This is a genomic window from Methylobacterium sp. Leaf456 (assembly GCF_001425465.1).
Classification (GTDB): Bacteria; Pseudomonadota; Alphaproteobacteria; order Rhizobiales; family Beijerinckiaceae; genus Methylobacterium.
Window position 1 is genome coordinate 1 of record NZ_LMQV01000008.1, and the last position, 54,762, is coordinate 54,762.

At 72.0% G+C, this 54,762-nt stretch carries 58 protein-coding genes and 1 riboswitch (1 of these 59 only partly in view); of the genes, 9 read left to right on the top strand and 49 right to left on the bottom strand.

Annotated features, from left to right (window positions below; translation table 11 throughout):
* Positions 1–171: 171 nt before the first annotated feature.
* A complete protein-coding gene (locus ASG52_RS08255) occupies positions 172–735 on the bottom strand; it encodes a class GN sortase (protein ID WP_286158987.1) in 564 nt (187 codons plus the stop codon).
* A 170-nt stretch (positions 736–905) separates the two neighbouring features.
* A complete protein-coding gene (locus ASG52_RS08260) occupies positions 906–3,035 on the bottom strand; it encodes a marine proteobacterial sortase target protein (protein ID WP_056241553.1) in 2,130 nt (709 codons plus the stop codon).
* Positions 3,036–3,277: 242 nt separating this feature from the next.
* Here ASG52_RS08260 and ASG52_RS08265 point away from each other — a divergent pair, with 242 nt between their 5' ends.
* Positions 3,278–3,871, top strand: a complete 594-nt coding sequence (locus tag ASG52_RS08265; RefSeq protein WP_056241556.1) for a histidine phosphatase family protein — start codon at positions 3,278–3,280, stop codon at positions 3,869–3,871.
* Between the two features lie 35 nt (positions 3,872–3,906).
* Here the strand turns inward: ASG52_RS08265 and ASG52_RS08270 are convergent, their stop codons facing one another.
* From ASG52_RS08270 to ASG52_RS08415, 30 genes are all read right to left on the bottom strand, one after another.
* On the bottom strand, positions 3,907–4,671 hold the full coding sequence (locus ASG52_RS08270; RefSeq protein WP_056241560.1) for a hypothetical protein: 765 nt from the start codon (positions 4,669–4,671) through the stop codon (positions 3,907–3,909).
* A 67-nt stretch (positions 4,672–4,738) separates the two neighbouring features.
* The gene (locus tag ASG52_RS08275; protein WP_056241563.1) at positions 4,739–5,752 is read right to left on the bottom strand and encodes a nickel/cobalt transporter; all 1,014 of its coding nucleotides are present in this window, start codon (positions 5,750–5,752) and stop codon (positions 4,739–4,741) included.
* A complete protein-coding gene (locus ASG52_RS08280) occupies positions 5,743–6,405 on the bottom strand; it encodes a DUF1007 family protein (protein ID WP_056241566.1) in 663 nt (220 codons plus the stop codon). Before ASG52_RS08280 ends, ASG52_RS08275 begins: the two co-directional genes overlap by 10 nt.
* An 89-nt stretch (positions 6,406–6,494) precedes the next feature.
* Positions 6,495–6,923 (bottom strand): cytochrome c-type biogenesis protein, encoded by a 429-nt coding sequence (locus ASG52_RS08285; protein WP_286158988.1) that lies wholly within the window; start codon positions 6,921–6,923, stop codon positions 6,495–6,497.
* Between the two features lie 197 nt (positions 6,924–7,120).
* Complete coding sequence (locus ASG52_RS08290) at positions 7,121–9,121, bottom strand: heme lyase CcmF/NrfE family subunit (protein ID WP_056241569.1); 2,001 nt, start codon at positions 9,119–9,121, stop codon at positions 7,121–7,123.
* A 43-nt stretch (positions 9,122–9,164) separates the two neighbouring features.
* The gene (gene ccmE / locus ASG52_RS08295) at positions 9,165–9,692 is read right to left on the bottom strand and encodes a cytochrome c maturation protein CcmE (protein WP_056241572.1); all 528 of its coding nucleotides are present in this window, start codon (positions 9,690–9,692) and stop codon (positions 9,165–9,167) included.
* Positions 9,693–9,905: 213 nt separating this feature from the next.
* The gene (gene ccmI, locus ASG52_RS08300) at positions 9,906–11,486 is read right to left on the bottom strand and encodes a c-type cytochrome biogenesis protein CcmI (RefSeq protein WP_056241573.1); all 1,581 of its coding nucleotides are present in this window, start codon (positions 11,484–11,486) and stop codon (positions 9,906–9,908) included.
* Between the two features lie 149 nt (positions 11,487–11,635).
* Complete coding sequence (locus ASG52_RS08305; protein WP_056241576.1) at positions 11,636–13,051, bottom strand: ATP-binding protein; 1,416 nt, start codon at positions 13,049–13,051, stop codon at positions 11,636–11,638.
* A 23-nt stretch (positions 13,052–13,074) separates the two neighbouring features.
* Positions 13,075–13,296, bottom strand: a complete 222-nt coding sequence (locus ASG52_RS08310; protein WP_056241578.1) for a hypothetical protein — start codon at positions 13,294–13,296, stop codon at positions 13,075–13,077.
* Between the two features lie 147 nt (positions 13,297–13,443).
* Complete coding sequence (locus tag ASG52_RS08315) at positions 13,444–14,124, bottom strand: response regulator transcription factor (protein ID WP_056241582.1); 681 nt, start codon at positions 14,122–14,124, stop codon at positions 13,444–13,446.
* A 109-nt stretch (positions 14,125–14,233) separates the two neighbouring features.
* Positions 14,234–14,605 (bottom strand): hypothetical protein, encoded by a 372-nt coding sequence (locus ASG52_RS08320; protein ID WP_056241858.1) that lies wholly within the window; start codon positions 14,603–14,605, stop codon positions 14,234–14,236.
* 184 nt (positions 14,606–14,789) lie between these two features.
* A complete protein-coding gene (locus tag ASG52_RS08325) occupies positions 14,790–15,029 on the bottom strand; it encodes a hypothetical protein (protein WP_056241585.1) in 240 nt (79 codons plus the stop codon).
* Between the two features lie 28 nt (positions 15,030–15,057).
* A complete protein-coding gene (locus ASG52_RS08330) occupies positions 15,058–15,411 on the bottom strand; it encodes a hypothetical protein (protein WP_056241588.1) in 354 nt (117 codons plus the stop codon).
* Between the two features lie 54 nt (positions 15,412–15,465).
* Positions 15,466–16,035 (bottom strand): hypothetical protein, encoded by a 570-nt coding sequence (locus tag ASG52_RS08335; RefSeq protein WP_286158989.1) that lies wholly within the window; start codon positions 16,033–16,035, stop codon positions 15,466–15,468.
* Between the two features lie 32 nt (positions 16,036–16,067).
* Positions 16,068–16,652, bottom strand: a complete 585-nt coding sequence (locus ASG52_RS08340; protein ID WP_056241591.1) for a lysozyme — start codon at positions 16,650–16,652, stop codon at positions 16,068–16,070.
* Between the two features lie 246 nt (positions 16,653–16,898).
* The gene (locus ASG52_RS08345) at positions 16,899–18,311 is read right to left on the bottom strand and encodes a hypothetical protein (protein ID WP_156383852.1); all 1,413 of its coding nucleotides are present in this window, start codon (positions 18,309–18,311) and stop codon (positions 16,899–16,901) included.
* Positions 18,312–18,352: 41 nt separating this feature from the next.
* A complete protein-coding gene (locus ASG52_RS08350; protein WP_056241596.1) occupies positions 18,353–18,790 on the bottom strand; it encodes a hypothetical protein in 438 nt (145 codons plus the stop codon).
* A gap of 23 nt (positions 18,791–18,813) precedes the next feature.
* Positions 18,814–20,349, bottom strand: coding sequence for a DUF2793 domain-containing protein (locus ASG52_RS28255; RefSeq protein ID WP_286158990.1), 1,536 nt, complete (start codon positions 20,347–20,349; stop codon positions 18,814–18,816).
* A 34-nt stretch (positions 20,350–20,383) separates the two neighbouring features.
* The gene (locus tag ASG52_RS08360; protein ID WP_056241599.1) at positions 20,384–24,268 is read right to left on the bottom strand and encodes a baseplate multidomain protein megatron; all 3,885 of its coding nucleotides are present in this window, start codon (positions 24,266–24,268) and stop codon (positions 20,384–20,386) included.
* Between the two features lie 145 nt (positions 24,269–24,413).
* Positions 24,414–24,860 (bottom strand): NlpC/P60 family protein, encoded by a 447-nt coding sequence (locus ASG52_RS08365; protein ID WP_056241602.1) that lies wholly within the window; start codon positions 24,858–24,860, stop codon positions 24,414–24,416.
* 10 nt (positions 24,861–24,870) lie between these two features.
* Positions 24,871–25,764 (bottom strand): phage/gene transfer agent baseplate hub protein, encoded by an 894-nt coding sequence (locus ASG52_RS08370; protein ID WP_056241604.1) that lies wholly within the window; start codon positions 25,762–25,764, stop codon positions 24,871–24,873.
* A 116-nt stretch (positions 25,765–25,880) separates the two neighbouring features.
* Positions 25,881–26,522 (bottom strand): DUF2460 domain-containing protein, encoded by a 642-nt coding sequence (locus ASG52_RS08375; protein WP_056241607.1) that lies wholly within the window; start codon positions 26,520–26,522, stop codon positions 25,881–25,883.
* 12 nt (positions 26,523–26,534) lie between these two features.
* Positions 26,535–27,131, bottom strand: a complete 597-nt coding sequence (locus ASG52_RS08380) for a phage tail tape measure protein (RefSeq protein WP_056241609.1) — start codon at positions 27,129–27,131, stop codon at positions 26,535–26,537.
* Positions 27,128–27,364, bottom strand: a complete 237-nt coding sequence (locus ASG52_RS08385; protein ID WP_056241612.1) for a phage tail assembly chaperone — start codon at positions 27,362–27,364, stop codon at positions 27,128–27,130. The genes ASG52_RS08380 and ASG52_RS08385 overlap by 4 nt, the downstream gene beginning before the upstream one ends.
* The gene (locus ASG52_RS08390) at positions 27,361–27,687 is read right to left on the bottom strand and encodes a gene transfer agent family protein (protein ID WP_056241616.1); all 327 of its coding nucleotides are present in this window, start codon (positions 27,685–27,687) and stop codon (positions 27,361–27,363) included. The genes ASG52_RS08385 and ASG52_RS08390 overlap by 4 nt, the downstream gene beginning before the upstream one ends.
* 4 nt (positions 27,688–27,691) lie before the next feature.
* Entirely contained in the window at positions 27,692–28,102 is a 411-nt protein-coding gene (locus ASG52_RS08395; protein WP_056241619.1) for a phage major tail protein, TP901-1 family, read from the bottom strand.
* 31 nt (positions 28,103–28,133) lie between these two features.
* Positions 28,134–28,559 (bottom strand): DUF3168 domain-containing protein, encoded by a 426-nt coding sequence (locus tag ASG52_RS08400; RefSeq protein WP_056241622.1) that lies wholly within the window; start codon positions 28,557–28,559, stop codon positions 28,134–28,136.
* The gene (locus tag ASG52_RS08405; RefSeq protein ID WP_056241624.1) at positions 28,556–28,873 is read right to left on the bottom strand and encodes a head-tail adaptor protein; all 318 of its coding nucleotides are present in this window, start codon (positions 28,871–28,873) and stop codon (positions 28,556–28,558) included. The genes ASG52_RS08400 and ASG52_RS08405 overlap by 4 nt, the downstream gene beginning before the upstream one ends.
* A gap of 107 nt (positions 28,874–28,980) precedes the next feature.
* A complete protein-coding gene (locus tag ASG52_RS08410) occupies positions 28,981–31,020 on the bottom strand; it encodes a hypothetical protein (RefSeq protein WP_056241627.1) in 2,040 nt (679 codons plus the stop codon).
* A 186-nt stretch (positions 31,021–31,206) separates the two neighbouring features.
* Complete coding sequence (locus tag ASG52_RS08415; RefSeq protein ID WP_056241630.1) at positions 31,207–31,779, bottom strand: head-tail connector protein; 573 nt, start codon at positions 31,777–31,779, stop codon at positions 31,207–31,209.
* 32 nt (positions 31,780–31,811) lie between these two features.
* On the opposite strand from ASG52_RS08415, the gene ASG52_RS08420 reads away from it, so the two are divergent.
* Complete coding sequence (locus ASG52_RS08420; RefSeq protein WP_056241632.1) at positions 31,812–32,570, top strand: S1 family peptidase; 759 nt, start codon at positions 31,812–31,814, stop codon at positions 32,568–32,570.
* 133 nt (positions 32,571–32,703) lie between these two features.
* A complete protein-coding gene (locus ASG52_RS08425) occupies positions 32,704–33,546 on the top strand; it encodes a S1 family peptidase (RefSeq protein WP_056241635.1) in 843 nt (280 codons plus the stop codon).
* A gap of 69 nt (positions 33,547–33,615) precedes the next feature.
* On the opposite strand, the gene ASG52_RS08430 is transcribed toward ASG52_RS08425, so the two are convergent.
* Both ASG52_RS08430 and ASG52_RS08435 read right to left on the bottom strand, forming a co-directional pair.
* Positions 33,616–34,881 (bottom strand): phage major capsid protein, encoded by a 1,266-nt coding sequence (locus tag ASG52_RS08430; RefSeq protein ID WP_056241636.1) that lies wholly within the window; start codon positions 34,879–34,881, stop codon positions 33,616–33,618.
* A gap of 32 nt (positions 34,882–34,913) precedes the next feature.
* Positions 34,914–35,384, bottom strand: a complete 471-nt coding sequence (locus ASG52_RS08435) for an HK97 family phage prohead protease (protein ID WP_056241639.1) — start codon at positions 35,382–35,384, stop codon at positions 34,914–34,916.
* Between the two features lie 332 nt (positions 35,385–35,716).
* Here ASG52_RS08435 and ASG52_RS08440 point away from each other — a divergent pair, with 332 nt between their 5' ends.
* Positions 35,717–36,661, top strand: coding sequence for a hypothetical protein (locus ASG52_RS08440; RefSeq protein ID WP_056241641.1), 945 nt, complete (start codon positions 35,717–35,719; stop codon positions 36,659–36,661).
* Here the strand turns inward: ASG52_RS08440 and ASG52_RS08445 are convergent.
* The 13 genes from ASG52_RS08445 to ASG52_RS08500 form a co-directional block, all read right to left on the bottom strand.
* Positions 36,640–37,809: a phage portal protein gene (locus ASG52_RS08445; RefSeq protein ID WP_056241644.1), complete on the bottom strand. Its 1,170-nt coding sequence runs from the start codon at positions 37,807–37,809 to the stop codon at positions 36,640–36,642. The two genes, ASG52_RS08440 and ASG52_RS08445, sit on opposite strands and share 22 nt — an antisense overlap.
* Before the next feature lie 60 nt (positions 37,810–37,869).
* On the bottom strand, positions 37,870–39,174 hold the full coding sequence (locus ASG52_RS08450) for a DNA-packaging protein (RefSeq protein WP_156383853.1): 1,305 nt from the start codon (positions 39,172–39,174) through the stop codon (positions 37,870–37,872).
* Positions 39,098–39,484 (bottom strand): hypothetical protein, encoded by a 387-nt coding sequence (locus ASG52_RS26105; protein ID WP_082552445.1) that lies wholly within the window; start codon positions 39,482–39,484, stop codon positions 39,098–39,100. Before ASG52_RS26105 ends, ASG52_RS08450 begins: the two co-directional genes overlap by 77 nt.
* Positions 39,485–39,756: 272 nt before the next feature.
* A complete protein-coding gene (cobJ, locus tag ASG52_RS08455) occupies positions 39,757–40,530 on the bottom strand; it encodes a precorrin-3B C(17)-methyltransferase (RefSeq protein ID WP_056241647.1) in 774 nt (257 codons plus the stop codon).
* Positions 40,527–41,321 carry a precorrin-2 C(20)-methyltransferase gene (locus ASG52_RS08460; RefSeq protein ID WP_056241649.1) on the bottom strand — a complete coding sequence of 265 codons (795 nt, stop codon included), beginning with the start codon at positions 41,319–41,321 and terminating at the stop codon, positions 40,527–40,529. Before ASG52_RS08460 ends, cobJ begins: the two co-directional genes overlap by 4 nt.
* On the bottom strand, positions 41,321–41,953 hold the full coding sequence (locus tag ASG52_RS08465) for a precorrin-8X methylmutase (protein ID WP_056241651.1): 633 nt from the start codon (positions 41,951–41,953) through the stop codon (positions 41,321–41,323). The genes ASG52_RS08460 and ASG52_RS08465 overlap by 1 nt, the downstream gene beginning before the upstream one ends.
* The gene (gene cobG / locus ASG52_RS08470; RefSeq protein ID WP_056241652.1) at positions 41,950–43,236 is read right to left on the bottom strand and encodes a precorrin-3B synthase; all 1,287 of its coding nucleotides are present in this window, start codon (positions 43,234–43,236) and stop codon (positions 41,950–41,952) included. The genes ASG52_RS08465 and cobG overlap by 4 nt, the downstream gene beginning before the upstream one ends.
* Positions 43,233–46,748 carry a cobaltochelatase subunit CobN gene (gene cobN / locus ASG52_RS08475; RefSeq protein WP_056241654.1) on the bottom strand — a complete coding sequence of 1,172 codons (3,516 nt, stop codon included), beginning with the start codon at positions 46,746–46,748 and terminating at the stop codon, positions 43,233–43,235. Before cobN ends, cobG begins: the two co-directional genes overlap by 4 nt.
* A gap of 13 nt (positions 46,749–46,761) precedes the next feature.
* Complete coding sequence (locus tag ASG52_RS08480; RefSeq protein WP_056241658.1) at positions 46,762–47,685, bottom strand: DUF4349 domain-containing protein; 924 nt, start codon at positions 47,683–47,685, stop codon at positions 46,762–46,764.
* Positions 47,682–48,716, bottom strand: coding sequence for a cobalamin biosynthesis protein CobW (gene cobW, locus ASG52_RS08485; protein WP_056241662.1), 1,035 nt, complete (start codon positions 48,714–48,716; stop codon positions 47,682–47,684). Before cobW ends, ASG52_RS08480 begins: the two co-directional genes overlap by 4 nt.
* Positions 48,717–48,720: 4 nt before the next feature.
* Positions 48,721–49,125, bottom strand: a complete 405-nt coding sequence (locus ASG52_RS08490) for a DUF1636 family protein (protein WP_056241665.1) — start codon at positions 49,123–49,125, stop codon at positions 48,721–48,723.
* A complete protein-coding gene (locus ASG52_RS08495; protein ID WP_056241668.1) occupies positions 49,118–49,876 on the bottom strand; it encodes a CbtA family protein in 759 nt (252 codons plus the stop codon). The genes ASG52_RS08490 and ASG52_RS08495 overlap by 8 nt, the downstream gene beginning before the upstream one ends.
* A gap of 28 nt (positions 49,877–49,904) precedes the next feature.
* Positions 49,905–50,081 carry a CbtB domain-containing protein gene (locus tag ASG52_RS08500; RefSeq protein WP_056241670.1) on the bottom strand — a complete coding sequence of 59 codons (177 nt, stop codon included), beginning with the start codon at positions 50,079–50,081 and terminating at the stop codon, positions 49,905–49,907.
* Positions 50,082–50,125: 44 nt separating this feature from the next.
* Positions 50,126–50,317, bottom strand: a riboswitch (cobalamin riboswitch).
* 92 nt (positions 50,318–50,409) lie between these two features.
* Here ASG52_RS08500 and cobU point away from each other — a divergent pair.
* From cobU to ASG52_RS08515, 3 genes are read left to right on the top strand one after another with little or no spacing between them, the layout of a single operon-like run.
* Complete coding sequence (gene cobU, locus ASG52_RS08505; RefSeq protein WP_056241672.1) at positions 50,410–50,931, top strand: bifunctional adenosylcobinamide kinase/adenosylcobinamide-phosphate guanylyltransferase; 522 nt, start codon at positions 50,410–50,412, stop codon at positions 50,929–50,931.
* Positions 50,928–51,539 carry a cob(I)yrinic acid a,c-diamide adenosyltransferase gene (cobO, locus tag ASG52_RS08510; protein WP_056241676.1) on the top strand — a complete coding sequence of 204 codons (612 nt, stop codon included), beginning with the start codon at positions 50,928–50,930 and terminating at the stop codon, positions 51,537–51,539. Before cobU ends, cobO begins: the two co-directional genes overlap by 4 nt.
* Positions 51,540–51,595: 56 nt before the next feature.
* Positions 51,596–52,111 (top strand): hypothetical protein, encoded by a 516-nt coding sequence (locus ASG52_RS08515; protein ID WP_056241680.1) that lies wholly within the window; start codon positions 51,596–51,598, stop codon positions 52,109–52,111.
* Positions 52,112–52,217: 106 nt separating this feature from the next.
* Here the strand turns inward: ASG52_RS08515 and fae are convergent, their stop codons facing one another.
* On the bottom strand, positions 52,218–52,757 hold the full coding sequence (fae, locus tag ASG52_RS08520) for a formaldehyde-activating enzyme (RefSeq protein WP_056241683.1): 540 nt from the start codon (positions 52,755–52,757) through the stop codon (positions 52,218–52,220).
* 284 nt (positions 52,758–53,041) lie between these two features.
* Here fae and ASG52_RS08525 point away from each other — a divergent pair, with 284 nt between their 5' ends.
* A complete protein-coding gene (locus ASG52_RS08525) occupies positions 53,042–53,275 on the top strand; it encodes a hypothetical protein (RefSeq protein WP_056241687.1) in 234 nt (77 codons plus the stop codon).
* A gap of 68 nt (positions 53,276–53,343) precedes the next feature.
* Here the strand turns inward: ASG52_RS08525 and ASG52_RS08530 are convergent, their stop codons facing one another.
* Entirely contained in the window at positions 53,344–53,790 is a 447-nt protein-coding gene (locus ASG52_RS08530) for a hypothetical protein (RefSeq protein ID WP_056241690.1), read from the bottom strand.
* Positions 53,791–53,974: 184 nt separating this feature from the next.
* On the opposite strand from ASG52_RS08530, the gene ASG52_RS08535 reads away from it, so the two are divergent.
* Positions 53,975–54,762, top strand: the 5' portion of a protein-coding gene (locus tag ASG52_RS08535) for an alpha/beta fold hydrolase (protein WP_056241866.1). Its footprint extends 88 nt past the window's final position; only the first 788 of its 876 coding nucleotides appear in the window; its start codon is at positions 53,975–53,977; its stop codon lies off the right edge, out of view.

The following is a 54,762-nucleotide window of genomic DNA, read 5'->3' on the forward strand; positions in this document are numbered from 1 at the left end:
GATCCGATGACAACGCTGAGCCCATCAATCCTCCTGTCGAGGACCAAAGGGAATCAGATCACGCCGTGCCAGGGAACCCCGAACGACTCGCAGCGGTCGGCAACAGCTCTAGGGGGTATCCGCTTCGCCATTGCTGCGTCTACAAGGAATGTCGTTCGGCCCTGCGTTGCCTTAAGGGCCAGAGCCGAATTCGGCGACCCAGCTTACTGACTCCTCCTCCGCTTCCACCAGCAGCCGCTCCGGTCCCTGCGTCAGCCCGTCGAGGGGCCAGCAGGTCGCCAGCGCAAGGCGCCGGCCTGGCGCGTCGGGATCGAGGCCGGCGGCATCCCAGCGAACCACGCGGGCCCCCGTCACGCGGAACCGCACGGTCCGCCCGTCCCGGCGCTGCACCGTGACCGGATCCCCCGGCCGCAGCCGGCCGAGGCTGCGGAACTGGGTGTCGCGATGCGCTGCATAGACGGCCGTGCCGGACTCGCCCGCCTCGGGCGTGCCCTCGACATGGCCGGGGCCGAAGGCCAGAGCCTGCCCGCTGGAGCCGGCGAGCGCCACGTAGGCCTCGCCGAGGTCGGGGAAGGTGATGCGGGCGACCGGCACGGTGTCGGCCCAGGGCCAGGGGCGGACGGGCGCCCCCTCGGCGAGCGTCCGGGCGAAGGCGCGCTCCAAGAGCACCTGCGCCAGGGCGGCCTTGGCCGGAATCCACGCTGCCTGTGCCAGGAGGGCGAGGCCGAGCACCAAGGCGACGGCCGAACCGAACGCGGGTCTCCTCCCCCTTGCGGGGAGGGGTTCGGGGTGGGGGTGGTTCAGGATGAGGCGAGAGCGGTGCCTCCTGCACCACCCCCACCTCCAGCTCCTCCCCGCAAGGGGGAGGAGAGGCGCTTGGTTCGGCGCGCGCATGGCCTTGTCCATCACGCGAGCCTGCGACCACGGGCTGCCATCAGCAGGCCGAGGCCGAGGAGGACGAGGCCGGCCAGCGCCCGCAGCTCGAAATCCGTCGCGGTCTGCGGCAGCGGCACGGAGGGGGCCGCGGCGTACTGGGCGGGGGATAAGCCGGCGCGGCGCTGGCGCGGCGGGGCAGCCTCGCTGTTGGAGCCAAACAGGGCCTCGAAGTCCCAGCCGGCGGGCAGGTTGAGCGGAAGGTCGGCGCTGGCAAGGCGCGCGTTGTGCGGCCGGCGCGGGGTGGCGTCGATCGCCACCAGTGAGGTCAGCCGCGTGGTGAGGCCGTGGTCGAGGGCGAGCCGCAGGATCGCGGCATCGGCGGTGTCCTGGCCGAGCCGGCCGGTGATCCGCGCGGTCTCGGCATCCGCGATCTTCGCCCGCGCCCAGACCTTGCCGATCCCGGCGCCGTCCACGGCCGCGTCGAGGTTCAGGACGTTCCGCCAAGGCTGCCCGCCGATCCGGCCCGTGAGGGTCAGCGTGCCCTTGGCCTCCGGCATCCACGCCGCGACGATGACGGGCTCGCCACGGTAGAGGTCGGGCATCGGCGAGGGCGTGGCGTCGGCGGCTTCCGAGAAGGTCGCGGTGAGGTCGGTGACGACGGGGCTCTCGATCTTCATCAGCAGCTCGCGCATCCGCTCGGACACCTGATCGACCGAGCGGATCTCCGTGAAGCTGCCCCGGCCGAGTTCCGCCGCGTGGCGCATCAGATAGCCGTTCGGGGCCGAGCCGATGCCGACCATGAACAGCCGCGTGCGCCCGCGCTCAGTAGCGATGGCGGAAAAGATCTGCGCCTCGTTGCCGACGGCGCCGTCGGTGAGGAACACGACCTGCCGCAGGCGGCCGGCCTCGTCGGGGTGCGCGTCCTGCAACGCGGCCTTGAGCGGCGCCAGCATCTCGGTGCCGCCGCTCGCCTCCAGCCCGGCCACGAAGCTTTTTGCTACAGCGAGGTGGCTCTCGTCGGCCGGAACGGTATCCGGGAAGATGGCGTCGTAGGTGTGGTCGAAGCCGATGACGTTGAAGCGGTCGCCCGGCCGCAGGCGATCGAGGCCGGCGAGCAGGCTGGCCTTGGCCTGCCGGATCGAGGCGCCGCCCATCGAGCCGGAATTGTCGATGACGAACACCACGTCCCGCGGCAGCGCCGGGGCAGGGGTGGCCTCGGCCGGCGGGGTGAGCACGGCGAGCACCGCCTCGGCCCCGGCCACCCGCTCGCGGAACAGGCCGATGGCGGGCTCGCTGCCGGGTGCCGGCGCCCAGGTCAGCTCGAAGTCGCGGTCGGCCGCGGTGGCGCCGTCCGCCAGCGTGATACGGCGCTCGGATTGCGAAAGGTTGTCCACGCGGATCGCGTGGGTGGCGCTCTTCACGGAGCCCAGCGCGAAGCCGGCCTTGAGGTCGATGGCGAGCGTCAGCGGGTTGACCGGCGCGTGGCGGGCCGGATCGAGCACGGGCGCTTCGATTTTTTCACGATCCGGCACGGGATCGGGCGCGGCCGGGCCCTCGGCTGCGCTCTGGACGAGCGCCGGGGCCGGGCTGTAGCGGGGCGCCGCGACCGTGGGCAGGCGAAGCGCGTAGGTGCCGCCGGAGAGCCGGACGCTTTGCTGATAGGTGATCTGCACCAGCACGGTCTCGCCGGGGCCGATATTGGCGACCGCGTTGGTGAACAGGTTCGGGCGCTGCTGCTCGGTGAGCGCGGCGGCCTTGCCCTCGGCTTTGGCCGCCTCGTAGGCGCGGCGCGCCGCCTGCCGCTCGCGGATGTCGGCGACGATCACCCGGTCGCCGACGACGAGCTTCATCGAATCGACCGCGGCGTCCTCCGGCAGAGGAAAGAGGTAGGTGCCCTCGACCCACTCGGCGGTGGTGTTGCGGAAGGCCTGGGTGATGGTGGCCCGCGCGGTCGGGCCGCTCACCGCGATGGCGGCGTCGGCCCGCAGCCGCGGCGCCTCGACCGGGGCGGCGCCCTCGCGGCGCAGCACCAATGCGCCGCTTCCCGGTTCCTCGGCGCGGGCCGGCGGGCTGCCGAAGAAGGCGAGGACGACCGCGACGAGCGGACCGATCAAGAGGTTGCGGGGCAGGCTTTGGCTTGGGACGGGAGGGTGTGACATCGGAAGGCTCCTTGAGGGTGGTGCCGGCCGGGGCCGGTTGTCCTCAAGCTCCTCCGAGCGGGGCCCTCCCGCCACGGGACGCTTTCCCCTCCTTCGGCGCAAGGCCGCACCGCGCTTGCCGGATCGGTGCGGAAACCGGCGCCGTCGCGCCGCCACGGTGACGCTTCGTCCGGTCCTGTGCGCAGGCGAGACCCGCCGTCGCGGCAGGTGGCGCGCGGCGGTGCTTCGCCTACATCGGGCTCATGTCCACGACCCGCATCCTCTGCATCCGCCACGGCGAATCGACCTTCAACGCTCATCACGAGGCGACGGGGCGCGATCCCGGCCATATCGACGCCCGCCTGTCCGAGCGCGGCCACGCCCAGGTCGCGGCCGCCCGCGCGCGGCTGCGCGACGTGCCGTTCGAACTCGTCGTGACGTCACCGCTGACCCGCGCGCTCCAGACCACGGCGGGCATCTTTTCGGATCACCCGGCCAAGCCCCAGGTGCTGGTCGAGGTGCTGCACCGGGAATGCCAGGAGAGCAGCTGCGACATCGGCCGCGCGGCCTCGGTGCTGGCCCGGGAATTCCCGGATTTCCGGGTCGATCACCTGCCCGAGACGTGGTGGTACGCGGACGGACTGGTCGGGCCGGAGGGCTGGCACGTCGAACCGCGGGAGGCGTTCGACGAGCGCGTCGCGGGTTTCCGCGAGTGGCTGCGGGCGCGGCCGGAGCGGACCATCGGTGTGGTCGGCCACTGCACCTTCTTCTACCACCTGACCGGGCGCTGGCTCGCCAACTGCGAGTCGATGGAGATCGACCTCGCCGAGGAGCCGCGCCCGCGCGCCTACGCCTGAGTGTCTCTCACAAAACTCCCGCTGCGCTGTCGCGCTCAGGAAGAAACCGGCGGTGAACGGGAGTTTTGTGAGGCACTCTGAGCGCGGGCCCGCTCCAGGCGGTCGCGGGCGTCCGTCAGATCGATCGACGGGGCCTGCCGGCCGATGCCGAGCGCCCCGTCGAGGATACCGAGCGCGGTCCCCCAGATGCCGTCGGCGAAGGGTGCGGCGCCCTCCGCCACCTCCGCGGCGCAGCGCGGATCGGAAAACGCCCGGATCGCCGCCGTCGCGGTGCGGGCGACCGCGGAGGCGTGCGCGCCGATCACCCAAGCGCGCCGGCCCCCGGCGGCGTGGGAGAGCGCCCCGCCCTGCCCTTCCGCGGCCCTCGCCGCCGAGAGCGCGGCCTCGGCATCGGGCGCGGTCTCGCAGCGGGCGGCCAGCGCCGGCAGGCCGGCCCGGTCGAGGAGCGGGGGCAGGATGCGGCGCACGCTCTCCAGCGCCAGGAACCGGGTGCGGGCGGCCTCGATCTCCGGCAGGTCGGCCGAGCCCGAGAGGCGCAGCACGAACGCCATCAGCCCCTGTCGCTCGGCTTCGGGCATCGCGTCGTTGAGGCCGAGCGCATAGGCCGCGAGGGGCTGCGAGAAGCAGGGCGGACAATCCTCGGTCGCCCTGATCGTCCGGTAGGGCAGGCCCGCCGCGACGATGGCCGCCTCGTTGATGCAGGTGCCCCCGTCCGGCCCCGGAAAGGCGTGCGAGCCTTTCAGCAGTCGCCAGTGCAGGATCGGCGCGAAGGCGTCGAGGGCATCGCCGGGTGCGGTCACGCGGGGGCTCTCCTCTGATCGGGAGGCACAGCCTGCCACGGCTTCGTGACCTTTGGCGAGAGGACGTTCAGCCGCCGACGCTCGCGGCGATCCCGGCGACGAGGGCGAGGCCGAGCACCAGCACGAAGGCCGCGGCCAGGAGTTCGAGCCCGCCGACCGCCAGCGCCCCGGCTTGTCCCCGCCCACCCGCGAGGCGCAAAGCCAGCGCCTTGGCGAAGACCGCGAGGCTCGCGAGCGCCCCGGTGGTGAGCGCGGTGCCCAAAGCCATGGCGAGCGTGGCGGCGATGCCGGCCCAGAGCATCCCCTGGCTTGCCGCGAAGACGAGGATCAGCACTGCCCCGGCGCAGGGCCGGCTGCCGGCGGCGAGCACCACGCCGGCCCGTTCGCGCCAGGTGCCGAGCCGGTCGAGCGCCGCGGCGTCGGTGAGGTGGGTGTGGCCGCAGCCGGGGGCGCAGGCGGCCGTCGGTGCATCGGAGGCGAGGGACGCGAGCCGCCCGGCCTTGCGCCACGTCACCGCGGCGCCGAGCAGCGCGACGAGGGCGAAGCTGACCGTCTCGATCAGCATGCCGGCCCGCGTCATGCCGCCCGCGGTCGCCTTCAGGACCAGCGTGCCGACGCCGACGAGGGCGATGGCGACACACGCCTGAAGCAGGGCCGCCGCCGCGCTCAAGGCGAAGCCGCGGCGCAAGGAGCGCTCGCCCGCCACGATGTAGCCGGCGATCACCGCCTTGCCGTGGCCGGGCCCGGCGGCGTGGAACACGCCGTAGGCGAAGCCCATGGCGACGAGCGGCCACCAGCCGCCGCCGGTCTTCAGCGCCGCGACCGCCCCTTGCAGGTTGCGCGAGAAGTTCGATTGGACGTTAAGCAGCCAGCCGCCGAGCCCGGTCGCGGCGGGGGCGGCCTCGCGAAAGCCGATGCCGAAGGGCGAGCGCGGCGGCGGCGCGGCGACCGGCCCGACGATCCAGGCGAGCGCACCGAGGAGGCCGGCAGCGGCGAGCACCGCCCCGGCGGCGAGCGCGAGGCGCAGGGGGAGCCGGCTCGCGGCTCCCGCTTTCGGGGCGAGCGCCGCCGTCAGGGACACGCGACGATGGCCCGGTTGGCGAATTGCTCGCCGTAATTCGAGGCGGAGGTCAGCGCCTCGAACATCGCCTCGCTCATCGACTTGCCGGCCTCCGCCACCGCCGGCTCGGCGTTCTTCGGCCGCGTCAGGGTGGTGGTGCAGCCGGCCGCCGCCCCGGGCAGGCGCACGGCGTCGGCGCCTTCCGCGAGGCTGAAGGAGACGAAGTAGGTCGGGTCGTAGACCTCGAGCGCCGCGACGCCCTTGCCCTGCACGGCGGGCGCCTTCAGCGGCAGCAGGAAGCTCAAGGTGAGCCGGTCGCCGTCCATGGCCATCCGGGATTCCCGCGGATCGGCAAAAGCCTGCTCGCGGCCCGCGACCTTGAGCTTGGTGAAGTAGGCGAATTCGGCGAGATTCGCGGTGTTCTCGATGGCGAGGCTCTGCAATTCCTCGGGCGAGAGCTTGCCGTCGCCGTTGGTGTCGAGGCCCTGCGTCACGAAGGCCGAGTAGGACGCGTCGAAGCTCCACGTGTGGCGGATGCCGGCGACGCGCCCGCCCTCGTAGGCGACCTCGGCCTTGGCCGTGACCCAGACATGCGGGTGCGCCTGCGCGACCGCGGGCAGGGCGAGGACCGCACTCGCGAGGAGCAGGCGGCGAAGGGGTGCGGCGATCGGCATGGCGCTCGGGTGAGGCTCGCTGCGGGTCGAAGACGGCGCGTCAACGCCTCGACTTCCTGCCCGGCCGATCGGGCGAAAGCAGGGCGCGCTCAACGCCGCTTGAGCAGCGCCTCGACCTCCGCGGCCTCGGCCGCGGACAGGGTTTCCGCCTTCGGCGCGCGGCGGCGCGACAGGCGCCAGATGCCGAAGGCGCCCAGCCCGACGGCGAGGAGCGGGCTCAGCCACAGCAGAAGCGTGTGCCAGCCGAAGGTCGGCCGCAGCAGCACGAACTCGCCGTAGCGGGCCACCACGTAATCGACGACCTGATTGTTGGAATCGCCCTCCCTCAGGCGCTCGCGCACGAGCAGGCGCAGGTCCTTGGCGAGCGGCGCGTCGGAATCGTCGATCGACTGGTTCTGGCAGACGAGGCAGCGCAGCCCCTCCGAGATGACGCGCGCCCGCGCCTCCATGGCGGGGTCCTTCAGCACCTCGTTCGGCTGCACCGCCAGGGCGGGAGCCGGAGCAAGTGCGAGGATCAAAGCCGATCGGACGATGAGACTCCGCCACCGACGCGATGCTTCTCCTCCCCCTTGTGGGAAGGAGGTAGGAGGTGGGGGTGGTGCAGGAGGAACCGCAGAGGTGCCCTCTGCGGGCCCCCCACCCCGAACCCCTCCCCACAGGGGGAAAAGGACGCCCGTCGGCTTGCTCGGTGACAGTCTGAAACGCCGCATCGGCCTCACTCCGCCGGCACCGCGGAGGGCGGGAGCTTGGCGCGCGCCTTGACCGGGGCGCCGACGCGCATGCGCCGGTCGGTGAGCGACAGGCCGCCGCCCGCCGCCATGATCAGCGCGCCGATCCAGATCAGCAGCACCAGGGGCTTGTGGTAGAGCCGCAGGCCGATCGAGCCGTCGGGCATCACCTCGCCGACGCTGGCGTAGATCTGGCTCATTCCCACCGTCTTCAGGCCGGCCTCGGTCACCGTCATCCGGCGGGAGGGATAGAAGCGCTTGCCCGTCTCGACCGTGCCGACGAAGTCGCCGGACGTGGTGCGCAGGGTCAGGAAGGCGGTGGTCTCCTCGTAGTTCTCGCCCTTCTTCGGGCCGACCCGGTCGAGGGTGGCGACGTAGGGGCCCGCGGTCACATGCCCGCCGTCGCGGATGGTGCCGAGGCCTTCCGTGGCCCAGCCCTGCGCAGCGATGCCGAGCACAGCGACGCCGACGCCGGCATGCGCGAACGCCGTGCCCCAGGCCGAGCGCGGCAGGCCGACGGCGCGGCGCCACGTGGTGCCGAGATCGCGGCTGCGGCTCTGGCCGTAGCCGCGGGCGCGCACCCAGATTTCGAGCGCGGAGCCGATGATCAGGTAGGCGCCGATACCGAGGCCGACCGGGGCCATGATCGGGCCGCCCCAGGTCAGCGCGGCCGCCGCGAGGCCGACGACGAGCGCCACCGCGAAGGCCGCGATCAGGCGCTGGGCAGCCGCCGCCGCATCGCCCCGCTTCCAGGCGAGCCCCTGCCCGAAGGGCACGATGAACAGCAGCGGCATCGCCAGCGGGATGAAGGTCCAGTTGAAGAAGGGCGGACCGACCGAGATCTTGTCGCCGGTCAGCATCTCCAAGAGCAGCGGATAGAGCGTGCCGACGAACACCGTGGCGCAGGCCGCGACCAGAAACAGGTTGTTCATCACCAGCGCGCCCTCGCGGGAGATCGGCGCGAACAGGCCGCCCTGGCGCAAGCTCGGCGCGCGCCACGCGAACAGGGTGAGCGAGCCGCCGATGAACACGGCGAGGATGCCGAGGATGAACACGCCGCGGCTCGGGTCCGAGGCGAAGCTGTGGACCGAGGTGAGCAGCCCCGAGCGGACGATGAAGGTGCCGACGAGCGAGAGCGAGAAGGTCAGGATGGCGAGCAGCACCGTCCAGACCTTCAAGGCGTCACGCTTCTCCATCACGACGGTGGAATGCAGCAGCGCCGTACCGGCGATCCAGGGCATCAGCGAGGCGTTCTCGACCGGGTCCCAGAACCACCAGCCGCCCCAGCCGAGTTCGTAATAGGCCCAGTAGGAGCCCATGGCGATGCCGAGCGTCAGGAAGCTCCAGGCGATCAGCGTCCAGGGCCGCACGGCGCGGGCCCAAACGGCGTCGATGCGGCCCTCAATCAGCGCGGCGACCGCGAAGGCGAAGCTGATCGAGAAGCCGACATAGCCGAGGTAGAGCAGCGGCGGATGGATCGCGAGGCCGAGATCCTGGAGGAGCGGGTTGAGGTCGTTGCCCTCCAGCGGGGCAGGCGCCACGCGGCTGAACGGGTTCGAGGTCATGATGATGAACAGCACGAACACGAAGGTGATCGAGGCCTGCACCATCAGGGTGTTGGTGCGCAGAACCGGCGGCACCGAGTTCTTGGCGGTGGCGACCCAGGCCCCGAACAGGGCGAGGATCAGCACCCAGAGCAGCATCGAGCCCTCGTGGTTCCCCCACACGCCGGAGATCTTGTAGATCAGGGGCTTGGCCGTGTGCGAGTTCTCGACGACGTTCTGGACCGAGAAGTCCGACATCACATGCGCGTAGGTGAGCGCGCAGAACGCGAACAGCAGGCAGGCGAAGGTGCCCAGCGCCGCCGGCACCGCGACCTCGCGCAAAGCCGCATCGCCCGAGCGGGCGGCCCAGGCCGGCATCACCGCCTGGACGAGGGACAGGGCCAGGGCGAGCGCCAGGGCGTAATGGCCGAGCTCGACGATCACGAATGCGTCTCCCGCGCGGTGTCAGACCGGTGCGTGGTCATGCTTATCGCTCGCTGCGCTGGCCGAGGGTCGCGTCGGCGGCCGGCTTCGGAGTCTCCTTAGAGGCCTCCGGCTTCCCCTTGCCCTCGCCCTTGCCTTCGCCCTCTTGCCAGCGCCCCTGCGCCTTGAGGGCGTCGGCGACCTCGCGCGGCATGTAGTTCTCGTCGTGCTTGGCCAGCACGGTGTCGGCGCGGAACACGCCGCCGACCTCGAGCTTGCCCTCGGCGACGATGCCCTGGCCCTCGCGAAAAAGGTCCGGCAGCTGGCCGCGATACTGCACCGGCACGGTCGCGCCGGTATCCGTCACCGAGAACTCGACGTTCTGGTCGGGCCCGCGCTTGAGCGATCCCTCGGTCACGAGGCCGCCGAGGCGGAAGCGGGTGCCCGGCGCCACGCCCTGCGCGGCGACCTCGGTGGGCGAGCGGAAGAACACGATCGAGCCGGTCATCGCCGACAGGATCAGCCCCAGCGCCAGGGCCAGGACGGCCCCGCAGCAGGCGATGAGGACGAGGCGGCGGCTCTTGCGGGTCAACGGTTCCGTCCCGGTTCGTCGGCGCGTTCTTGTCCCTCAGCGAGGCGCGAAGGGCGGCCTGACGTCTTTAGACTCGTTCGTCCGTACGGTTTCGGCCCGCGCGCCCTTCGGGTCAAGGTTGCGCGGGCGGGACCGATTGTCAGAGGCCGTCGATGGTCTCTGTTCGACGCGCTTTCTTTCGACGAACCGGCATCCACTTCGTCGGAAAGCGCGTCACGGCTTCGGCGCGAGGTCCAGTTCGCGGCCGAGCGCGTCGAGCCGCTCCACCGCGCCGGGGTTGGCGGCGAGCGCCATCCTGGCCCGGTCGAGCGCCTGGGTCGCGGCTGCGCGGTCCCCCAGCACGCCGTAGGAGCGCACGAGCCGCATCCACTCGTCGGGGCTGCCGCCCTTGGCGGCGAGCCGCCGGTCGAGGGTCGCGACCATGCCGCGGATCACCGCCTCGCGCTCGGCGGGCGGCATCACCCGGATGGCGTTGGCAGCGGCGTCGGCCTCCATGGCGACCGCGGGCCTGCTCTCCGAAGCACCGGCCTCCGACGTCTTGTTGGCCTCCGGCGATTTGGCCTCGGGCGCAGCGTCCGCGCTCGCGCCCGGCTTGCCGTCCGCGAGGCCGAGTTCGCGCGCCTGCGCGTCGAGACGTTCGCGGGCCGGCGCATCGCCTTTCAGGGCCTCGCGGGCACGGGTCAGCGCATCGAGCGCCTTGTCGCGCTCGCCCAGCACCGCGTGGGAGCGCACGAGGCGCAGCCACTCGTCGGCGGTGCCGCCCTGCTTGGCCAAGCGCCGCTCCAGCCCCTCGACCATGCCGCGGATCGCGTCGATCCGCTCGGAGGGCGGCAGCGCCTGGATGTTGGCCGCGGGCCCCGCGACGGATGAACCGCCGGTGGCAGCGCCCCCTCCGGGCGCCTCGGGCTTCGGGCCGCCCTCGGGCGTCGCCGCCGGGGTGGTCTCGCCCTTGAGGCGGGCCAGCGTGTCGCGCACCGTCGGCAGCCACGGCGCGTCGGAGGGAGCACCCTCGGCGAGGCCGGACAGGCGGCGGATCGCGCCGGCCACGTCGCCGGACTGCTCGTCGCCGCGGGCGAGATAGAACTGGGCCTTGGGCGCCTTCGGGTCGGCGGCGACCGCCCGGTTCAGCACCTTGCGGGCCTCCGGCGAGACCGAACCTTCCGCCGCGACCACCAGGGCCTCGCCCCAATCGGAGAGCGCGGAGGCGTCCTCGCCCTTGAGGCGCACGACCGAAGCGTAGGCGCGGGCCGCGTCGTCGTAACGGCCGAGCCGCATGTAGACCGGGGCGAGCACGCTCCAGCCGCGGACATCGTCGGGGTGGCTGGCGAGCCGCGCCTCGATCTGGCCGATCGCGGTCATCATGTCCTGCGCCCCGGCCCGGCTGGCGCTGCGGTCGGCCTCCGTCTGCGAGGGGAGGTTCGGTGAGCCGTAGAGGCCGTAGACGACGAGCGCGACCAGCGGGATCGTCGAGAGCGCGAAGGCGGACGCGGCGCGGCGCTGGCGCAGATGCGGCTCGGCGAGCGGCGCGACCGCGGATTTCGCCGCACTCTCCTCACGGCTCGCCCGCAGCAGCCGGCGGGCGGCCTCGGTGCGGGCGGCCTCGGCTTCGGCGGGTGCGATGAGGCCGCGGCCGAGGTCGCGCTCGATCTCGGCGAGCTGATCCTCGTAGAAGCCGGCCTCGGTCGACAGCTCCGCTCCCGCCGCCTCCTGACGGCGACGACGCGACATCGGCCAGAGCAGCGCGAACACGGCCGCCGCGGTCATGGCCGCCAGAATGAACCAGATCGCCGTCAATTGGCCCCCGAACGATAGCTCGGCCCCGTGTAGTGCCCGAGAGGAGCCCGCACGACATCGCCCCCGGGCGACACGTCGTCACGCGAAGCGCGGAGCATGCGCCTTAGCATAGGCGCGGGGCGACGTAACCTTGGCCTTGAATCACGTTTTCAGCGCTGCCCGGCGCCGGCGGGCCCGTCGCCCGGCACCTCGATCACTGCGCGCAAGCCCCCGAGGCCCGCGGCCTCCAGGCGGAAGCGGCCGCGATAGAGCGCGGCGAGGTCGGCGACGATGGAGAGGCCCAGCCCGGAGCCCGGCTTGGTCTCGTCGAGGCGGCGCCCGCGCTTGAGCACGGCCGCCCGGTCCTCCTCGGGCAGGCCCGGCCCGTCGTCCTCCACCGCGACGATGAGGTGGGGATAATCGTCCCCGCCGACCGGCGTAGCCGAGATCGCGACGCGGCTATCCGCCCATTTCGAGGCGTTGTCGACGAGGTTGCCGATCATCTCCTCGAAATCCTGCTTCTCGCCGCGGAAGCGCAGGCCCGGCGAGACGTGGACCTCGTAGGCGATGTCCTTGTCGCGGTAGATCTTTCCGAACGTCCGCACGAGGCCGGCCAGCGCCGGCTCGACCTCGGTCGAGGCGCCGAGCGTGCCGGCGAGCGCCGCGGCGCGGGCCCGGTCGAGATGGTAGTTCACCTGATCGCGCATCACCGCGGCCTGCTCGCGAATCTTCTCCGCCAACTCCGGCGGCGCCTCGCTCGAGCCGACCTCGTTGACGATGATAGAGAGCGGGGTCTTCAGAGCATGCGCGAGGTTGCCGACCTGGGTGCGGGCGCGCTCCAGGATTTCGCGGTTGGTCTCGATCAAGAGGTTGATCTCGCCCGAGAGCGGGGCGATGTCGCGCGGATACTGCCCGTCGATCCGGTCGGCTTCGCCGCGGCGGATGGTGCCGAGCGCCGTGCGCAGCGCCCGCAGGGGCGCGAGGCCGAAGCGGATCTGCAGGAGCGCGGTCGCCGCGAGCGAAAACCCGAGCAGGCCGAAGGTCATGAACAGCGAGAAGCGGAAGCGCTCGACATCGTTCACGATCTCGTCGGCGGGCCCGGCCACCCGCACGGTGTAGCGCCCCTCCTGGCCGACATCGACGTCGCGCTCGACGATGCGCAGCGTCCGGTCGTCCTGGCCGCGGCCATAGCCCTGGCGGATCTGGCCGATCGTCGCGGTACCGGCCTGATCCGGCCCTTTCAGCGGCACGCCGACCAGCGAGCGCGAGGTGCGCAGGTCCCGCGGCTTCGCGTCGGGCCGCCCGACCTGCCAGTACCAGCCCGACAGCGGCAGGTCGAAGCGCGGATCGCCGAGCGAGAAGGAGCGCGTCTCGGGATCGCTCGGCGAGACGAGATCGGTGGCGAGGTTGTTGGCGAAGACGAGCAGGCGGCTGTCGAAGGCGCGCTCGGTGTTCTCGCGATAGAGCGTGGTGAGGATGAAGGCCGCGATGACGAGGATCGCGGTGCTCGACAGGAACGAGGAGACCGCGAGCCGGACCGCGATGGAGCGGCGGCGCAGGGGGAGCCAGGCGAGGCGGTCGGTCATCGGGGGCTTGGCGGGCAGGCGCGTTAGTTCGCCGTGGCTTGCGCACGCGCCCGCTCGCGCTCGATCACGACGCGCATGTCGTCGCCGATCCTCAGGCCGTCACCGAGCAACGCGTCAGCTTCGTCGCGGTGGGGATAGCGCATCGGCTCGGCCTCGGCCGGCCAGATCGAGGACAAGGCGCTCAAGCCGGCCAGAAGGCTGCTGAGGCGCGTCCGCTGCGGTTGTCTCGAGGTCGGTGCGGGCATCGTAACCTAGCGAGAGGCGGATCGTCGGAAGAATCGCGGCCGGCCACTCGACGTGACATCGCCCCGCTCCTTCTCGAAACTAGGATGAGCCATAGGCGATTGCCAAGGCGGGCAGGCCGCTTCCTGCGAAGCGTACCGCCCTTCCGGTCAGGAACTCTTCCCCCCCGGCTGGTTCGGATCGACTAGGTAGCCCAACCCCCGCACGGTCTGGATCAAATCCACCGCGAGCTTCTTCCGGAGGCGGCCGACGAACACCTCGATGGTGTTGGAGTCGCGGTCGAAATCCTGGTCGTAGAGGTGCTCGGTGAGTTCGGCGCGGGAGACGACGCGGCCGGTGTGGTGCATCAGGTAGGAGAGCAGGCGGTATTCGTGGCTCGTGAGCTTGACCGGATTGCCGTCGACGAAGACGCGGCCGGAGCGGGTGTCGAGGGTGACGGGGCCGCAGGCGATCTGACTCGAGGCATGACCGGCCGCGCGGCGAAGAATCGCGCGCACGCGGGCCATCAGCTCCTCCATGTGGAAGGGCTTGGTGACGTAGTCGTCGGCGCCGGCATCGAAGCCGTCGACCTTGTCCGACCAGCGGTCGCGGGCGGTGAGGATGATGACCGGCGTCTTCACCCCGGCCCGGCGCCAGTTCTGGAGAACGGTGACGCCGTCCGCCTTGGGCAGGCCCATGTCGAGGATGATGGCGTCGTAGGGCTCGTTCTCGCCGAGATAGCCGCCCTCCTCGCCGTCGAACGCCTTGTCGGCGACGTAGCCGGCCTCTTCCAGCGCGGTCACCACCTGTCGGTTGATGTCACGGTCGTCCTCGACCACGAGCAGACGCACGGTCGGTCACTCCTCGATCATCGGCCCATCGCATCGGCCCTTCACCGGGAATATCTATCCGAGGCGACGTTTCTCAATCCTTCAACACCGGCAACTTCGAGCATCGGCCCTACCACTGCCCGCTGACCTGCCCCGACTGGCCATCGACCATGACTTGGACGAAGTGTCCGTCCCGGCGCAGGGCGGTGAGCAGGTAGACGAGCCCGGCATCGTGGCGGCACAGGCGGGCGCGCTGAATCTCGGCCCGGGGAATCGCTTGGCGCGCCGCGCGGATCGCGGCGATCGGCGGCACCACGCGCTTCTCGGCCACCGCCTCGCGCAGATCGGCGGGCGACAGGCAATCGTCGCCGCGGTTCATCGGCTCGCGCACCTCCGGGACCGGGGCGAGGGCGCCGGTCTCCTCGGCGAGGGGGCCGACCGCGCCCGCCGCGAGAACCGCGGCGGTCGAGACGACGATCAACAGGGCGAAAGCTTGGCGCATCGGCAAGGACATTCGCGCCGGGGCACTGAATGCGTCCTGAATGTTCGGGACGCGACACCAACCGGGAAGACTGAATGCGGATTTCGAGTGGGGTGCCATGGTCACGGGCGCGCTTCGGTGCGGGATAAGGTCGAGACCGCGGCGGGGGTTCCCCGGTGCGTTCCCGGTGTGTCCCCAGCGCAGATCAGGCCGTCCGGCCGCGCTCGGACCGGCGGTCGAGGAAGACGCGCAGGGTCAGGCACGCCAGATCCTGGCTGTCGACATGGTCGAGCGCGGCCTTGCGCAGCGTCACGATCGAGCGCTCGAAGCCGCAGACCGCCGCTTCCAGCCGGCCGGCGGCGGCGCGGCTGCGGCGGCGGGCATTGTGGGGCCGCCACGCGGCGCCCGCCCGAGACAGGCTCGGAAACCGCAGTTTCGAGAACATCGGGTTTCCCCCCGATTCGATCGTCAGGTCAGGCCCGCGGGCGGTGCTGAAGCTCGCCGAGGCGCCGAAGAATCTCTTCGAGCTTCTCGCGGGCGCGGGCGTCGCTGCGCTCGACCTCGCGGGCGATCTCGCCGGAGAGCCGGGTGAGGTCCTCCAGCACGCGGGTGCGGCTCTCCAGGGCGGCGGCCACCGCCGCGTTGGTCTGCGAGGCCCGCTCCAGGGCGGCGGCCGTGGTGCCGGTCTCCTCGATGCGCGCCTCCAGGGTGCGCAGGCCGTCGCGGTAGAGGTGCAGGCAGGCGAGGCCGAGCAGCACCGCGACGATCCAGCCGGCGCCGTCGTCGGAAAACAGCAGGCGGGCGGCCTCGATGGCGATCTTGTCCACGGCTTGGGACTCCGGAGCGACGGTCGGGGCGGGCGCATCCGCCCGCCCGCGGGGTCAGGCCGGATTGCGGAGCGGGGTGGGCATGGGGGTGGGTCCGAGGACGCGGTCGAGGGCGGGCCGCAGGGTGTTGGCGGCGGTCGCCTCCTCCTCCAGGGGCAGGGCGCGAAACACCTTGGCGGCGACGCCCTCGCCGCCGCCCGCCGCCCGGATCAGCCAGCCCGGCGCCTCGTCGAGCGCCCGCTGCACGGCGCGTGCGATCACCGCCGAGCCGAGGGGGACCGTGAGCGTGCGCCCGCGGACGGCGCCGGCAACGGCGTTGAGGGCGTAGTCGGTGGCGTTGCGCACCAGCCGCTCGACCAGCGCGTCGGTGACCAGCAGCCGCAGCGGCCCCAGGATGCGGGCGACCAGCGCGGCGACGATCGTGGCGAGCACCGGCGCCGCCAGGGCGGTGAGCCCCTGGGCCAGGGCGACGAGGCCGTCGCCCCAGGGCAGCACGATCGCGGTGGCGTCGGTGGCGTGGGCCGGGGTGCAGGCCTGAGGCACGACGAGCAGGAAGGCGCAGGCGAGCAGCATCCCCCGCAGGCCGACCGCGGAGGGCCGCGCGGCGGGTTCGGTCGTAAGCATGGCGGGTGTTCCTTGGGTTGGGGAGGGGGGTGTCAGCGGCTGCCGAGCCAGCCCCGCAGGCGGGCGAGCCAGCCGGCGGGCGGCGGCGTGTCGATGACGGGCTCCGCGACGGGCGCGGGCGAGTGGGCCGATGTCGGCACGGCGACCGGCTGCGGATCGCTGCGCCGCGCCCGCGGCAGGGCGGCCTCGTAGGGGGTGCGGAACTGGTCGTATTCGGCCTGGCGCCGCGGGATCAGCACGGCGGGGCGGTTCCACATCAGCATCGCTTCGCCTGCGCCCGCCCGGTCGCCCTCCCGCAGGCGGCGCAGCACGGTCGAGCGCAGGAAGGCGGCCGGGCCGATGTTGAAGGTGAGCGAGACCAGCGCGTCGAAGGCGTGCTGCGGCAGCGGCGCCGGCAGCGCCCCATCGACGGTGCGGACGAAGCGGGCGACGTCGCGGGCGAAGATCGCGTCGCATTCCGCCATCGTGATGCGCAGGCCCGCGCGGGGCAGAGGCGGCCCGGCGGCGGCGGTGTGGCCGACGCCGATCGTCCAGATGCCGACGCTGTCGCGATAGGCCTCCAACCGCCGCCCCTCGCGCGCGATGAGAGCGGCCTCGCCGATGCGGCTGAGGTCCATGGTGGTTCTCCGGGGGTGGAATGCGCGCGTCCGGCCCGGCGCGTTCGGGCGTGTTATCGAGTCGTCGAACGTCGGACGTGCCGCCGAATCGGGTCCAAGGCTAAACCCGAGCAAGCAAGGGTGCGACAGTCTATTATATATCGACAGTCTATTTTACCTTGGCGGGGCGGACGCCTAATACCGAGGTAAACGCAGGCTCGAATTCACTCGCGTCCGACGCCAATCAGGCCCCGCCCCCGCGTCGGCTCAGTTGATCTCGGCGGTGTGACTGAAGAAGAAGAACGACCCGCTGACCGCAGCGCTCAGCGCGCCGACGAGCGTGATGCTCGTGCCACCCTGATCGCCGTAGGTCGCCCCGCCCGCGTCCGCGCTACGGTTGACGAGCGCGCCGGCCGAGCCGTGCTTGAGCGTCACGCCCACAGGAAGCGTCAGCGCGACCGAACTCGGGGCGGCGGTGTGCGCAATTTGGATGCTTCCCTGGAGCCGGATCGTCTTACCGGCGATCTCGTAGCTGACGCGGTTGCTCGTGACCGTCACGCCCGAGCCGCCGTAGGGCGTGTAAGTCGGGGTGTAAGTGATCCAGGGCCCGCCCGTGACACTGGATGCGTTGCCGCTGGCGTCCGTCAGCGTAAGTGCGCCGCCCGAGGTGACGGTGAGGCCAGCGACCTTCGTGCCGGTGCCATTCTCCCAGACCATTTCTTGGCCCGTCTTGACCCGGATCGGATCATTGGCCGCGAAGGTCGCGCGCGACAGGTCGATGCCGTGAGCCCAGAAGCCCCAGGTCTGACCGACGTTTGAGGGTGCGAGCGCCGCGTTGGTGCCGCCCCAAAAGGAAAAGCCGCGACCGCCCTGGCCGCCGATGCCGGTGGATGCTGGAACGAGCGCATCCCGGTCGGTGGCGTACCCCGTATAGGTGCGAGGATAGGCAAGATCGTCACTGCCGAGGCGAATCGACTTATTGGACGACCGGGAGACGATGAAGGCATAGGTCGCGTTGGTGCCAATGCCCGGTGCGCCAGGGAAATTAGCCTCAGGCACGAAGTTGAGGCCGCCGACCTGCTGATACGGCACGGTGCCGCTGTAGGTCGTCGGGCTGGACGGGCTGGCCTGATAACCCGTGTCGGCGCCCCGGTTAGTCATGTTCCATTCGGCGACAGCGGCGCCCACATTACCAGTCTGCATCGGCGGAGAGCCAACGAAAAAAAATTGCCCAAGCCTCGATTGCGTATTGGTAGCGTGCGTGCCGCGGAAGTCGGCGACGATCTGTTCTGCAGCGTCGAAATTCGGATTGGTCGCAGAGGAAATATAGGTCTGACCGAGGCCAATGGCCGTGTTGGGCCCCGTATTGGATGTGTAAATCTCGTTTAGGGTTGCGGTGTCGCGCGGCGACGCCACTGTGGGCGCCACCGAAACCGCACCGTTCACCCGAACCGGGCCGGCGAAGGTAGGTGCAGAAAGCGGCGCCTTTCCGGCAATCAGGTTGGCGAGCGTGCCCGCAGCGGCGTCCGCCGAGGGGGTCACCGACATCCCCGAAACATCCCCGGTCGAGCCGGGACCGGTGATGGTCAGGCGCTCGGTCGTGATGGGGCCGGTGCTCTGGGCATAGGCCGGGCCGGCTGCGAGAACGGACAACGACAGAATTTGCAACGAGTATTTCATAATATTCTCCTCACACAGACTGATGAAATTCAGTCATGCCTCTACAAGCCGGCGCCGCTGCGCCAGAGCTCGTCCATCTGCGCGTCGGACCAGCCCAGCGCGTGGGCCAGCGCCAGGGTGCTCGGATGGGCGCGCTCGAACGTCGTCGCGCCGGAGACCTGCATCTCGGCGGCGAAGCGGTCGTCCGGGTCGGGGATCGCGTCGATGGCGGCCTGGAGCGCCGTCGGCACCTCGCCGCGCTTGACGAAGGCGAGCGCCTCCGCCCGCGCGATCACGCCGAGATCGGCGAGCGCCTGGGCGAACTGGCGGTCCGAGATGGCGGGGAGGACGGTGGAGGGCACCGGTGCGCCCCTCAGCGGCGTGCCGTCGTCGGGCTCGATGCGCTGGCCGTCCGGCGGCGCGTAGGGGGACGAGCCGTCCCACTCGACGACGTTGCACTTGCGGCCGGTGGCCGCGTCGATGATCTGATAGCGGGCCATGGGTCTCCTCCTTGGGGTCCTCCTCAACCGCGGGCGAAGATCCAGACCTCGCCGCGCGCGCCGTTGCCGCCGGCGCCCGAGGCCGCGCCGTTGGCCGAGGCGCCGCCGCCGCCGCCGCCGCCGCCGCCGGCGCCGCCGCCCGGACTTCCCGCGCCGCCCGCGCCGCCCGCGACCGTGCCCGCCGCGTTGCCGCCCGCCCCGCCGCCGCCCGATCCACCGAAGCCGCGCTGCCAGGGCTTGGCCGCGCCGACGCCGCCGTTGCCGCCCGGCGCCGCGCCGCCCGTGGCGGTCTGGGTCACCCGGGAGCCGGCCAGCAGGTGGCCGAAGCCGCTCTGGCCGCCCGCGCCCGGCCCATCCGCCGAGGTCAGCCCGCCGCCGGCCCCGGCCCCGGCCGAGGCGCGGATGCCGTTGTTGCCGCCGCTGCCGGCCCCGCCGGAGCCGGCGGAGGCGCCGCCGTTGCCGTTGCCGTAATCGAGGGTGATCGTGCCGCCGGCTAGGCCGGCCGCCGCGGCACCGGTCGAGCCGCCCTGGCCCGCGGTCCCGCCGGCGCCCTGGACGATGCCGAGGCCGCCCGAGACGACGCGGGTGTTGCCGCCGTTGCCGCCGGGATTGCCGTTGGTGCCGTCGGCGGTGACGGCGGCCCCGCCGAGGCCGCCCGCGCCGATCTCGATGGAGAGCGTCGCGGCAAGTTCGCTCGCGGGATAGGTCGCGGAGGCGAGGCCCCCGGCCCCGCCCCCTCCCCCGCCCGTGCGCACGCTGCCCGCGGCCCCGCGCCGGCCGGAGCCGCCGCCCCCGGCGCCGCCGATCGCGACGAAATCGACCTCCCGCGCCCAGTCCGGCTTGGTCCACGAACCCGTCACGGTGACGACCGTGACCTCCTCGCGCAGCGTGCCCTTGGCGAAGGTCGCCACGCCGGTCGTGCGCTCCACCGTGAGCACGTCGATCCACGTGGCGCCGTCCGGGCTCACCCGCAGGCCGAGATTGTCGCTGCCGACGAGGCCGATCTCGGCGCGGCCGGCAAAGCCCGTCTGGAGCAGCATCGACAGCACGTTGCCCGCCGCCTGCTTGTTGAGGGTGTAGCGCAGGTCGCCGGTGCCGCCCTCGGCCGTGGTCAGCGCGGTCCAGAGCGCCTTGTTGAGCTTGGCCGCGAAGGGATTTTGCGCGTCGGCGGCGGTACCCAGCCCGAGGCGCGTGAGGTTCTGGAGCGCGGTGAAGGTCGAGCGGAACGCGATCCAGGCGCCGCCGACGAAGCTGTAGATCTCCGCCTCGTCGGCCACAAAGGCGAGCCAGCCCGGCCGCGGCACCCGCGAGAGCCACGCCCCGTCCTGATAGCGGGCGATGCGCCCGGCCCAGCCGGCCCAGGCGCCCGACGGGTCGGCGGCGACGATGTAGCGGTCGCCCTCCGCCGGGTTCGCGGGCGGGGCGGCCAGATCCTTGTCGATCACCGCGAGCTGGACCAGCGCGTCGAGGAGTGCCAGCGCCTCGTTGTGGGTGACGTGCTTCTGTGCCTGGCCGCCCGCGATCAGCGGCAGGGCGAGGCTCGGGGTGGTGTCGGCCATGACTCTACTCCGGTGACTTTGGCTCCGATCAGGATCAGGTGCGGACGCTCACCCGCGCCCGGCACGCGGGGCCGCGCCCGCCGACGGTGCCGAGCTGCGCCACCGCGAGGTCGATCTCGGTGACGGGGCCGCCGAAATCGGCCGCCTCGTCCGCGTAGAGCAGGCTCGGGCCGGTGGCGGTGAGGCTGCGCCGGAGCGCGCCGTCGGGTCCGAGGATGTCGACGGCGTAAGCTTCCGAGGCCTCGTCGAGGGGCAGGTCGGCGGGCTCCCAGGCATCCGAGTCGCGCCGGGCCCGGCGGGTCCAGGAGAGCCGCAAGCCCCCGGCCTCCCGCCGCGCCCGCAGGTGGACGGGCGCCAAGGGGACGAAGGCGACGAGGCCCGCACTCGCCTCCAGGCCGACGAAGGCCGGATCGGCCGGGTCGCGGCCCGCCGGGCCGATCCGGTAGAGGAAGCGGCGTCCGGCCTCGTCCAGGCGCTCGACCAGGGGCACGACCGCGTCGTCGTCGAGCCGCACGATCAGGCTGCCCGTGGGCGCGGCGCGGCCCGCCGCCGCCTCGCTGCCCGCGAGCCCGCGCAGCAGCGTCGTCAGTCGCCACGTATCCGGCCCGGTCAGGGTCGCACCGGCCGCCGAGAGGATTTCGACGACGCCGTCCGGCCCGACCAGGGCGAACAGGTTGACGCCCGAGAGCGCCGCCGCCTCCGTGACGGCACCGAAGCCGTCCGCATGGCGCAGGCGCACGTCGAGCCGGGCGTTGCGGTCGAACCGCCAGAGGGGACCCGGCGGCAAGGGCGACAGCGTCTGCCCGAGGCAGGCCGGATGATCGACGAGGCGGTGGAGCCCGAACGGCGCCCCCTCGCCCGCCGAGCGCCAGACCGCAACCGAACCGGGCCAGGGCTCGGCGGCGACCGCGAGGTAGGAGAGCGGGGTCGGCTCGCCCCGCGTCACCGGCAGATCGAGGGCGCGGGCGAAGACCGGGCCCGGCAGGGCCGGCGGCGTCCGTCGCGGGGGCGCGGCCGAGCGGACGGGACGGGCATCGCGCCCCGCCACCGGCACGCCTTGCGTCTCGAATCGGCGGCCTTCCGGCGAATCGTCGATGCGGGCGATCCGGTGGAGGGCACCGCCCGGCAGGCGCAGGCGGTCGCCGGGCTCCAGATCGAGCCGGCGCGGGCTCAGCGCCAGCGCCGCGGTCTCGCGCCCGGCAAGGCTCGCGTCGAGCAGCGCTTCGGCCAAGTCCTGCGCCGCGTCGCGCCGCGTCACCAAAGCCGCCTCGACGCGCACCTCCCGCCGCCGGGCGCCGCCGGGGCGCTGGGCCGCGGCGGAAGCCCGGCGGTATTCCGCGCTCTCGCCGTCGGAGAAGCCGATCTCGACTGCGCGGGGCAGCGCGCTCTCCTCGGCCCGCACGAGCCGAAGCGGGTCGTCGTCGCGCTCGGCCAGAACGAGGTCGTCGGCCGCGATGGTCACGGGCGGACGGCCTTCGAGCCCGCCGACCCGCAGGGTGCCGGCGGAGACCGAGACGTCGAGGCCGTAGAGGCGGGCGAGCGGCTCCAAAGCCTCGCGGGCCGAGAGCGGCCGGTCGAGGACGTAGCCGTCGAGGAAACCCGTGGCCTCGATCGCGGCCGGCGCGTCGATGCCGAGATCGGCCAGGATCGCGGCGATCAGCCGGTCGAGGTCGAGGCCTTCGATGCGCCCGGTGATCCAGTGGCCGAGCGCCCAATTCTCGGCGTCCGACCACACGCTGCGGAAATCCGGGAAGGCGGGATAGGGCCGCGCGTCCCAGGCCCAGACGAACACGTCCTCCGGCGCGATCATCCGCCCGCCGTAGAGGGGCGAGACAGGATTATGAGCCGGCTCAAAGTTTGGGGCGGTGGGGTCGAACCGTGTGAGGATCGCCTCCAGGCCGCGGATTTGAATGAGATCGTCGCGGTTGCCCCGCGAGAAGGACGGCGCCGCGTTCTCCGAGGATTTCGGATCGGGGAAGACGTTCGGGCCGTTGGTGCCGCGATCGACCGCCGGAACGCCGATCTCGGTGAGCCAGATCGGCTTCGATTTCGGCACCCAGGCGGTCGGACCGGTCTTGACACCGTTCGCCCGCTCGACATGCGGGTTCGACCACCACGCCACCAGATCCTTGGCCCGGTAGACCCACGGCTTCTGGTAAGTGCCGTCGGTGATCGGCGTGCGCAGCTGCGCGGCGCGGTCCTGCGGGCTCGCGTAGAACCAGTCGAATGCCTCGCCCGCGCCGAGGCGGTTCTTGAGATAGGCGCGGTCGTAGACGCTTGCCGCCTCCGCCGCGTCGCGATGACCGGCGCCGTCGCGCCAGTCGGAGATCGGCGGGTAGTAGTCGATGCCGACCGCGCTGATCGCCGGATCGGCGAAGAGCGGATCGAGGGGGAAGCGTAACGAGGCGCCGCCCTCGCGGACATGGGCGCCGTACTCGGTCCAGTCGGCGGCGTAGACCAGGGCGACATCGGGGCCGAGATAGGCGCGCACTTCGCCCGCCAGCGCGCGGAAGCGCTCGACCGCCGGATAGCCGCTTAGGCCCCGCACGCGGGTGAGGCTCGCGAACTCGCTGCCGAGGATGAAGCCGGCGAGAGGATTGCCCGCATCGGCCCAGCCGGCGGCGAGGGCGGCGTAGTGCAGAATCATCGCCCGGTAGCCCTGCGGCCCGGTGAAGAAGGTTTGGACCTGATCGGCAGCGGTTTGCGTGCCGTCCGGGCTGCCGGGCAGGCCGGGGGCGGGATCGCAGGTGATGCGCCCGCGCCAGGGGTAGGGCGGCTGAGTGCCCGCTGGGTTGCGCGGGTCCGGCAGGGTGTTGCCCGCGGCCACGTCCATCATCACGAACGGGTAGAGCACGGGGGCCAGCCCGCGGCGGGTCAGTTCGGCCACGAGGCGGGTCAGGCCGGCATCGGAGGGCGTGCCGCCATAGGCGGCGACGTCGCCGGAGCGCGAGACGGCGTCGGCGCTTGCGCGGGTGCGGCCAGCAACCGCCCAGTCGGCGCCCTTGGTCACTTTGGCCGCGGAATCGACCCGCGGCGTCACGGTGCAACGGCCGGCGCGCAGGTCGTCGCCGAACCAGCTCGCCACCACCGAGACCCGCACGAGGTTCGGGCACAGCGCCTGCAGCGCGTCGAGGGAGGCGATCACGTCGCTCGCGCCTTGGAGCTGAAACCGGTTAGCCGGCTTCGTCGCGCCGAAACCGGCATCTTCGCTCACCGGCAGCGGATCGAGCCCGAACTCGGTCGAGCCGGGGATGAGGCAGACGGCGCGAACCTGGTTCGCCAGCCCCTCGACCGGGCGGATCACCTCGAAGGCGAATTGCGGGATGCGGTTGCCGAATTCCGCAAGCGGCAGCCGCTCGAACACGATGTAGGCGAGGCCGCGATAGGCGGGCGCGTTCTCAAGCCCCTCCTTGGCGACGATCAGCGGGTCGGCTGCTTGCGTCGCGCTGCCGGTGTGGATGCGGTAGCTCAGCGTCGTCAGGTCGAGTTCGGTGCCGTCGGCCCAGATGCGGCGCACGAAGGCGATCTCACCCGCGCAGAGGCCGACGGCGAGGTCGGCGAAGTAGCTGTAGGCCGTGCGCACGACCTTCTGCCCGCCGCCGCCCTTCGCGCCGGAGCGCGAGCGCTCGACCGTGGTGTTGGCGACCTCCAGGGGCCGCGTCGCCCAGATCAGCGTGCCGCCGATGCGCGCCCGCCCGTAGACCCGCGGCACCGGCGCGCCCTCGGTCGAGGTGAGGCCGGCGACATCCGTGAGGCGCGGCCCCTCGACGAAGCGGCCCCCGCCCGCGCCACCGAACAGGGCGTCGTCGAGCGCCGCGCCCCCGGCCGCGCCGACGATGCGACCGATCATCCCGCCGATGGGCCCGCCGAGCGCATTGCCGACCGCCTCGCCGGCCGTCTGAAGGACGATCGTCGTCATGGCGGATCCTACGTGCGGGCGGTGAGAAAGCCGTATGGCCGGGCGCGAAGAGCGCCCCGCGGAGCGGCCTCGGCTGAGCCGAGGCGTCTAGCGGAGCGAGAAGCCTAAGGCCGCGGACGCGGCCGCCGGCGCTTGAGGCCAAGCCTCAATCAATGCCGGGGAAGCGGAAGGCGTGGGCGAGGTGGCGGCGCCACCACGGCGTAAGGGCGACCTCGGTCACCGCCGCACCCTCGTGGGCGTGGATCATCGCGGCCGGGCCAGTGGCGATGGCACAGTGCTTTGCCGGCAAATGGGCGCGGAAGGCGAAGAGCAGCACGTCGCCGGCCTGCGGGACGTAGGCCGGCAGCGGGGTCGCCACCGGCACGAGATGGCGGCGGGCGGCCTCCGCCAGGGGATCATCGCCCGCGGTGGACTCGGCCCAGGAGGCGGCGTAGGGCGGCGCCTCTTCCGGCTCGGGGCCGAGCACGCCGCGCCAGACGCCGCGCAACAGCCCGAGGCAGTCGCAGCCCACCCCCTTTAGCGAGGCCTGATGCCGGTAGGGCGTGCCGGCCCAGGCGCGGGCCTCGGCGACGATCTTTTCCGGTATGTCCATGGACGCGTCCTCACCGGAACAGGCTGGCGCCGTCGAGGCGGGCGGAGCCGCCCTCGACGCCACGCAGCACGAAGTCGTTGCCCGGCATGTGCGGGAAGCCCTGGAAGTTGATCGCGTTGGCGAAGCGGTCGCGGCAGGTGGCGAGCCGCTTGTCGCATCCGGCCGTGAGCCGGAAGGCGTCGCCGGACACGACCGGCCGGGGCGGCGGCTCCCACAGATCGAGCAGCATGGATGCGCCGTCGCGGCTCTCGGCCCGCAGGTCGGCGGTGCTCCCGGCGTTGACGCCGCCCGTCCAGGTGAGGCGACCGCCCGAAAACCAGCCGGGGGCGAAGCTGGCGGCGAGCGTGACGCCGAGCCGGCTCGGCTCGGGCACCGCGAGCACGGTGCCGGTGGTGCGGTAGCGCGGATCGGTGAGATCGATCCGGCAGCGGGCGTCGCCGAGATCGGCGTCGCAGGTCGCCCGGAAGGTGCGGCCGGTCGGCATGTCGAGCCGATGCATCAGCCCGCGCAACTCGGCCACGAACGCCCCGCCAGCCCGGCGCAGCTCGCCGAGGCTCGCGACATCGAGGAGCAGGCGCGCTTCCGGTGTCGTCCAATCGACCAGCCAACTCTCGATGCCGGCGCCGTCGTAGAGGCCCGCGGCCACGTCGGCCTCGTTGAGGCCGGTCGAGGTCAGCGCGCCCGCCACCTCGCCGCCGCCGACGGCGAAGCCGAGTTCAACGGACGCTTCCGCCGCCTCCAGCCCGGTGCGGGCCTCGTAGGTGAGGCCGCCGAAGCTCAGGTCGCGGTCGTGGTCGGTGAAGCCGAAGCTGACGCCGTCGCGGCGGTGCAGGGCCCAGCAGCGGCAGAGCGTGGTGGCGCCGCCTTCGAGGCGGGCGGCCAGGGCAGCGGGGATGGCACGCATGAATGGTCTCTTTTGTTGCACGGCCCCGAACGGCGTTCGGCTCCGTGCGCCCGGCGGACGAAAGCCGCCGCGCCGTCGCGCGGTCGGACGGGATGAGTGGGCTCATCCCGTCCGGGTCACGGCACGATCTCGACCAGCGGCACCCGTGGCACCTCGCCTGCGGTGAAGGCGGCGAGATCGATGGACAGCTCGTCGGTGTCGAAGCGGACCGGCACGTCGAACTCGAAGCCGGCGGTGATCGCAGCGCCCGCCGGCGGGGCCGCGCCGGGGATGAAGGTGACGAGGCCGGTGGCGGGGTCGCAGGCGGCTCTGGCCATCGCCACCTCGACGTCGGAGACCGCGATCCGCACCGAGCCGGCGACCGGCTTGGCGATGGTGCGGCGGTAGGGCGCCGGGCCGTCGCCGTAGGTCTTGGCGAGCGCGAAGACGCGGGTGGTGCCGTCGCCGGTGCCGATGCGCTGGTCGGTAGGCGTGACCGCCGTCGAGGGCGGCCCGGAGCGGTGATCGACCCGGTCGCGGTAGCGGAAGCCGTAGAGGCGCCCGCGCCGTTCCTCGAAGAAGGCCAGCACGGCATGCAGCGCGTCGAGCGTGCGGATGCCCAAGCCCGCATCGTAGCGGCGGCGCGAATCCGCCCAGCGGCTGTTGCGGTGCTCGCGGCCGGAGGCCAGCGTGACGATCTCGGTGCGCAGCACCGGGCCACCGCTGCCGCGCAGGGCCACGTCGAGGGGGAAGCGCACCTCGTGGAAGTCGGACGGCATGCGGGAAGACCTTCACAAGGCCCGGCGGCCGCGGGCGACGGCGCGGGCGAGGCGGGCGGCGACCTGGGCCTCGGAGCGGCGGAAGCCCTCGATGTCGGGGGTCGCAATGTTGACGGTGACGGCGACCGGGCGCTCGGCCCCACCCGCGGCGACGCCGAGGCGACCGTCGCTGCCGCGCCGGAGCGGGAGGATCGCCTCCGGCCCGGCCTCGCCCATCAGTCCGAGATCGCCGCCGAGCGGGAAGTAGGTGGGCGCGGCGACGATCCCGCCCGCTGCGAACGGCCGCACGCGGATGCCACCGCCCTGTCCGAGCCCGTCGAGCACGCCGCCGCGGGCGAAGGCCGTGGGGCTGGCGCCTGGAGCGGTGCTCGAACTCAGCAGCGTCTCGACCAGCCCCTTCACGCCGGCCTTCAGCGGATCGAGCGCGGCTTTCGCCGCCACGCCCGCGAGCTTGGTCGCCAGCGTGCCGAGCAGGCCGTCGAGCTGGCGGCCGGCATTGAGATTCTGGTTGAACGCCGACGACAGGCTCTGCCCGAATTTCTGGGTGAGCCGGTCGAGGGTTTCGAGCTGCTTGGCGCGCTCGGCGGTGCTGCGGTCGCTCTCGCTCATCGGGCGAGCTCCGGATCGGGGTGGGCGGCGATGAGGCGCGCGAGGTCGGCCCGGCCCAGCGCCTCGCCGGAACGCGTCGGGCTCAGGCCCGCCGCGGCGGCGACCTCGCGGGGCGTGGCGGCCCAGAAGTCGCGCGGGCGCCAGCGCAGGGTCGAGAGGCCGAGCGCCATCACGGCGTCCCACGGGAAGGCGGAGGCTTGCGCCGCCGGCGCCGTCCCGCCCGTGGGGCTCAAGGGTTTGGGGCTTGTGCCTCGCCGAAGGCGGCCGACAGCGCCTCGCCGAGCGCCGCGGTGACGGCGGAAAAACCGCCCGCCAGCGGCAGGGCGGCGACCGCCGCGTCGTCGAGGGCGTGGCCGCCGCCGCGCAAAGCCGCGCCGAGCAGGACGATGAGATCGCGCGCGCTCAGGCGCCCCCCCTCGAACCGCGCGGCGAGCCCGGCGAGGTCGCCCGCCGCGAAGGCGTCTTCCAGTTCGGCGAGCGCGCCGAGCGTCAGGCAGAGGGTGTAGCGCTCAGGTCCCAGCACGAGGGGCACCTCGCCGCGTCTGCGGTTGGCCATGGCGTCAGGCCGCGGTGAAGGTCAGCGGCCCGGCGGAATCGAGGGCCATGTCGTAGGTCACCTCGCCCGCGTGATCGCCGCGATATTCGAGACTGGAGATCTGGAACAGGCCCTCGATCGTGCCGAAGGCCGGCACCACGATCTGGAAGCGGTCGATGGTACCGTCGAAGAACATCTGCCGCAGCCGTGCGTCGGAGGTCTCGTCGCGGAACACGCCGGCCCCCGAGATGGCCGCGCGGCGCACGCCGGCCCCATCGAGCAGTTCGCGCCAGCGCCCGGCGGAATCGGCGTTGGTGACGTCCACGGTCTCGGCGTTGAAGGCGATCTGGCGGGCGCGCAGGCCGGCGACGGCGATGAAGCCGTTCGTTCCGTCTTTCACCCGGATCAGCAGGTCCTTGCCCTTCTGTGCGCTCATGGTCGGCTCCGGTTCGGTCTCGATATCGGGATCAGGCGGCCATAACTTCGGTCACGGCCGCGAAGGTGAGGGTCGCGCGGGCCTCGCCCGTGCGCTCGTCGCGGGCCGCCGCGAGAGTGCCGAGGCGCAGCAGGACGAGGGCGTGGCCGGTCAGGCTCAGCGCCGCGTCGTCGAGGAGCGCGGCGATGCGCTCGGCGGCGTCGAGCGCGGTGCGGGTCGAGCCGGGCTTGGCGATCACGTGGAGCGCGAGGGCATGGCGGTGGCGGCGCGCGCCCTGCACGGAATCGTCGCGGACCTCGCCGTCGCCGAACAGGGCGTAGACCGGGCTCGCGCCCCGCGGCGGCTCGTCGTAGAGCCGGACCACCCCGCCCATCAGCGCGGCGAGCGCGGCATCGCCGCCGAGGCGCGCGAGGATGCCGGCGCGCAGCGCCAGCAGGGGGCTCAAGGTCGCGCTCATGATGCGGGCTCCTCGATCACTTCCTCGACCTCGCAGACGAGGGCGCGGCGGGCTCCATCGGGATCGTCGGCGGAGCGGATGGCGAAGCGGCGCGCGCCGTCGGTCAGCCGCATGGCGGGGACGATGCCGGCCCGGTAACGCAGGCGGACCCGGTAGCGCCCTCCCCCGCCGGAGGAGCCCAGCGGCTCCAGCGCGCCCCACAGGACCGGCCCGGCGACGAAGCGGCGCAGCCGCCCGCCGAACCCGTCGGGCTCGTCCACCGGCCGTTCGAGCACGAGGCGCCGCCGCCGCGCGCCGAGGGACGCGTGGGTCATGGCGAGAACTCCGCGGAGGATGAAGGGGAAGGGGCGTGCCCGGCCACGCGGGCCGGGCACGGTTTTTGGTCCGCCCCGTCGCGTGTCTGCGACGGAGCGGGGCCGCGTCAGGCCGTCGTGTTGTTGGTGATGAGGTCGAGGGACGAGAGCTGGGTCAGGAGGTTACCCAAGGCCACGTTGCCGCCCCGCGAGCCGGTGATCGCGACCTTGCGGACGATGGTCTCGTCGCCGACGTTGGCGTAGCCGCCGGTGCTGCTGATGAACTCCGGAGTGAAGTTCGGCAGCCGCATCGCGTCGATGGTCTTGTAGGCGCCCCGGCCGTAGCGCACCGTCGCGGTGCCGGGGATACGCTCCAGCACCAAGCTCAGTCGCGCCTGCGGCGTCACCGGCGCGGGATTGGCGCTGGTGTTGGACGACGTGCCGTAGGTCTGCACGAACAGGGTCGGCACGTCCGAGATCCTGGCTCGAATTCCGGCGCCCGTCGCCGGCAGCGCCTTGGTGTAGTAGGCCTGGATCCACGGCCGCCCCGAACTGGTCGTGACGCCGGGCAGCAGCCGCTTCCACGAATTGCCGGCCACCACGATGTCCATGTCCATCTCGATGGGCGACTTGAACTCGGCGCTCGACCAGTCCTTGAGGAACTGGAACAGGCACAAGGGCCGCTGAACTTCGTCCTCGGTTTTGTCCCCGTTGGTATCGTAGTAGATCGCGAGCCTGCGATCCTCGACGACGTTGTTCTGGATCGAGACGCGCCGGGGCATCTCGAGGATCCGCTCCTCCTTGGTGGTGCCGTCGGCGTTGAGGATGTTGAAGTTGAACGCGGTGAGGGGGCCTTCGCCATCGACGAGACAGAACGACGTCGTCTTGTCGCCGTTCATCAGGATGATGTGGTTGCCTTCGAGGAGAATCCCGTCGCCGCACTCGAACAGATCATCGCGGATGCGGAAGACGGCATCGCATTTCGGCCCGGCCACGATGGTGCAGTTCGTGAGGTAGAAACCGCCGCCCGCGACCTGGAACGCCTGCGAATTCTGGGGCGCCGAATTCGGGCCGAGATTGGTCCCGGTCGCCCCCATCCACCACGCGTAATGGGCCCCGATCCCATCGGCGAAGTTCCCGCCGAAGATCGCGATGTGCTTGCTGCGATGGGAGTCGATGCCGCGGCGGCAGTTGTTCTCAGAGCAGCCGTAGAACTCGATGCCGGCGCACAGACCGGTGTTCCAGCCGTAGTTCGTGGAGGTGGCAGAACCGGCCCCTTCGACGTGGCAGCTGTAGAACCGGATGTTGCAGCACTGAGCGACGCCGAAGCCGGTCTCGTAGGAACGTCCGCTCGCGTTCTCGATGCGGCAGCCGCGGAAATCGGTGAACGGCCGGGAGACCAGGACGCAGGTCTCGATCTCGCTCGCCGTACCCTCCCAGTAGACGACCACGTGCAGCCCCTCGACGACGACCGTCTCGCGACAGGTCACGGCTCGATAGGGACGATCACCCACACCGGTCCACTTGGTGTTGTTCGCGGTGCCGTACAGCGTGTGGGACAGAAGACCGGTCGCGTCGGCGACGTAGAACCCTTCGCCGAAGTCCATGTCCTTGGAGCGGTTCGTGCCGACACGCTTCAGCAGGGTCTGCTCCGGCGTGGTGACGAAGACGTACTGGCCCTGGCGATTGGTCAGGCCACCGATCGCGCGGGATCGACGCGTCCACCCGGTCCAGCTCTTCACCTGGGCGAGCGGGATTTCCTCGACGTCGGCCTGGTCCACGCCGAACAGAATGTTGGCCTTGGTGGCCTCGACATAGGTGTTCGGGATGTAGATCCGTGCGCCGGACGCCTGCACGTTCAGCCCGCCGAGCTTGAGCTGGGTCCCGGAGACCAGATAGTCGCCCGGCGGAAGGATGAACGGTCGGCGGTTCGTCCGGCACCAATCGGCATAGTTGTTGAGCGCCACCGCGTTGTTGGTGCCGCTCGCGGAGTAGCCGACGGTCACACCGTTCTGGACCACGGGGGTGAGCGTCACGCCGGGCTGCGCGCCGCGGTCGATGGCGGTGATGGTACGCCCGAACAGATCGGCGACCGAATCCGACACGGTCGCACCGGTCGGCATGACGATCTCGGAGCCGACGGTTCCGGGGGCGGGGGTCGAAGACATGCAGTGCTCCGGTTTCACGGGTTGTGCGCGGGCCTTGCCGGGCCGCGCGGAGACCGCCCGAGGCGAGCCAAGCTCGCTCGGACGATGGGGTCGAGGGCGGGACGGGACGAGCGGTCGGCACCGCTCGGCCCCTCGCATCGGCGGCACCGCCGCGATTGCGCCCTGGCAAAGGAGAAAGGTGGACGGCTACAGCCGCATCCGCCGGCAGGCGGCGCAGAGGCCGGCCGCAGCGGGCGGCAGCGCGCGGGGCGGGCCGGCCTCTTGGCCGTCGCCGCGGCTCTCGAACCCGTCGGCGACCGTCAGGCGCACCGCCTGCGCCAAGGGCTCGGGCACTGGCGGGCCGTCGCCGCCGCAGCCGGCGATCACCTCGATCAGGATGGTGCGGCCCTCGAGCGCGGGCCGGTCGCGTCCGATCGTGAGGCAGGGCGCGTCCCAGGGGTCGGGCCCGAGGCCGACCGGCGCGGCGACCGGCGTCACGGCTCCGTTCGACTCGACGAGGCCAACCCGCTCGATCGCCACCAGTGGGCTCAACGGCAGCGGCAGCAGGCCGTCGGCGGGCCAGCCGAGCAGCAGCACCCGGAAGCGGGCGCGCCGCAGCAGGCGGCGGGAGGCCGCCTCGACCGCGGCGCGGGCGCTCGCGATCAGGGCGAGCACGAGCGCATCCTCGGCGGTCTCGTCGGAGCCGAGGCGCAGGACGGCGCGCATCTCGGCCAAGCTCACCGGCTCGACGCCGAGGTCCGCCACGCGTATCGGGGTCATGCCATCCTCCGTGAAACCGTGATCCTGATCCGATGACCGCGCCGCACCCGCCCGTCCGCTGCGCCTCGCTCGGGGGCGTCCGGTGCGCGCTCGTGGCGCTCGCATTGGTCGTGTCCGCCCCGGCCGAGGCCATCGTCGGCGGACGCGAGGGGGCGGACCTGCCCGGCGCCCGCTCCACCGTGATGGTGCTGACCTCCGGCGGCGGGGTCTGCACCGGCATCGTCGTGGCGCCCGACGCGGTGCTGACCGCGGGCCATTGCGTGGCGGGCGTGTCCGAGAACCGGGTCCATTACCGCGACGAGGCCGGGCGCCCGGTGCTGGCGGAGGTCGCCGCCCGCGCCCCCCATCCGGGCTACGACGGCGACGCGATCCGCGGGCGCACCCGCTCGATCGACCTCGCGCTCCTGCGCACCCGCTCCGCGTTGCCGGCCCGGTTCGAGCCCGCTGTCTTGAGTTCGGCGATGCCGCGCGCCGGGGCGTCGCTGACGCTCGCGGGCTACGGCGCGGCGCGGGGCAACGACCGGCGCTCGATCGGCCGCTATCGCGGTGCGGGGTTGTCCGTGGTCGAGCCCTACGGCCCGAGCCGCATCCTGCTCTGGCTCCAGGCCCGCGGGGCGGGCGGCTGCAACGGCGATTCCGGCGGCCCCGTCCTCGAGGGCGGCGCGGTCGTGGCGGTCGCCGCCTGGGTCAAGGACGCCTGCGGCGGCCTCACCCAGGCGGTGCTGCTCGGGCCCCAGCGCGACTGGATCGACCGGACGCTGGCCGGCTGGGGCGCGGCGGCGCGATGGTGATCCGGCTTACGATGAGCGGAAGTTGATCGCTCGGTCGGTGGCACCCGGGAACCGGACCTTGGCCGCCGAATTGCGTTCGGATACGCTCCCGATGCGTCCGGCCTCGGAAGCGCCGGATTTTCGGAGAACCTCGATGGCTTCGAGCCCCCTGCGTGCGTGCCTGCTCGGAGCCCTGTTCGGGCTCGTGCCGCTCTCGGCTCAGGCCGTGGTCGAAGGCCATACCAGCCGTGATCCCGGCGGCCTGCGCGCCTCGGTGGTGCGCGTCGAGAGCAGCCAGGGCGAGATCTGCTCCGGCACGCTGATCGCGCAGGATCTGGTGCTCACCGCCGCCCACTGCGTGATGCGCAAGGCGAGCTACACCGTCCACGTGGTCGATCCCGATTTCCGCCAGCGCCGCCTGCGCGTGGTCGCGGCCTCCATGCATCCCGATTTCGTCCCCGGTACCACGCCGGAGGAGCAGCCGGGCATCGATCTCGCCATGCTGAAGCTGGAGCGCCCCGTCGGCGCGGGCTTCCGGCCGCTCGATCCCCGCGGCGGCGCGATCGGCACGGGTGATTCCGTCGATATCGCCGGCTACGGCGTGCTGGCGGAGAACCGCCGCGGCACCGCCCGGACCCTGCGTACGGCGCAGCTCGTCTCGATCGGCTCGTTGCAAGTCGCCAACCGCGTCACTGTCGTCACCGACGCGCGGCGGATGGCAGAGACCGCGGGCGCGGGCGCGTGCCTGGGCGATTCCGGCGGCCCGATCCTGCGCGGCGGCCAGATGGTCGGCGTGGTGAGCTGGTCGAGCGGCGCCATGCGTCAGGACCGGCGCGCCCGCACCGCTTGCGGCGGCTTCACCGCCGTGACGCCGACCGCCGAGCATACCGGCTGGATCTCCAACCGCGCCGCCGAGATGGAGGCCTTGCCGGCCGATGTCGCGCAGGCCGGCGAGACCCGCTGGGTCGCCCGGCCGGGACGGCGCTCGGCGCGCTGAACGCAAAGCACCCTTTGACGCTGAGAGGGCGGGCCCGAGGCAAACGGGTCCGCCCTCTTCGTTTCGCGATCAGCTGAACTTCAGCAGCTTGATCGCGTCGAAGTCCTGCACCCCGCCGCCGACGCGCTTCGTGGTGTAGAACAGCACGTAGGGCTTGGCCGAATAGGGGTCGCGCAGGGTCCGTAAGCCGGCGCGGTCCACCACCAGATAGCCGCGGCGGAAATCGCCGAAGGCGATCGACAGGCTGCCCGCGGTGATGTCAGGCATCGCCTCGGCCTCGACCACGGGGAAACCCATCAGGGTCGCGGCCCGGTCGGCGGCCAGCGGCGGCTGCCAGAGATAATTGCCGTCCGCGTCCTTGAACTTGCGGATCGCGCTCTGGACCCGGCGGTTCATCACGAAGTTCGCGCCCTGCCGATAGCCGGCGCGCAGCGCATAGATCAGGTCGAACAGGATGTCGGTCGGGTTGCTGGCCGGGAAGGCGCCCGCGGCTCCCGTGGCGACGAAGCCGAGCTTGCCCGGCACCCAGGACGCGTTCGCCACCGTGTCGTAGGTGAGGAAGCCCTTGGGCCGGGCGACGCCGTTGCCGGTGACGAAGGCGACGCTCTCCTGCTCGGCGAACGCCGTCTCGACCTCTTCGGCGAGCCACGCGTCGATGTCGAGCACGGCGTCGTCGAGCAGCGTCTGGGTCGCCGCCGGCATGGCGTAGAGTTCCATCGCCGGGAAGCTCAGCTCGGACAGGGTCGGCGCGTCGGTCTGCGGCCGCGGCGCGGTCTCGGCGACCCAGCCGGAGGCGGGGCCGTTGACGCTCACCGCCCGCTTGTACTGGCCGCCCGAGACCACGCGCACGGTGGCGATGGAGCGGATCGGCGAAATGGTGGCCAGCCGCCGCAGCACCTCGCGCTCGATCGTCGAGGGCACGAGATAGCCGCCGTCCGGGCCGGAGCCCGCCGACAGCGCCTTCTCCTCCAGCCGCTTGAGGCCGCCGCTCTCGCCGGCCCGGACGTAGAGGTCGAAGGCCGCCTTGTGCTCGGTGGCCGCGCCGTCGCGGGGCGATTCCGCGCCGCCGAGCGGCGGGCGGGCGCGGTCGAGGCTGATGCGGTCGAGGCGGTTCTTGGCGTGGTCGAGGGCCGCGTCGATGCGAGCGAGCTTCTCCTCAGTCACGACATCGACGGTCAGCCGATCCTCGATCTCGGCCAGCCGCGCGTCGTTCGTCTCTTTGAACGCCTCGAAGGCGCGGGAAAACTCCTCGACGATCAAATCCTGGCCCATCGGCACGGCCTTGTTCTCGGGCAGGCCCGCGGGCGCCTTGGTCTCGAAACGCGTCTCGGTCATGGTGTCCTCTCGCAATGATGGTGAGTGGGATGTCAGGCGCAGGCGCGAACCGGACCGGTGGGGCGCAGGCGCGGCAAAGGTCGAGTGAGGCGGGGCCGCGAGGCATGGGCGATCCGCGCGCCGGGCTGGAGCGGGAAGGTCACCAGCGAGACTTCCCACAGGTCGACGGTGATGAGCCGGCGCCCGCCGCGCTCCGGCACCGCGCGCACGGCGCGGAAGCCGATCGACAGGCCGTCGAGCGCCCGCTCGCGCATCAGCGCGTCGAGTTCGCGGGCGCGCTGGACCGCGAGGTTGAGGCGGCCCGTGACCCGAAGGCCGCGGGCATCCTCGGCAAGCGAGAGCCAGGTGCCGATCGGCTCGGCCGGATCGTGCTGCCAGAGCATCCGCACCCCGCCCGGACCGCGCCGGGCGAGACTCGCGGCAAAGGCGCCGGGCGCGACGGTGTCGCGACCGAGATCGGGCACGCCGAACAGGCTGGCGTAGCCAGTGAAATGGCCATCCATGACTAGACTTTCCGATTTCGGATGACGGTGTGCCGTTGGGACGTTCTGTCCCCGGACAAGACGTTCACGCATCGGTCCGTCCGACGCGGCGGCCGATTTACGGACCGGCGGATTCAAGCGGCGAGGTGGGCCGGATCGAGGCCCTGCGCTGCGGCTGTACGGTGAGCAGCCGACGTGGCGTGCGCCGCCTCATACAACCAGGCTTCTCATTCCGGTAAGAACATGCGCATCGGCCGGCTCTCCCCTGTGCGCAAGGAGCCGGCGGCGCGAAACGGTAATCCGACCTCGATGATGTTCTCTGGGGAAATCATGACGCGATCGGAGGCCGGACGATGACGTCACGCACCGCGAACGCATCACAATTCAAGCGTCACCGGGCCCCGCGAAAAGTCTTCGATGACGACGATTCGGAGCTGCCGCCGTTCAATCCGACCGCCCTGCCCGAAGCACAGACCGCAGCGCAGCTTCGGTCCGTCAGCGTCTGGCTGCGCTGCGCCGCCTGTGCGCTGTTGATCTGGTCGATCATTTGGATTTTCCATCCGAAGTCCTATCAGGAATGGCACTGGGACGATGTCGCTATCCTGGGAGGCCTTTGCGCATCGGGGCCCTTGATCGCAGCCGCCGAATCTCTGTGGGTGTTGAGGCGCGGCAAACCGATTGAGGACCGGCTCGTTCGAGGGATCATCAAAGTCTCGACCGTCGTCCTCATCGCGGTTTCTCTGCCCGTCGCGACGCTCGTGAACGGCTTCGAGGCCAACAATCTCCTGCCGCTCTTCGTCAGCGTGCCGCTGCTCATGGCGATGGCGATCTTCGGACTGCTTCGTCTCAAGTTTCTCGATCAGCCTATCATTTGGACGCATGAGCGGTCGCTCCGTCGGCTGATCGTCGCTTCCGTCGCCGGCCCAGCGATCGCGTTGATGCTTGGGTCCGTTCTGACCATTCCCCTCGTCGGCGTGCGTGCCGCCATGCTCGCGGGCTCGAACCCTTATTGTCTGCAAGTGCCTGCCGACCGTCTCGGAAACGAGCGGACGGTAACCAACCTCAGTCAACTGGCCGGATTACGAATGCAGACGCCGAGAACGAATGGAGGCGGAACGACCGACTATCAATTCGCATTCCATTCCGTCTTGGTCGTCAAGGGCGAGACGGGAAACCAGCTTTACAACTGGTCGCACCGCGAATTGGATTTCCTGGCCATATCCACCAAGCGCGGCCTCCGTGTCAGTGCGAAATGCAGGCCGCAGAGCGACTTCCTCTACAAGCTCGACCTATTCTGAGGCGCCGGCTTGTCCGGATAGCCCACCGCGGCGCGTTTCTCGGCCACCGAGAGGAAGTCCGCGCCCTGCACCCGACGCCACAGCGATTCGCGCTCGGTCGCCAGCGCCTCAATGCCGTCGAGGTCGGGTTCCAGCCGGGCCGGACCCAGCGACGGCTCCAGCCAGCGGGCGATGGAATCGGCGGTGCGGCGCACCAGCGGGATCACCGTCTGACGGTAGAAGGCGCGGTTGGCCTCGGCGTAGTTCGCGTGGGTGTTGTCGCCGGGTAGGCCCAGCAGCAGCGGCGGCACGCCGAAGGCCAGCGCGATCTCGCGGGCGGCTGCGGCTTTCGCCTCAACGAAGTCCATCTCCTTCGGCGAGAGCGAGAGCGGGCGCCAATCGAGCCCGCCATCCAAGAGCAGCGGACGGCCGGCATTGCCCGCGCCCTGATAGCTCGTCTCCAGCTCCGCCTTGAGGCGGGTGAACTGCGTGTCGCTCAGCGAAGCGCCGGTCGAAGGCGCGAAGACCAGTGCGCCGGAGGGGCGCGCGGCATTGTCGAGCAGCGCCTTGTTCCAGGCGCCCGCCGCATTGTGGATGTCGAGCGGCACGGCGGCCGCCTCCATCGGCGAGAGGCCGTAATGGTCGTCGAGCGGGTTGAACAGGGTCAGGTGCAGGATCGGCGGCACCGCGCCGTCCTGCTCGTAGCGGACCGAACGCCCGCCGACGCTGTACTCGTAGGCCACCGGCCAGCCGTCGCTCCCGGCCACCACCCGCATCCGGTCGGGGCGCAGGCAAAAAAGTTCGCGCGGCACGCCGTCGATGGCGACCGCTTCGAGATAGGCGTTTCCTGAGACGAGCAGGTGTCCGTAGACCCGATCGAGGAAGCCGGCGCCGCCTTCACGCGGGTTCGGCCGAGCAAGCAGAGCAATCAGCGGATGGGCGTCGTCGGCGCCCGCCAGCGTCAGTGGGAGCGTGGCTGCCGCCTCCGCCACCAGCCGCACCGCGCGGTGGACCACGGCGTTGCGCTGAAAGCCCTCGCGGGCGAGTGCCGCATAGTCCCGCGGCGTCCACACCGCCCTGCCCTCTCCGTAGAGGGCGAGCACCGGCGCCGCCTTCCGTGCCGGCGCGTAGCCGGCGGCGCGGGCGAGGCGTGCGATCAGGCCGGCCATGGAGTCCCTCCGGGCAGCGAATGTTTCACGTGAAATTAACCACGACGGCAAAAACCGCGATTACAGGCAGCGCACCCGCGGCTCGGAAGCCGGCGCCAGCATCAGGTGGGTGAGCGCCCAGACCAGCGCGTCGAGCCGATCCGGCGAGCCGCCGCCGAACAGACCGTTGGGGCCGAAATCGCACATCTCGTCTTCGAGCGCGGGCAGCGGCCCGACATGGCGGACGCGGCCCTGCGCGTAGAGCAGCGAGACCGGCTCGGCCCGGATCATCTTTCCGCGCGTCGCCCGGACCGGGAGAACCGGCACGTTCGCGTCGGCCTCTGCGAATACGGCCGTGACCATCTCGCCGCCCTGGTTGACCTCCGCCACGAGGGCGTCGGCCTCCAGCCGGTGATAGAGCGCCAGCGCCGCCCGCGCCCAGGCAGCGTGGCTCGCCCGTTCCAGGGTCGCGTCGGCCAGCACGTAGGCGGTGCCGTCGGCAGCCAAGCCGGCCGCGACGATGCCGCAGGCATCGGCCCCGGCCCGCGACGAGGCCGGCGGATCGACCGCGACCGCGATCCGTTGCAGCACGGGCGCCATCGCGACGCGGGCGCGCTCCATCCCCTCGCGGGTCCACAGCGCATCCGGCCGATCCTCGATCAGTTCGCCGTCGAGTTCCTGCCGACCGAGCCGGGTGCCGGCGTAGCGGCCGACCACCTCTTGCAGAAAGACCGGCGCGAGGTTCTCGGAATTGTCGGCGGTGCGCGAGCGCGTCACCGTGGTACGCGGATCGGACAGGAGCCGCCGGATCAGCGGCACCGGCCGCGGCGTCGTCGTGACGAGGCCGCGGGGGCGCTTCCCCAGCCGCAGCCCGAACTGGATCATGTCGTAGGCGGCCTCCGCCTCGCGCCACTTGGCGACCTCGTCGGACCACGCCGCCCCGAACTGCGGCCCGCGCAGGGAATCCGGTTCTTCGGCCGAGAAGGCGAGCGCCACCGCGCCGTTGTGGAACACGAGCCGCCGCCGCGACGGCTGCCACAAGGGCGGCACGTGGCCGAGCGAGGGCACGCCGAGCAGGCCCGACGGCCCCTCGATCATCACGTCGCGCACGTCGGCAAAGGTCTCGCCGATCAGCGCGATGCGTCCCACGGCGACGTCGGTGAAGGCTGGATCGCCGTGAGCCAGCCCCCGCACCCACTCGGCGCCGGTGCGGGTCTTTCCGGAGCCGCGCCCGCCGATCACCGCCCAGGTGGTCCAATCACCGGGCGGGGGAAGCTGATCCTCGCGGCTCAGATGCAGCCAATCGACTTCAAGCGCCTGAAGGTGCTTCAGCGGCAGGCTCGTCAGGAACCGAGGCCCCAGCTTCTTGCGCCTCGAACGCTGCATAGCGTCGCGCGAGATCCGCGCGGAGTGCCACGAGGTCGAGGGGAGGACCGCCCGATCCATGCCCCTCCTCCATCCGCAATTCATCCAGCAGGGCCTTGAGCCCGCGCAAGTCCCGCAGCACCTTGGCCGAGTCGAACCCGCTCGGCGTCACCTCGGTATCGAGGGCGGCGTCGAACCGGTCGATCTGCCGTTCCACATGAGCGAGGAACTTCGCCCGCAGCCGCTTGGCCGTCGGTGCCGGTTTCTTGCGTGGCTTGGGGCTGGGCGGCTCGGCCGCGGGCTCATCCTGGGGTTCGGAGCTTCGCGACATCGCGGGGTCTCCATCCACACTTCTTGAGCGTGGGATATCCCTACCTCAGGAGCGTCGCGCTGTCAATGCTATTTTTCCTATTTAGGGAAATATGCAGAGCCGTTCATCCCACCAAATCCCCTCATCCTGAGGTGCTGCGCCAGCGGCCTCGAAGGAGGGTTCCAGGGATCGCGCGCTCCGCTGGAGCCCTCCTTCGAGGCTTCGCTGCGCTTCGCACCTCAGGATGAGGGGGTGGGGTAGGATCAAGTGGGATCGATCGAACAAGCTGAAGATCAGCCCGCGGCCACGCTCCGCGGCGTGTAGACGAACGGCGCTTGCCCCTCGCGCTCGATCAGCCGCGTCGTCGCGGTGCCGATCAGAATCATCGTCGCCATGTCGGCGGGTGCGGTGCGGGCTTCCGTGAGGGTCATCACGCGCACCGATTCGTCGGGCCGGGTCACGGCGCGGGCGAAGATGACCGGGGTGGTGGCAGGCAGGATTTCGGCGGCGAGCGCCAGGGCGCGGCCGAGCTGCCAGGGACGGGCGGACGAAATCGGGTTGTAGAGGGCGACCGCGAAGCCGGCGCGAAAAACCGCCTCAAGGCGTGCGGTCACGACTTCCCAGGGTTTCAGGTTGTCCGAGAGCGAGAGCGCGCAGAAATCACCCCCGAGCGGCGCACCGAGCCGGGCGGCGGAGGCGAGCATGGCGGTGATGCCGGGCTCGACCCGGATGTCGAGGGCGCGCCACTCGGGCAGACCGTGCTCGACGGCCTCGAACAGCGCCGCCGCCATGGCGAAGACGCCGGGATCGCCCCCCGACACCACGGCGACGTGGCGGCCGGAGACCGCGAGTTCGAGGGCGTGGCGGGCGCGGTCGAGTTCGACCCGGTTGTCGGTGGAATGGCGGGTGAGCCCTTCGCGCTCGGGCACGCGGGCGACGTAGGGGTGGTAGCCGATCAGATCCTGCGCGGCGGCCAGCGCGGCGCGGGCGGATTCGGTCAGCAGGCGCGGGTCGCCGGGGCCGAGGCCGACGACCGTGACGCTTCCCCCGAGATTCGCCCGGTTCACGGCCGGCGGCCTTCGCCGGGCACCAGCACCATCGAGAAATAGGGGGCGGAATCGTCGGGCTTCTGCGCCAGCGGCACCACCCGCTCGCCCGCCATGGTGCCGCGCTCGACATAGACCGCGCGGTCGAGGAAGCCGGTCTCGGCCAGCACGCCGCGCACCTTCGGCAGGTGGCGGCCGAGCTTCATGATGACGGCGGCATCCGTGCCGCGCAGGCGCTCGATAAGGGCCGCCCGCGGCAGGGTCGCGGGCAGGATGGTGAGCACGTCGTCGCCCCAGGTGATCGGCGTGCCGGCCCGGGTCCAGCAGCCCGACATGCCGGTGACGCCGGGGATCACCTCGACGGGGAAGCGGTCCTTGAGGCGCCGCCACAGGTGCATGAACGAGCCGTAGAAGAACGGATCGCCCTCCGACAGGATCGCGACGTCGCGGCCGGCGGTCAGATGCGCGGCGAGCCGCTCGGACGCCTCGTCGTAGAAGCTTGCCAGCGCGGCGACGTAGTCCGGGTGATCGGGGGGCAGCTCGGTGGTGTAGGGATAGGCCAGCGGGAACTCGCGGGCGGGGTCGCGCATCACCGCGTCGGCGATGGTGCGGGCGTTGCCGCGCTTGCCCTGCTTGCAGAAGTGGACGAGCACCGGCGCGCGCTCCAGCACGCGCATCGCCTTGACGGTGAGATAGTCGGGATCGCCCGGCCCCATGCCGACGCCGTAGAGCGTGCCGGTTTTTTGGCACGCGGGGCTGTCGCCCGCGCCGTCCGTCTCGGCCGGGGCGTCGATGCGCACGCTGCCCTCCATCACTCGACCTCGTTCGCGAGCGCGTTGATCGCCGCTGCCGTCATGGCGCTGCCGCCGCGGCGGCCGTGGACCACGACGAAGGGCACCCGCCCGTCACGTGCCAGCGCTTCTTTCGATTCCGCCGCCCCGACGAAGCCGACCGGGATGCCGATGACGGCCGCGGGCGGCGCGACACCTTCGTCCAAGAGTTCGAGCAGGCGGAACAGGGCGGTCGGCGCGTTGCCGACGGCGACGACGCTGCCGGGCAGGTGCTCGCGCCACAATTCCATTGCGGCGGCCGAGCGGGTGGTGCCAAGTTCCGCCGCGAGCGCCGGCACGCGCGGATCGCCGAGCGTGCACACGACGGCGTTCTTCGCCGGCAGCCGTGTGCGGGTGACGCCGTCGGCGACCATGCGGACATCGCACAGGATCGGGGCGCCGGCCTTCAGCGCCGCCTCGCCGGCTTCGGCGAAGGTCTGGGACATCTCGACGTCCTTCGGCAGGTCGATCATGCCGCAGGCGTGGATCATCCGCACGACCACGCGCTCGGCCGCGCCCGACCAGCGGGCGAGGTCGGATTCGGCGCGGATCATCGCGAAGGAGCGGGCGTAGATCGCGCCGCCGTCGCGGATGTAGTCGTGACGCGCACTCATGACGGGTCGTTTCCGAAAAGCAGATTCAGCGCCGGGCGACCGGCCGCGGCGGCCTTCCTTATCCGGTCCAGCGCCGCCTCGAAAGCGAGACGCGTGGCCGGCGCATCACCGGGAGCACCACCGGGCACCGCGTCGTAGACGCCGTCGCGGGCCACCAGCGTCAGGTCGGCGGGGCCGGGATGGGCGCAGCCCTTGGCACAGCCCGAGACATGCGCGGTCACGAGGCCGGTGAGCGGCGCCAGCGCCTCGGCCAGCCGCGCGGCATGGTCGGGCACCGGCGTGGTGCCGGAGCGGCAGGCGGGCGCGCCGGGGCAGGCGAAGACCGCGCGGCGGGGATCGTCCAGGCTCACGATGAAGCCGGCCTCGGCCAAGGCCGACTGGAGCGCCGCGGTGTCGCCCGCGGGCGCGACGAGGGCGAGGCCGCGCTCGGGGCTCAGCCGCGCGCCCTCCGGCCCGGCGAGCGCCGCGACCCGCTCCAGCCGCTCGGCGGTGCAGCGGCCGAACGGTGCCTGGACCAAAACCGCGGCGCGGCCCTTCGACAGGGCGGCGAGCCCCGGCGCGGCCGGTGACGGCGCGGGGGCGAGCGGCGCCGGTTCGAACGGGTAGAAGCCGGCCGAAGCCGCGACGAAGGCGCGCTCGGACGGATCGAGATCGCGCACCCGGCGCTTGCCCGTGCCGGCGAAGGCCGCGAGCGCGAGGCCGAGCGCCCCGGCGGCGCCGAGTTCGGGCAGCAGGCCGCAGCGCATCGGCCCGTCGGCACCCGCGAGGCCGAAGGCGACCTGGGCGCGGCCCGTGGCGAAGAGAAAGAAATCGGCCTCGACCGGCCCGAGGCCGAAGGCGCCGCCGCCATCGACCGCCACCAGGGTTTTTGGCGGCAGCCCCGGCACGGCGAGGCCCGCCGCCTCGACGGCGCGGGCGAGCGCCGGCACATCGATGGCCTCAAGCGCGTCGAGGCCGGCGAGCGGCGCGGTGAGCGTCAAGCGCTGCGGGCCACCGTCGTCGCGGGTGTCGGCGAGGCCCGCTTCAGCGAGCGCGCAGGCGAGGCGCGGGGCGCTCGCTTCGCTGACGCCGCGAATCTGCAGGTTGCCGCGGGCCGTCACGTCGATATGGCCGTTGCCGTGGGTGCGCGCGCCCTCGGCCACCGCCCGCATCTGGTCGGGGGTGAGGCGCCCGAGCGGCGGGTGGACGCGGGCGAGCAGGCCGTCGCCGGTCGGCATCGGCCGGGTCAGCGACGGGCACCAGCCGCGGCGGGCGCCCTCGGGCAGGGTGCGTCGGGCGCTCATTCGGCGGCCATCAGTTCGTCGGCGGGGGCGGCGTTGCGGCGGCTCTGCCAGAGGCCGCGGGCGCGCAGGTCCTCGAAGCGTTCGAGGATGGCGCGGGTCGCCTCGGGGTTGGCGGCGCGCAGCGCATCAAAAGTCTCCGGGTCGGCGATCCAGGCGCCGTAGAGCCGGTCGAGATCGGCGCTGGCGACCGCGTCGGTGGCGGCAGCGAGAACGAACACGGCGTCGATCCCTTGAGCAAATTCCTGCGCACCCCGAAAACCGTGGCGGAGCTGCGCCGCGATCCAGCGCGGGTTGCCGAGCCGGCCCCAGATCAGCCGGGTCACGTCCTCGCGGGCGGTGCGGGTGCGCGGCGCCTCGGGGTTCGAGACGTCGAGGCTGTAGAGGGCGGGGGCGCTGCCCTCGGCGGAGGCCGCCGCGAAGAATCCGCCCATGGCGTCCGCCGCCGCGTCGCCGTCCAGAAGATCGCGCTCGGCCACGTCGAAGGCGTGGACATAGGCGTCGGCGGCCGAGACGCGGGCGGCGAAGTTCGCGTCCTCGCCCTCCGCATCGCCGTAGGCGTGGGTGGTGGCGGACAGATACGCCGCGCCGAGATCGGCCCGCGCCTCCCAGGCGCCGTCGAGCGCCTGTTCGGCCGTGCCCGCGCCGTAGCGGCCGGGCGCCGCGCCGTAGATGCGGGCGGCGGATTCGCCCCGGCGGCGGGCGGCGGCGAGGGGGTTCTCGTCGTCCTCTTCCTCGCGGGCGGCGACGGCCCGGGCGGCGCGGTCGAGCAGCGCCAGCGTCTCGGGAAACGTGTCGCGGAAGGCGCCGGAGACGCGGCAGGTCACGTCGATGCGCGGCCGGTCGAGCATCGCCAGCGGCAGCACCTCGAAGCCGGTGACGCGGGTCGAGGCGTGGTCCCAGACCGGGCGCACGCCCATCAGGCTCAGCGCATGCGCCACGTCCTCGCCGCCGGTGCGGAGCGTCGGCGAGGCCCAGAGATCCATGACGATGCGGGCCGGATACTCGCCCTCGTCCTGCAGGTAGCGACGCACCACGGCATCCGCCGCCTTGGTGCCGAGCATGGTCGCGGCCCGCGTCGGCAGGGCGCGGGGGTCGAGGGTGGTGAGGTTGCGCCCCGTGGGCAGCACGTCGGCCCGCCCGCGCGAGGGCGAGCCGGCGGGGCCCGGCGCGACGAAGCGGCCGTCGAGCGCCGCCACCAGCGCCGCGCGCTCGGCCTGGGCGCTCGCCCGCACGGCCTCCGAGGCGTCGTCGGCCGCGCGGCCGAACACGTGCAGGCCGTCGCGCATCGGCGTCTCGCCGAGGTCGCACAGGTGGGCGTCCAGCGCGGTGAGCGCGTCGGCCATCGGCGTGTCGGCGTCGATCCCGGCGCCCGCGAGCAGCCCGGCGGAGGCGGCCTCGTCCAGGATCGCGCCGGCGATCAGGCCCGCGCGGCGCGGATCGAGGACGCTCGCGGCGGAATATTCTTCCACGAGTTCGCGCAAAGCCGCGGCCTCCGGCGTGAGTCCTACGGCCTCGACGGTGGGGGTGAGGTGCCCGAGCGCGACGCCGCCGAGCCGGCGCTTCAAGGGGGCGGCCTCGCCGGGATCGTCGACGATGAAGGGATAAACCACCGGCAGCGCGCCGACCGCGAGCGCCGGCCAGCATGTGGGGGAGAGCGCGACCGCCTTGCCGGGCAGCCACTCGGTGGTGCCGTGGGTGCCGAGATGGATCAGCGCGTCGGCGGTCTGCCGCAGGCCGAGGTAGAACGCGAGATAGGCGTGCGTCGGCGGCTCGTCGGGATCGTGGTAGCCGGCCTTGCGGTCGCTCGCGCGGCCGCGGTCAGGTTGGAGGAAGAGGGTGAGATCGCCCCTGGCTTGGCGCGGCGGTTCAGGCGCATCCCCTCTCCCCGCACGCGGGGAGAGGGCTTCGGCGACCTCGTCGTCGAAGCGAGGCGGCAGCCGATGGTGAGGGGGCGTTTCGGGAGGAGCCTCGACCGGCCAAGCACCCTCACCCCCGCTGCCGCTTGTCTCGCCCCCGACGCGGGGGGCTCGACCCTCTCCCCGCGTGCGGGGAGAGGGGGTGCCGGCGGATGCCGCCCGGACCGTCCGGAACCGGAACGCGCCATCGCGACAATGCGGGTCGTCCTCCGGCGTGCCCCAGCGCTCGGTCAGCTCCGCCTGCCGCTCCTCCGGCAATTCCGAGAACCACGCCGTGTACCCGGCGAGCGGCACGCAAAAACCGGCCTCGCCCTCGGTCAGCGCCGCCATCAGCGCCCCGGCCTCCGGCAGCTCGCCCCCCGAAAACCCGGCCGCCGCGAGGTCGACCGCGATGGCGCGCGCGCTCTCCGGCGTGTCGAGCCCGACCGCGTAGCCGGCCCGTCCCCCGCGAGCGGGATAATCGGACAGCACCATCGCGAAGCGGCGTTGTTCGCGCGGCGTGCGGCGTAAAGAAACCCAGGCGGCGGCGCGGTCGGCGAACGCCCCGATCCCGGCCGCATCCGGCACAGCACGGCGCTCGGAAAACCCCTCGACCGCCGCCCCCTCTTCCTTAAAGGAGATCGGGAAGCCCGAGAGCCGCCCGTCGAATTCCGGCAAAGCCACCTGCATGGCGAGATCGGAGGCGTTCATGCCCCGGCCCGAGGCGGCCCAGGCGTTGCGCGGTGCGCCGATTGTGTAGGCCTGGAGCACGGGGCAATCGGCGGCGTCGAGGACGAAGCCGGCATCGTCGCGGGCCGAGAAGGCGGTGGCGGCGAGCACGATGTCGGGCCGGCGCGCCGCGAGTGCGGCGCGTAAGATCGCCACGGCGTCCGGGTCCTTCAGGCTCGACACCGCGAGCGTCAGGCAGCCGATCCCGCGCTCCCGCAAGGCGGCCGTCAGGTGGACGGCCGGGGCGGTCTCGCCGGAGAGCACGGCGGAGCGGTAGACGATGAGGAGCGCCAGCCGCCCCGGCCCGGCGGCCTCCACCGCCTGCTCGACCGGGACCGGGCCGCAGCCCGCGCACCACGCAAAACCCCGCGGCAGGGCCCGCGGCGGCTTGGGGGCGAGGGCGTGGCCAGCTTCCACCGCAAGGCGGCGCAGCAGGTTTTTCAGGTTGTCCGGCCCGCCGGCGCGAAAATACGCGTCGAGGGTGGCGCAGGTCTCCGGCGGCAGGGTCGAGAAGGCGTCGAGGCGGGAATCGGGCCGGTCGTCGCCGGGGAGCACCGCGAGGCGCACCCCGTGGGCGCGGGCGGCGGCGCTCGCCCGCTCGATGCCGTAGCGCCAGTAATCGAGACCGCCGAGGCAGCGGATCACGCAGACCTTGGCCCGCGCGATCACGGCCTCGACGTAGAGATCGACCGACATCGGATGGCGCAGCTGCGCCATCTTGGCGAGCCGCAGCGACGGCAGGGCGGGCTCCGAAGCGTGGGCCCGCGCGATCGCCGCCAAGTCGGTGTCGGTGAACGACAAAAACACGATCTCGCCGGGGGTCTGGCCGAGATCGATCGCCGCCTCACCCTCGTCGAGGGAGACCGTGTCGATGCGGATCAGGTGCATGGCGCGGGCACCCTCACGGCTCGATCCGCAGGCGGGCCGGGCGGCGCTTGCGCCGGAAGCGCCAGACCAAGCGCAGGAGCAGCAGAGCCACGAGGGCGACCGGCAGCCAGGGCAGGCTCGCGACGACGAAGCGGAGCGCCGAGGCCGCGCTCTGGCCGAGGATCGGGCCGCTGCGCGCCCACACCTCCTGCACGGGCGCGAAGGCGCCGGCCTGCGCCCGCGTGGCGCGGTAATTGACCGTGACGATCTCGGTGTCCGCGCGCTCGTCGAGGCCGCGGCGCTCGCCGTCCACCTCCTCGATCTGGCTCTGGACCTGCGCCAGCTCGCCCGCGACCTTGATGAGGTCCTCGGCCCGGTTGTCGGGCTTCTCCGACAGGGCGGTGAGGCGGGTGCGGTAATCGTTGAGCTGGGCGAGGCGCCGGACGGTGTCGGCGAGCGCGCGGGTCAGGTCCTCGGCGCGGGTCGCTTGATCCTGCAGCACCACCTCGTCCGCGGTCTCCCCCGGCAGCGGCGCGATGGCGGCGGCGACGAAGGCGGCGACCGAGGCGTGCGGCAGGCGCACCTGCACCATCGCCTGCGGCTGGCTGGTGCCGCTGCCGCCGCGGATCGAGGATTGCAGCAGCGTACAGGTCAGGGCCGCATCGGTGAGGCAGCGGTCGCGCGCGGCCGCGAAGTGCGGCGCGACTCGGTCCGGTGCCAACGCGACGGTGAGGTCGTGGCGATAGGCGAGCTTGGGGCCGTTCTCCTGCGCCCTGGCATCCTGCCGGGCGACCTCGGCGAAGGGCGCGGCCGGCGGCGGGCCCTCCGCGCGGTTGCGCTCGGACCCGGAGCAGCCGGCCAGCAGCACGAAGGCGGGGAGCAGGGCGCAGGCGAGACCGCGCAGGCCCGTCTTGGACCTCCGTGCCGGCACGCCCGCGGCCCCGCGGAAAAAAATCATCCCCTCAGCGCGGCGGCGACCGCGTCCTGATCGAAGCCCTTGAGGCCGATGACGACGAGGCGCCCGTCGCGGGGCTCGGCGCCCTTCCACGGGCGGTCGTAATGGTGGGCGACGCGGCGACCGACGCCCTGCACCACGAGGCGCATGGGCTTCCCCTTCACCTCGGCAAAACCCTTGATGCGCAGCACGCCCTCGGTCTCGGCGGCCTTTTCCACGCGGGCGGCGAGATCTTCCGGGCTGCCGGCGATGCCGACGGGGAGCGCGACCGATTCGAAATCGTCGTGATCGTGGTCCTCGCCCTCGCCGTGATGCGAGGGGCGGGCGTCGAGGTCGTCTTCCGCCCCCGCTCCGATGCCGAGCAGCACCCGCGGGTCGAGGCGGCCGTGCTCGGTCGCGACGATCTCGACGGCGCGCGGCAGGTGCGCCTCGATGTCGGCGCGCACCTTGTCTTGGGCCGCCGCGTCGAGGAGGTCCGCCTTGTTGAGCACCACGAGGTCGGCGCAGAGAATCTGGTCCTCGAACACCTCCTCCAGCGGGTTGTCGTGATCGACCGCCTGATCGGCGGCGCGCTGGTTGGCCAGCGCATCGGGATCGTCGGCGAACAGGCCGGAGGCGACCGCCGGGCCGTCCACCACGGCGACGACGCCGTCCACCGTCACCCGCGAGCGGATCGACGGCCACTGGAACGCCTGGACCAGGGGCTTCGGGAGCGCGAGGCCGGAGGTCTCGATCAGGATGTGCTCCGGCGGCTCGGGCCGGTCGAGGAGCTTGGTCAACGCGGGCACGAAGTCGTCGGCCACCGTGCAGCAGATGCAGCCGTTGGGCAGTTCCACCACGGAGTTCTCGTCGCAGCCCTCGACGCCGCAGGAGGCCAGGAACGAGCCGTCGAAGCCGAGATCGCCGAACTCGTTGACGATGACGGCGAGCCGCCGGCCGCGGGCCTGTTCGAGGGTGTGGCGCACCAGCGTCGTCTTGCCGGCCCCGAGGAAGCCGGTGACGATGGTGCAGGGAATCTTTTCGAGGATGGCCATGGGGTCAGGATTCCGCTCGTGTCGGGGTCAGCGGCGGGATGCGGGCGACGACGCCCTTGCGGAACGCCTCCGGGCGCTCGCGCCAGGGCACCAAGCCGTCAGGCGTCTCTTGATAGCGGCGCAGGCCCGCCAGGATGGTGCGGGCGGATTCGTCCGCGCGCTCCAGCGCGTCGAAGTCGCCGTAGACGTAGGTCCAGCGGCCGGGAGAGGCCACCGCCACCGTGCAGGGCCGCTTGCAGACCGAGAGGCATTCGGCCCCCTCGATCCTTAAGCCCGGGACGGGCTCGGCCTCCGCCGCGGCGTGAAGCGCGGCCAGCAGCCGCGCGCCGGCCCGCGGCTCGGCGGTGTCGCCCGCCGCCCGGCAGGTGGTGCAGACGGAGAGGACGGTCTCGGGCGCTTCCTCAGGCATGCGTGCGGCTGCCCGCCTCGCGGCCGAACAGGCCCCAGGCCCAGCCATAGGCCAGCCCGATCAGCGCCCAGAACACGAAACCGATGGCGAGCGAGCGCGCCACGAACTGCGCCGCGACCGCGGGCGGCACCTGCGAACTCACTGTGTCGATCGATTGCGGCGCGCCTGCGAGATGCGGGGCGACGATGAGGACGAGGCCGCCGAGGATCGTGATCGGCACCCGCCGCACCGCGATGAGGTAGAGGCCGATCCCGGTCGCCGCGACCGTCATCACCCACCACGTCTGGCGCAGGACCAGCGGCGCGGCGCCCATGCCGGGCAATTCCGGCGGCAGGCCGATGGCCGGGGCCAGCGCCACCGCGAGGAAGCTGGCGACGCCGACCGTCAGCCCGCTGCGCGGCGTCGGCTCGCGGCGGAGCGCCAGCATCACCGCGGCGAGGAGCAGGGCGTAGCCGACGCCGCCGATCAGCGTGGCCAGCCCGGTGAAGGCCATGCGCTGGAAGCCCTCCGCGGGCTGCCATTCGTCGGACTTCTCAGCCTCGGAGCCGGCCTCGCCGTGGCTGTGGGCATGCGCCTTCACAATCAGGGAGGCGGGCGTGAGCGAGACCGGCGCATGCGCGTGCGAGTGTCCGCCCTCGAAGGTCTCGGCCTGGAGGATCAGGGGCGAGGTCAAGGCGAGTTGGAGGCCCGTCGCGACGACGGACGCGAGGAAGCCGGCGACGAGCGCCGCCGACAGCAACCGGACGATCATGGAACCGCTTTCAGGCGTCGGAAAGCGATCAGTGGCAGGGGAAGTTCTGCGCGTGGCGGAAATCGTGCGCCGCGTTGTGCAGCACGCTCGCCGGGGCGAAGCCCGCCACGAAGACGAGGCCGAGGCCAAGGAAGGCGGCGACGAGCAGGGCGCGGGCGCCCTCGCCGGAGCGGGCGGCGGAGGTCTGAAGGGTGGCGGTCGTCATCGGGTCACGGGCTCCGGCCGCCCCACCGGCGGCGTTCGAGGAAACTTGTTTCACGCCGGACGGCAGGTCTCCTGGCTCGCGGTTGATATCGTGCCTGCCGCCTTCCCAGGTCGCCCCGGTGGCTCTCGGCAGGAACTCGCCGCTCACAGTTGCGGGGGCAGCTGCGGTTTCGGGCTTCCCCTCACCGCATTCCCTTTTCACCCCGTTGCCGGGGCACCGTCCTATCCCCCGCTTCTAACGCGCGCCGGGCCGCCTTGCAAAGCGCCATTGCGTGAACGCTTGCCTCCGGTGCAAACCGACGTCCATGGATGCCCGCCCTCCCGACCGGATGACGCTGGTGCTCGGCGGCGCCCGCTCCGGCAAGAGCGCCTACGCCGAGCGGCTGATCGAGGCCTGCCCGTCCCCCTGGCTGTATCTGGCCACCGCGCAGGCCTGGGACGACGAGATGCGCGCGCGCATCCACGAGCACCGGGCGCGGCGCTCGGCCGATTGGCGAACGCTCGACGTGCCGACGGCTTTGCCCGAGGCGGTCGCGGTCTCGACCGGGCCGACCCTGGTCGATTGCCTGACGCTGTGGGTGACCAACCTGCTGCTCACGGACGCCGATCTCGACGCCGCGACCGAGGCCCTGGCTCGCGCCTGCGCGGCGGCGCCCGGCCCGCTGGTGTTGGTCGCCAACGAGGTCGGGCTCGGCATCGTGCCGGACAACGCGCTGGCCCGCCGCTTCCGCGATGCGGCCGGGCGCCTGCACCAGCGGCTGGCGCGCGAGGCCGACCGCGTGGTCCTCACCGTCGCCGGCCTGCCGCTCACCGTAAAACCCTCCGCCGAGAATCCGGGAAACCGCCCATGACCTCGACAGTCAGCGACGACGACCGCCACCGCGAAAAGATGGCCAAGCGCAAGGCGGTGCAGGACGCCGAGGTCGCCTCGAAGAAGATCGAGAAGGGCCTGCTCATCGTGAACACCGGCCCCGGCAAGGGGAAGACGACCGCAGCGCTGGGCCTCGTGCTGCGGATGCTCGGGCGCGGCCACCGGGTCGGCGTGGTGCAGTTCATCAAGGGCGCCTGGGACACCGGCGAGGCCCGCGCGCTCAAGACGTTCGGCGACCGGATCGCATGGCACGCGTTGGGCGAGGGCTTCACCTGGGAGACCCAGGACAAGGCCCGCGACATCGCCGCCTGCCGCAACGCCTGGGAGCAGGCCCGCGCCCTGATGGCGGACGCGAGCATCCGCCTCCTCGTCCTCGACGAGCTGAACATCGCCCTGCGCTACGACTATCTCGACCTCGACGCGGTCGTCGCCGAGTTGCAGGCCCGCCGGCCCGACCTCCACGTCGTCGTCACCGGCCGCAACGCCAAGCCGGCCCTGATCGAGGCCGCCGACCTCGTCACCGAGATGGGCAGCGTGAAGCACCATTTTTCCGCGGGGGTGAAGGCGCAGGAGGGGATCGAGTTCTGAGGAGTCTTCGTCGTGTTTCCGACAGGTGCGGCCCACGAAGACTTATAGACCATCCGATGAGGTTTCTCCTCGCGACCCTTGCCTACGGCGCGTTGACGACGGTGCTGTTCGGCAATCCGATGCAGCCGATCCTGCTGGCAACGATCTGGTCGGATCGGCTCGGCATTCCGTGCTGGCGGGTGATCGCGGGCCTCTGCATCGCGGCGTCAGCCCTCGTCTTCGCAAAACCGTTCAGGAACACATTTACCCGCGTCCAACGGCCGTCGATCTTCGTGATCCTCGCCGTGCTCGTACCGACCGTGATCGTGGGCGGGGCCGCGGAAGTGATGAAATCCCGAGCGCTCGCGGCGCTTGGAGCAGACGAGATCAAAGAACAACACTTGTTCCTCTCGATCCGCAACGCGCCCGCGGACACGCAGTTTTTTCTGCACACGGCAGCGCTCAAAGACTGCACGGCCTATGCCTGGAGCTACCGCGAGATGGGGTTCTACGTCTTGCGGCCGGACACCGCAGTCAACGTCCTGCCGCGGCCGTGGATCGAGCGTTGCGCCATTCGGATCAACCGCAGTTGACCGCTCATCGCGCGCCCGGAGGGCAGCGGGACCGATAGGCCGTCGCTTCTCCGACTCCATGGAGCCATGGGACGCGGCCTCAGCCGCGCCCCAAACAGCCAAAGAATCAATACTCGATGATGCCGTCGAGCGCGTAGTGCTTCACCGTCTTGCGGTTGGCGATCAGCTCGTCGATCGTCGGCTCGCCGCGCATGGCGCGGCCGATGGCGAGCTTCGTGGCTTCGTAGTTGGTGCGGTAGAGGTCCTTGCGGTCGATGTCCTCGTGGCTGCCGCAGCGCTCGTCGAGCCAGATCGTGATGATCATGCACAGCTCGTCGAGGCCGTCCTTGGGCAGGATGCCCTCGATCACGCAGTCCACGATGGCGTCGCCGGTGGCGGCCTGCACCACGCCGCCGAGCAGTTCGGCGTATTCGGCGGTGTGGATCGTGACCTTGGTGGTCATGATCGTGGAGGGGCGGACCAGCTGGTTGAGGTCGCGCACCACGAACATGCGTGTGTGGCCCTGGACCTGGCCGAGCATGCCGGCGAAGGCCTGCCCCACGGGGCCACGGACGGAGCCGATCAGCACCTCCGGCATCGCGTCGGTGTATTGCCCCTCGGCGGCGAGCACGGTCGCCTCGCCGGTGCGGAACCAGATCTCGGACATGGTAGGTCGTCCCTGCTCTCTCGTGAAAACGTTTTGCCCCGCGGACGGGGTCGCGGCGTGAGACATCATCCCCCGCCGTCCCCGTCAATCGCACCGCCCGCGGCCCTGCCCGGCCCCCTGGTCCGGGCGGCGCGGACCGACCATCTGAAGGGCGGGAGGCCGAAGCCGCACGTGGTCCGATTGCATCGGGTCGGAGACGGCTCTAGGCCTCCGTTCTCACGCGCCGTCTTTCACCGAACCGACATCCCCTTGGTCGGAAAGCGCTTCGAAGAAGATTCGTCCCGATGAGCGAGTCCAACAACAAGCCCCCCTCTGCGGATCAGCGCGGCTGGAGCCTGTCGGCGACCGCCGAGGGCGAGGGCGTGCGGCTCGAACTCGGCCTGCCCGATCTCGGCGGACGCCCGGTCACCGCGATCCTGAGCCTGCAGCGGGCCGAGGCGCGGGCCTTCGCGCGGGCGCTGCTGGCGGCGGCGGGCGATGCGACCGAGCGGACCTTCGTCGGCCCGGCCGAATCCTAGATTCTCGTGCCGCATCGGCTTTTTCCGAAATCCGGCCACCACCTTTCGGGCCGATGCTCGAAAAAATGTCAGCGCTGGACGCGGCGGCCCGGCAGGCGGGGCACCTGGGTGCCGCGGGGCTCGATCGGCGCGTCGCAGGCATAGACGAACTCCGTCTGGAGGTCGCTGAACACGGTCTCGCCGGTGATCGTGCAATCCTCGCGCACGGTCTCGTCGAGATAGGTGCGGGCGGCCGTGCGGAAGCGGGCGGCGCGGGTCTCGGCGGGCGGGCGGCCCTCGCCGAGGCGGCCGACGTCGCAGCCCGTCACCTCGCGCAGGGCGTTCGAGACCACCAGCACCCGGCGCTTCTGGCGGTTGTCGTAGATCTCGTAAGGCTCGTTGCAGCCGATGGTGACGACCTGCGGCACCTGGGAGACGTAGGTCTTGGAGATATAGGCGAAGCCCGTGCAGCCGGAGGCCGTGAGGCCGAAGCCCAGAGCGAGCGGGAGAGCGAACCACCGAACCGTCGTCGCCATCTGCCGCCTCGCGCGCCTCGTCCCCGGCCGGAGGGCGGGGCCGCGCATTGAAACAGCTGAGCTTGCCCGGTCAAGCTACCGTCGGCAGAGATGTCCCCACCGTGTCCCCGGCGCATCCGGAACGCGGACGCCGCCCTGCCGCGTTGCCCCGTCTCGAAGCGCGAGGAGACGGACGACGGTGGAGATCCGACACGAGGACGTGCGCGCCAACGGCGTGCGGCTGCATGTGGCCCGTACCGGCGAGGGGCCGCCGCTGGTGCTGCTGCACGGCTGGCCGGAATTCTGGCTGACCTGGGAGCCGGTCATGACGCGGCTGTCCAAGGAATTCAGCCTGATCGCCCCCGACCTGCGCGGATTCGGCGCGAGCGAGAAACCCGATTCCGGCCCCTCGGACCGGGCCGGCCCGGAGGTGCACGCCGCCGACATTTTGGGAATGCTCGACGCGCTCGGGATCGAGCGGGCGGGGATCGTCGCCCACGATGTCGGGGCCTATGTCGGGCAGGTGCTCGGGCGGACAGTGCCGGAGCGGCTCACCGGCCTGTTCTTCTTCGATTGCCCCTATCCCGGCATCGGACCGCGGCTGGCCCAGCCGGAGATGCTGGCCGAGATCTGGTACCAGTCGTTCCATCTCCAGCCCTTCGCGGCACCCGTGGTCGGCGCCACGCGGGAATCCTGCCGCGCCTATATCGGCCACTTCCTGCGCCACTGGGCCGGCGGCGACCCGCACGCCTTCGACGACGTGCTGGAGGTCTTCACCGACAACTTCCTGGCGCCGGGCAACCTGCAGGGTGGCTTCGACTGGTATCTCAGCCAGCAGGCGGGCCGGCTCGCGATGCTGAAGGGCGAGGCGCCCGACCTGCCGCCGATCACGGTGCCGACCGGTATCCGCTGGGGCACGCAGGACCCACTCTTCCCCTACGCCTGGACCGACCGCCTCGGCGAAACCTTTTCGAACCTCGACCTCGCCCCGTT

Coding starts and splice junctions, on each gene's coding strand:
- ASG52_RS08260 (WP_056241553.1), bottom strand. CDS start 3,035: ATGTCACACCCTCCCGTCCCAAGCCAAAGCCTGCCCCGCAACCTCTTG.
- ASG52_RS08265 (WP_056241556.1), top strand. CDS start 3,278: ATGTCCACGACCCGCATCCTCTGCATCCGCCACGGCGAATCGACCTTC.
- ASG52_RS08280 (WP_056241566.1), bottom strand. CDS start 6,405: ATGCCGATCGCCGCACCCCTTCGCCGCCTGCTCCTCGCGAGTGCGGTC.
- ASG52_RS08305 (WP_056241576.1), bottom strand. CDS start 13,051: ATGACCGACCGCCTCGCCTGGCTCCCCCTGCGCCGCCGCTCCATCGCG.
- ASG52_RS08310 (WP_056241578.1), bottom strand. CDS start 13,296: ATGCCCGCACCGACCTCGAGACAACCGCAGCGGACGCGCCTCAGCAGC.
- ASG52_RS08320 (WP_056241858.1), bottom strand. CDS start 14,605: ATGCGCCAAGCTTTCGCCCTGTTGATCGTCGTCTCGACCGCCGCGGTT.
- ASG52_RS08325 (WP_056241585.1), bottom strand. CDS start 15,029: ATGTTCTCGAAACTGCGGTTTCCGAGCCTGTCTCGGGCGGGCGCCGCG.
- ASG52_RS08335 (WP_286158989.1), bottom strand. CDS start 16,035: ATGCTTACGACCGAACCCGCCGCGCGGCCCTCCGCGGTCGGCCTGCGG.
- ASG52_RS08340 (WP_056241591.1), bottom strand. CDS start 16,652: ATGGACCTCAGCCGCATCGGCGAGGCCGCTCTCATCGCGCGCGAGGGG.
- ASG52_RS08345 (WP_156383852.1), bottom strand. CDS start 18,311: ATGAAATACTCGTTGCAAATTCTGTCGTTGTCCGTTCTCGCAGCCGGC.
- ASG52_RS08350 (WP_056241596.1), bottom strand. CDS start 18,790: ATGGCCCGCTATCAGATCATCGACGCGGCCACCGGCCGCAAGTGCAAC.
- ASG52_RS28255 (WP_286158990.1), bottom strand. CDS start 20,349: ATGGCCGACACCACCCCGAGCCTCGCCCTGCCGCTGATCGCGGGCGGC.
- ASG52_RS08360 (WP_056241599.1), bottom strand. CDS start 24,268: ATGACGACGATCGTCCTTCAGACGGCCGGCGAGGCGGTCGGCAATGCG.
- ASG52_RS08365 (WP_056241602.1), bottom strand. CDS start 24,860: ATGGACATACCGGAAAAGATCGTCGCCGAGGCCCGCGCCTGGGCCGGC.
- ASG52_RS08370 (WP_056241604.1), bottom strand. CDS start 25,764: ATGCGTGCCATCCCCGCTGCCCTGGCCGCCCGCCTCGAAGGCGGCGCC.
- ASG52_RS08375 (WP_056241607.1), bottom strand. CDS start 26,522: ATGCCGTCCGACTTCCACGAGGTGCGCTTCCCCCTCGACGTGGCCCTG.
- ASG52_RS08380 (WP_056241609.1), bottom strand. CDS start 27,131: ATGAGCGAGAGCGACCGCAGCACCGCCGAGCGCGCCAAGCAGCTCGAA.
- ASG52_RS08390 (WP_056241616.1), bottom strand. CDS start 27,687: ATGGCCAACCGCAGACGCGGCGAGGTGCCCCTCGTGCTGGGACCTGAG.
- ASG52_RS08395 (WP_056241619.1), bottom strand. CDS start 28,102: ATGAGCGCACAGAAGGGCAAGGACCTGCTGATCCGGGTGAAAGACGGA.
- ASG52_RS08400 (WP_056241622.1), bottom strand. CDS start 28,559: ATGAGCGCGACCTTGAGCCCCCTGCTGGCGCTGCGCGCCGGCATCCTC.
- ASG52_RS08405 (WP_056241624.1), bottom strand. CDS start 28,873: ATGACCCACGCGTCCCTCGGCGCGCGGCGGCGGCGCCTCGTGCTCGAA.
- ASG52_RS08410 (WP_056241627.1), bottom strand. CDS start 31,020: ATGTCTTCGACCCCCGCCCCCGGAACCGTCGGCTCCGAGATCGTCATG.
- ASG52_RS08415 (WP_056241630.1), bottom strand. CDS start 31,779: ATGACCCCGATACGCGTGGCGGACCTCGGCGTCGAGCCGGTGAGCTTG.
- ASG52_RS08420 (WP_056241632.1), top strand. CDS start 31,812: ATGACCGCGCCGCACCCGCCCGTCCGCTGCGCCTCGCTCGGGGGCGTC.
- ASG52_RS08425 (WP_056241635.1), top strand. CDS start 32,704: ATGGCTTCGAGCCCCCTGCGTGCGTGCCTGCTCGGAGCCCTGTTCGGG.
- ASG52_RS08430 (WP_056241636.1), bottom strand. CDS start 34,881: ATGACCGAGACGCGTTTCGAGACCAAGGCGCCCGCGGGCCTGCCCGAG.
- ASG52_RS08435 (WP_056241639.1), bottom strand. CDS start 35,384: ATGGATGGCCATTTCACTGGCTACGCCAGCCTGTTCGGCGTGCCCGAT.
- ASG52_RS08440 (WP_056241641.1), top strand. CDS start 35,717: ATGACGTCACGCACCGCGAACGCATCACAATTCAAGCGTCACCGGGCC.
- ASG52_RS08445 (WP_056241644.1), bottom strand. CDS start 37,809: ATGGCCGGCCTGATCGCACGCCTCGCCCGCGCCGCCGGCTACGCGCCG.
- ASG52_RS08450 (WP_156383853.1), bottom strand. CDS start 39,174: ATGCAGCGTTCGAGGCGCAAGAAGCTGGGGCCTCGGTTCCTGACGAGC.
- ASG52_RS26105 (WP_082552445.1), bottom strand. CDS start 39,484: ATGTCGCGAAGCTCCGAACCCCAGGATGAGCCCGCGGCCGAGCCGCCC.
- ASG52_RS08460 (WP_056241649.1), bottom strand. CDS start 41,321: ATGGAGGGCAGCGTGCGCATCGACGCCCCGGCCGAGACGGACGGCGCG.
- ASG52_RS08465 (WP_056241651.1), bottom strand. CDS start 41,953: ATGAGTGCGCGTCACGACTACATCCGCGACGGCGGCGCGATCTACGCC.
- cobG (WP_056241652.1), bottom strand. CDS start 43,236: ATGAGCGCCCGACGCACCCTGCCCGAGGGCGCCCGCCGCGGCTGGTGC.
- cobN (WP_056241654.1), bottom strand. CDS start 46,748: ATGCACCTGATCCGCATCGACACGGTCTCCCTCGACGAGGGTGAGGCG.
- ASG52_RS08480 (WP_056241658.1), bottom strand. CDS start 47,685: ATGATTTTTTTCCGCGGGGCCGCGGGCGTGCCGGCACGGAGGTCCAAG.
- cobW (WP_056241662.1), bottom strand. CDS start 48,716: ATGGCCATCCTCGAAAAGATTCCCTGCACCATCGTCACCGGCTTCCTC.
- ASG52_RS08490 (WP_056241665.1), bottom strand. CDS start 49,125: ATGCCTGAGGAAGCGCCCGAGACCGTCCTCTCCGTCTGCACCACCTGC.
- ASG52_RS08495 (WP_056241668.1), bottom strand. CDS start 49,876: ATGATCGTCCGGTTGCTGTCGGCGGCGCTCGTCGCCGGCTTCCTCGCG.
- ASG52_RS08500 (WP_056241670.1), bottom strand. CDS start 50,081: ATGACGACCGCCACCCTTCAGACCTCCGCCGCCCGCTCCGGCGAGGGC.
- cobU (WP_056241672.1), top strand. CDS start 50,410: ATGACGCTGGTGCTCGGCGGCGCCCGCTCCGGCAAGAGCGCCTACGCC.
- cobO (WP_056241676.1), top strand. CDS start 50,928: ATGACCTCGACAGTCAGCGACGACGACCGCCACCGCGAAAAGATGGCC.
- ASG52_RS08515 (WP_056241680.1), top strand. CDS start 51,596: ATGAGGTTTCTCCTCGCGACCCTTGCCTACGGCGCGTTGACGACGGTG.
- fae (WP_056241683.1), bottom strand. CDS start 52,757: ATGTCCGAGATCTGGTTCCGCACCGGCGAGGCGACCGTGCTCGCCGCC.
- ASG52_RS08525 (WP_056241687.1), top strand. CDS start 53,042: ATGAGCGAGTCCAACAACAAGCCCCCCTCTGCGGATCAGCGCGGCTGG.
- ASG52_RS08530 (WP_056241690.1), bottom strand. CDS start 53,790: ATGGCGACGACGGTTCGGTGGTTCGCTCTCCCGCTCGCTCTGGGCTTC.